Annotated in this window: 47 protein-coding genes (2 of these 47 cut by a window edge); 31 read left to right on the top strand and 16 right to left on the bottom strand. The window is 57.7% G+C overall.

Annotated features, from left to right (window positions below):
• Window positions 1-789: the 3' portion of a substrate-binding domain-containing protein gene (locus tag POR16_RS11775; RefSeq protein WP_005892921.1), read on the top strand. Its footprint begins 552 nt before the window's first position; the window shows 789 of its 1341 coding nt (coding positions 553-1341); the start codon falls outside the window, past its left edge; its stop codon occupies window positions 787-789.
• 12 nt (window positions 790-801) lie between these two features.
• On the opposite strand, the gene POR16_RS11770 is transcribed toward POR16_RS11775, so the two are convergent.
• Complete coding sequence (locus tag POR16_RS11770; protein ID WP_053480012.1) at window positions 802-2031, bottom strand: acyl-CoA dehydrogenase; 1230 nt, start codon at window positions 2029-2031, stop codon at window positions 802-804.
• 184 nt (window positions 2032-2215) lie between these two features.
• Here POR16_RS11770 and POR16_RS11765 point away from each other — a divergent pair, with 184 nt between their 5' ends.
• The 3 genes from POR16_RS11765 to POR16_RS11755 all read left to right on the top strand — a co-directional run bounded on the left by POR16_RS11765 (window position 2216) and on the right by POR16_RS11755 (window position 4616).
• Entirely contained in the window at window positions 2216-3145 is a 930-nt protein-coding gene (locus POR16_RS11765; protein WP_005892924.1) for a LysR family transcriptional regulator, read from the top strand.
• Between the two features lie 162 nt (window positions 3146-3307).
• The gene (locus POR16_RS11760) at window positions 3308-3700 is read left to right on the top strand and encodes a MerR family transcriptional regulator (RefSeq protein WP_005892925.1); all 393 of its coding nucleotides are present in this window, start codon (window positions 3308-3310) and stop codon (window positions 3698-3700) included.
• A gap of 16 nt (window positions 3701-3716) precedes the next feature.
• Complete coding sequence (locus POR16_RS11755; protein ID WP_122381308.1) at window positions 3717-4616, top strand: hydroxymethylglutaryl-CoA lyase; 900 nt, start codon at window positions 3717-3719, stop codon at window positions 4614-4616.
• A 282-nt stretch (window positions 4617-4898) separates the two neighbouring features.
• On the opposite strand, the gene POR16_RS26295 is transcribed toward POR16_RS11755, so the two are convergent.
• A complete protein-coding gene (locus POR16_RS26295) occupies window positions 4899-5138 on the bottom strand; it encodes a hypothetical protein (RefSeq protein WP_024671487.1) in 240 nt (79 codons plus the stop codon).
• A 230-nt stretch (window positions 5139-5368) separates the two neighbouring features.
• Between POR16_RS26295 and POR16_RS11750 the strand changes: the two genes are divergently transcribed.
• Genes POR16_RS11750 through POR16_RS11735 form a run of 4 tightly spaced genes read left to right on the top strand, consistent with a single transcriptional unit; the run spans window position 5369 to window position 10983 of the window.
• Window positions 5369-6532, top strand: coding sequence for an isovaleryl-CoA dehydrogenase (locus POR16_RS11750; protein ID WP_005892932.1), 1164 nt, complete (start codon window positions 5369-5371; stop codon window positions 6530-6532).
• A gap of 13 nt (window positions 6533-6545) precedes the next feature.
• Window positions 6546-8153 carry a carboxyl transferase domain-containing protein gene (locus tag POR16_RS11745; protein WP_005892933.1) on the top strand — a complete coding sequence of 536 codons (1608 nt, stop codon included), beginning with the start codon at window positions 6546-6548 and terminating at the stop codon, window positions 8151-8153.
• Window positions 8154-8167: 14 nt separating this feature from the next.
• Window positions 8168-9007 (top strand): gamma-carboxygeranoyl-CoA hydratase, encoded by an 840-nt coding sequence (locus POR16_RS11740; protein WP_053480010.1) that lies wholly within the window; start codon window positions 8168-8170, stop codon window positions 9005-9007.
• Complete coding sequence (locus POR16_RS11735) at window positions 9004-10983, top strand: acetyl/propionyl/methylcrotonyl-CoA carboxylase subunit alpha (RefSeq protein ID WP_193566955.1); 1980 nt, start codon at window positions 9004-9006, stop codon at window positions 10981-10983. The genes POR16_RS11740 and POR16_RS11735 overlap by 4 nt, the downstream gene beginning before the upstream one ends.
• 98 nt (window positions 10984-11081) lie before the next feature.
• On the opposite strand, the gene nfuA is transcribed toward POR16_RS11735, so the two are convergent.
• The gene (gene nfuA / locus POR16_RS11730) at window positions 11082-11675 is read right to left on the bottom strand and encodes a Fe-S biogenesis protein NfuA (RefSeq protein ID WP_005892938.1); all 594 of its coding nucleotides are present in this window, start codon (window positions 11673-11675) and stop codon (window positions 11082-11084) included.
• A gap of 70 nt (window positions 11676-11745) precedes the next feature.
• On the bottom strand, window positions 11746-12768 hold the full coding sequence (locus POR16_RS11725) for an acyltransferase family protein (RefSeq protein ID WP_005892939.1): 1023 nt from the start codon (window positions 12766-12768) through the stop codon (window positions 11746-11748).
• Between the two features lie 282 nt (window positions 12769-13050).
• On the opposite strand from POR16_RS11725, the gene metH reads away from it, so the two are divergent.
• Window positions 13051-16770: a methionine synthase gene (gene metH, locus POR16_RS11720; protein WP_005892940.1), complete on the top strand. Its 3720-nt coding sequence runs from the start codon at window positions 13051-13053 to the stop codon at window positions 16768-16770.
• Window positions 16771-16780: 10 nt separating this feature from the next.
• On the opposite strand, the gene POR16_RS11715 is transcribed toward metH, so the two are convergent.
• Window positions 16781-17881 (bottom strand): ABC transporter substrate-binding protein, encoded by a 1101-nt coding sequence (locus POR16_RS11715; protein WP_024690023.1) that lies wholly within the window; start codon window positions 17879-17881, stop codon window positions 16781-16783.
• A gap of 556 nt (window positions 17882-18437) precedes the next feature.
• Here POR16_RS11715 and POR16_RS11710 point away from each other — a divergent pair.
• Complete coding sequence (locus POR16_RS11710) at window positions 18438-20096, top strand: nitrite/sulfite reductase (RefSeq protein ID WP_005892946.1); 1659 nt, start codon at window positions 18438-18440, stop codon at window positions 20094-20096.
• On the top strand, window positions 20080-20574 hold the full coding sequence (locus tag POR16_RS11705) for a DUF934 domain-containing protein (RefSeq protein ID WP_005892947.1): 495 nt from the start codon (window positions 20080-20082) through the stop codon (window positions 20572-20574). Before POR16_RS11710 ends, POR16_RS11705 begins: the two co-directional genes overlap by 17 nt.
• 324 nt (window positions 20575-20898) lie before the next feature.
• On the opposite strand, the gene sohB is transcribed toward POR16_RS11705, so the two are convergent.
• A complete protein-coding gene (sohB, locus tag POR16_RS11700) occupies window positions 20899-21921 on the bottom strand; it encodes a protease SohB (protein WP_024671478.1) in 1023 nt (340 codons plus the stop codon).
• Between the two features lie 205 nt (window positions 21922-22126).
• Between sohB and POR16_RS11690 the strand changes: the two genes are divergently transcribed.
• The 6 genes from POR16_RS11690 (at window position 22127) to POR16_RS11665 (ending at window position 27390) form a co-directional block, all read left to right on the top strand.
• Complete coding sequence (locus POR16_RS11690) at window positions 22127-22837, top strand: histidine phosphatase family protein (RefSeq protein WP_005892950.1); 711 nt, start codon at window positions 22127-22129, stop codon at window positions 22835-22837.
• Between the two features lie 54 nt (window positions 22838-22891).
• Entirely contained in the window at window positions 22892-23209 is a 318-nt protein-coding gene (locus POR16_RS11685) for an SCP2 sterol-binding domain-containing protein (RefSeq protein ID WP_005892951.1), read from the top strand.
• A 207-nt stretch (window positions 23210-23416) separates the two neighbouring features.
• Window positions 23417-24484 carry a phosphotransferase family protein gene (locus tag POR16_RS11680; protein WP_005892952.1) on the top strand — a complete coding sequence of 356 codons (1068 nt, stop codon included), beginning with the start codon at window positions 23417-23419 and terminating at the stop codon, window positions 24482-24484.
• A 23-nt stretch (window positions 24485-24507) separates the two neighbouring features.
• Window positions 24508-25275 carry an SDR family oxidoreductase gene (locus POR16_RS11675; RefSeq protein WP_005892954.1) on the top strand — a complete coding sequence of 256 codons (768 nt, stop codon included), beginning with the start codon at window positions 24508-24510 and terminating at the stop codon, window positions 25273-25275.
• Window positions 25276-25369: 94 nt separating this feature from the next.
• On the top strand, window positions 25370-26518 hold the full coding sequence (locus tag POR16_RS11670; protein WP_005892956.1) for a Gfo/Idh/MocA family protein: 1149 nt from the start codon (window positions 25370-25372) through the stop codon (window positions 26516-26518).
• A gap of 92 nt (window positions 26519-26610) precedes the next feature.
• Window positions 26611-27390, top strand: a complete 780-nt coding sequence (locus tag POR16_RS11665; RefSeq protein ID WP_053480005.1) for a sulfite exporter TauE/SafE family protein — start codon at window positions 26611-26613, stop codon at window positions 27388-27390.
• On the opposite strand, the gene nudC is transcribed toward POR16_RS11665, so the two are convergent.
• Complete coding sequence (gene nudC / locus POR16_RS11660) at window positions 27358-28194, bottom strand: NAD(+) diphosphatase (protein WP_005892961.1); 837 nt, start codon at window positions 28192-28194, stop codon at window positions 27358-27360. The genes POR16_RS11665 and nudC overlap by 33 nt on opposite strands.
• Window positions 28195-28232: 38 nt before the next feature.
• Window positions 28233-29045: a crotonase/enoyl-CoA hydratase family protein gene (locus POR16_RS11655; RefSeq protein ID WP_005892962.1), complete on the bottom strand. Its 813-nt coding sequence runs from the start codon at window positions 29043-29045 to the stop codon at window positions 28233-28235.
• 211 nt (window positions 29046-29256) lie between these two features.
• Between POR16_RS11655 and POR16_RS11650 the strand changes: the two genes are divergently transcribed.
• Both POR16_RS11650 and POR16_RS11645 read left to right on the top strand, forming a co-directional pair.
• Window positions 29257-30741, top strand: coding sequence for an ATPase domain-containing protein (locus tag POR16_RS11650; protein WP_005892963.1), 1485 nt, complete (start codon window positions 29257-29259; stop codon window positions 30739-30741).
• On the top strand, window positions 30738-32786 hold the full coding sequence (locus POR16_RS11645) for a hybrid sensor histidine kinase/response regulator (RefSeq protein ID WP_055004387.1): 2049 nt from the start codon (window positions 30738-30740) through the stop codon (window positions 32784-32786). The genes POR16_RS11650 and POR16_RS11645 overlap by 4 nt, the downstream gene beginning before the upstream one ends.
• 31 nt (window positions 32787-32817) lie before the next feature.
• Here the strand turns inward: POR16_RS11645 and POR16_RS11640 are convergent, their stop codons facing one another.
• The 5 genes from POR16_RS11640 to POR16_RS11620 all read right to left on the bottom strand — a co-directional run bounded on the left by POR16_RS11640 (window position 32818) and on the right by POR16_RS11620 (window position 39472).
• Window positions 32818-33195: a response regulator gene (locus POR16_RS11640; RefSeq protein ID WP_005892966.1), complete on the bottom strand. Its 378-nt coding sequence runs from the start codon at window positions 33193-33195 to the stop codon at window positions 32818-32820.
• A gap of 113 nt (window positions 33196-33308) precedes the next feature.
• Complete coding sequence (locus POR16_RS11635; RefSeq protein WP_024671469.1) at window positions 33309-34490, bottom strand: hybrid sensor histidine kinase/response regulator; 1182 nt, start codon at window positions 34488-34490, stop codon at window positions 33309-33311.
• Window positions 34484-35098 (bottom strand): chemotaxis protein CheB, encoded by a 615-nt coding sequence (locus POR16_RS11630; protein WP_005892972.1) that lies wholly within the window; start codon window positions 35096-35098, stop codon window positions 34484-34486. The genes POR16_RS11635 and POR16_RS11630 overlap by 7 nt, the downstream gene beginning before the upstream one ends.
• Window positions 35095-35916: a CheR family methyltransferase gene (locus tag POR16_RS11625; protein ID WP_005892974.1), complete on the bottom strand. Its 822-nt coding sequence runs from the start codon at window positions 35914-35916 to the stop codon at window positions 35095-35097. Before POR16_RS11625 ends, POR16_RS11630 begins: the two co-directional genes overlap by 4 nt.
• A 49-nt stretch (window positions 35917-35965) precedes the next feature.
• Window positions 35966-39472: a response regulator gene (locus POR16_RS11620; protein WP_024671467.1), complete on the bottom strand. Its 3507-nt coding sequence runs from the start codon at window positions 39470-39472 to the stop codon at window positions 35966-35968.
• 335 nt (window positions 39473-39807) lie between these two features.
• Between POR16_RS11620 and POR16_RS11615 the strand changes: the two genes are divergently transcribed.
• Together POR16_RS11615 and POR16_RS11610 are read left to right on the top strand one after the other, a co-directional pair.
• Window positions 39808-40167, top strand: a complete 360-nt coding sequence (locus POR16_RS11615) for a response regulator (protein ID WP_005892975.1) — start codon at window positions 39808-39810, stop codon at window positions 40165-40167.
• Entirely contained in the window at window positions 40160-41521 is a 1362-nt protein-coding gene (locus POR16_RS11610) for a glycosyltransferase (protein ID WP_005892976.1), read from the top strand. Before POR16_RS11615 ends, POR16_RS11610 begins: the two co-directional genes overlap by 8 nt.
• A gap of 102 nt (window positions 41522-41623) precedes the next feature.
• Here the strand turns inward: POR16_RS11610 and cobF are convergent, their stop codons facing one another.
• Complete coding sequence (gene cobF, locus POR16_RS11605; RefSeq protein ID WP_005892977.1) at window positions 41624-42382, bottom strand: precorrin-6A synthase (deacetylating); 759 nt, start codon at window positions 42380-42382, stop codon at window positions 41624-41626.
• A 129-nt stretch (window positions 42383-42511) separates the two neighbouring features.
• On the opposite strand from cobF, the gene POR16_RS11600 reads away from it, so the two are divergent.
• From POR16_RS11600 to POR16_RS11565, 8 genes are all read left to right on the top strand, one after another.
• Window positions 42512-43417, top strand: coding sequence for an AraC family transcriptional regulator (locus POR16_RS11600; RefSeq protein ID WP_024671464.1), 906 nt, complete (start codon window positions 42512-42514; stop codon window positions 43415-43417).
• 354 nt (window positions 43418-43771) lie between these two features.
• Complete coding sequence (locus POR16_RS11595) at window positions 43772-44980, top strand: ABC transporter substrate-binding protein (protein WP_371906707.1); 1209 nt, start codon at window positions 43772-43774, stop codon at window positions 44978-44980.
• Between the two features lie 87 nt (window positions 44981-45067).
• The gene (locus POR16_RS11590; protein ID WP_024671462.1) at window positions 45068-46000 is read left to right on the top strand and encodes a carbohydrate ABC transporter permease; all 933 of its coding nucleotides are present in this window, start codon (window positions 45068-45070) and stop codon (window positions 45998-46000) included.
• 10 nt (window positions 46001-46010) lie between these two features.
• A complete protein-coding gene (locus POR16_RS11585) occupies window positions 46011-46844 on the top strand; it encodes a carbohydrate ABC transporter permease (RefSeq protein WP_005892983.1) in 834 nt (277 codons plus the stop codon).
• 31 nt (window positions 46845-46875) lie between these two features.
• Window positions 46876-47982, top strand: a complete 1107-nt coding sequence (locus tag POR16_RS11580; RefSeq protein WP_005892984.1) for an ABC transporter ATP-binding protein — start codon at window positions 46876-46878, stop codon at window positions 47980-47982.
• 17 nt (window positions 47983-47999) lie between these two features.
• Complete coding sequence (locus tag POR16_RS11575) at window positions 48000-49481, top strand: mannitol dehydrogenase family protein (RefSeq protein WP_005892985.1); 1482 nt, start codon at window positions 48000-48002, stop codon at window positions 49479-49481.
• A 10-nt stretch (window positions 49482-49491) separates the two neighbouring features.
• Window positions 49492-50973: a xylulokinase gene (gene xylB / locus POR16_RS11570; RefSeq protein ID WP_005892986.1), complete on the top strand. Its 1482-nt coding sequence runs from the start codon at window positions 49492-49494 to the stop codon at window positions 50971-50973.
• A 26-nt stretch (window positions 50974-50999) separates the two neighbouring features.
• The gene (locus POR16_RS11565; protein ID WP_005892987.1) at window positions 51000-51938 is read left to right on the top strand and encodes a carbohydrate kinase family protein; all 939 of its coding nucleotides are present in this window, start codon (window positions 51000-51002) and stop codon (window positions 51936-51938) included.
• 214 nt (window positions 51939-52152) lie between these two features.
• Here the strand turns inward: POR16_RS11565 and POR16_RS11560 are convergent, their stop codons facing one another.
• Both POR16_RS11560 and POR16_RS11555 read right to left on the bottom strand, forming a co-directional pair.
• Window positions 52153-52707 carry a hypothetical protein gene (locus tag POR16_RS11560; RefSeq protein WP_005892989.1) on the bottom strand — a complete coding sequence of 185 codons (555 nt, stop codon included), beginning with the start codon at window positions 52705-52707 and terminating at the stop codon, window positions 52153-52155.
• 179 nt (window positions 52708-52886) lie between these two features.
• Complete coding sequence (locus POR16_RS11555; RefSeq protein WP_005892991.1) at window positions 52887-55766, bottom strand: bifunctional diguanylate cyclase/phosphodiesterase; 2880 nt, start codon at window positions 55764-55766, stop codon at window positions 52887-52889.
• 269 nt (window positions 55767-56035) lie between these two features.
• Between POR16_RS11555 and POR16_RS11550 the strand changes: the two genes are divergently transcribed.
• Both POR16_RS11550 and POR16_RS11545 read left to right on the top strand, forming a co-directional pair.
• Entirely contained in the window at window positions 56036-57100 is a 1065-nt protein-coding gene (locus tag POR16_RS11550; protein ID WP_005892993.1) for an NAD(P)-dependent alcohol dehydrogenase, read from the top strand.
• Window positions 57101-57414: 314 nt separating this feature from the next.
• Window positions 57415-57671 carry the 5' portion of an NUDIX hydrolase gene (locus POR16_RS11545; protein ID WP_005892995.1) on the top strand. 106 nt of this gene lie beyond the right edge of the window, so the window shows 257 of its 363 coding nt (coding positions 1-257); the start codon lies at window positions 57415-57417; the stop codon falls past the right edge of the window.

The raw sequence follows: 57671 nt of genomic DNA, 5'->3' as shown, positions 1-57671 counted from the left end.
TATGTACGCGATGAGAAGTCCGGTACGTATGAAACCTTCAAGGAGCTGGTACTCGCTAAATACGGCAAGCAGTTGGCCGCTAACGCCTTGCGCTTCGAGTCCAGCGAACAGCTGTCCGACGAGGTCAGCAAAGACGTCAACGGCATCGGTTTTACCGGGCTGCCCTCGGTCAGACATGCCAGAGCCGTCGCCATTGCAGATGGAGAGTCCAGGCCGATGCTGCCGACCACCAGCCTGATTGCCACCGAGGATTATCCGCTTTCGCGCCGTCTCTACCTGTATGTGCCGCCCGCGGGTCACCAGCGCTGGGCACAGGCGCTTGTGCATTTCGCGCAAAGCGCCGATGGTCAGGCCATTGTGGCCAGAAGCGGTTTTGTAGCGCAGACGGTGCAGGCCCTGAAAGTGCAGCCCACTGCGCAGATGCCTGCCGATTATCAGGCGCTGACTCGCAAGGCTGACCGGCTTTCCGTCAACTTTCGTTTTGCGCAAGGCAGCGCCAGGCTGGACAACAAGGCTCAGCAGGACCTTAAGCGAGTGGCCGACTACCTGAAAGCGCAAGACAAGCTTGATCAGCATGTGACGCTGGTCGGTTTCGGCGATGCCAAGAGCGATCCGGCCCGCGCCACCCTGCTCTCGCGACTACGCGCCATGGCCGTGCGCCGCGAGCTGTTGAAGAGCGGCGTTACATTTCGCGAGATTCTAGGGCTGGGTGACGAAATGCCTGTGGCGAACAACGATATCGACGATGGCAGAATCAAGAACCGCCGCGTCGAGGTATGGGTGCAGTAACCGCCCTGCGACTCAGGGCCGGCTGCGAGAAAGGTCTGCAGGCAGGTACTTGCCCAGCTCGAATTTGCCGATGGCTGCGCGATGCACCTCATCAGGACCATCGGCCAGGCGCAGCGTGCGCTGCATGGCGTACATGTACGCCAAAGGGAAATCATCGGAAACACCGGCCCCGCCGTGCATCTGGATGGCCCGATCAATGACCTTCAGCGCAACATTGGGCGCGACGACCTTGATCTGTGCTATCTCGCTTTTAGCCCCTTTGTTACCGGCGGTGTCCATCATGTAGGCCGCCTTCAGCGTCAACAGACGGGCCATGTCGATTTCCATGCGCGAGTCGGCAATCTTGTCGATGTTGCCACCCAGCTTTGCCAATGGCTTGCCGAACGCAACGCGATCAAGAGAGCGTTTGCACATCAGTTCAAGCGCGCGCTCAGCCATGCCGACGGAGCGCATGCAGTGATGAATACGACCTGGCCCCAGGCGGCCCTGAGCAATTTCAAAACCTCTGCCTTCACCCAGCAATACGTTGTCGAACGGCACCCTGACGTCTTCAAACAACACTTCGGCATGGCCGTGCGGGGCGTCGTCGTAGCCAAATACAGGCAGCGGTCGGACAATCTTCACGCCCGGCGTGTCGACCGGCACGAGGATCATCGAGTGCTGCTGATGACGTGGCCCGTCGAGATTGGTGAGGCCCATGAAGATAAGTATCTTGCAACGCGGATCGCAGGCACCGGAGGTCCACCACTTGCGGCCATTGATCACCCACTCATCGCCTGCGCGCTCGGCACGGGCGGCCATGTTGGTAGCGTCCGACGACGCTACTTCAGGTTCGGTCATGGCGAATGCAGAACGAATCTCGCCACGCAGCAACGGTTCAAGCCAGCGGGCTTTCTGCTCGGCGCTGGCGTAGCGAACCAGCACTTCCATGTTGCCGGTGTCGGGCGCAGAGCAATTGAACGGTTCCGGCCCAAGTAACGAGCGGCCCATGATTTCAGCAAGGGGGGCATATTCCAGGTTGGTCAGTCCGGCACCCAGTTCTGATTCGGGCAAGAACAGATTCCACAATCCCTCTGACTTTGCACGAGTCTTGAGTGCCTCCATGATCGCCGTGGGCTGCCAGCGATCCCCTTCTGCGACCTGTTGTGCGAAGACCGGCTCGGCCGGATAAACGTAACTGTCCATGAATGCCGTGACTCGCTCACGCAGTGCCTGCACTTTGGGGGAATACGCAAAATCCATGGGTTCGCTACCTTTTCGATCAGGTTTTCGATTTCATGACCGGATGCTAGAGAAGCGACGAGCATTTATCTAATCTATTCTCGTCGTGTATAAACATTCATAACCGATATATGATTCTTCATCGCAACGGCACACTCTGCCTACCGGAAAGCTCATCACAATAACAGCACGAGGCGCCTCATCAATGAACCTGAACAAGGTCGATCTCAACCTTTTCATTGTCTTCGACGCCATCTACACCGAAGCCAATCTGACCCGTGCGGGGCAGATTGTCGGCATCACCCAGCCTGCGGTGTCCAATGCACTGGCACGCTTGCGCGAGACGTTTAATGACCCGCTGTTTGTAAGGACAGCGCAAGGCATGGTCCCTACGCCCATGGCGCAGAACATCATCGGCCCGGTGCGTAACGCCCTTTCATTGCTCAGGGTCTCGGTACAGGAAAGCCGTATTTTCAATCCGCTGCAGGCTGGCAAGAACTACCGCATCAGCATGACCGACCTGACCGAAGCAGTCATTCTGCCGGCGCTATTTCAGCGCCTGAGACGCCTCGCGCCTGCGGTCACCATTGAGAGCTTCCTGTCCAAACGCCGCGAAACCACCAAGGAACTGGCCGCAGGTCGCCTCGATTTTGCCGTGGACGCACCGCTCAATACCGACCCGCAGGTACGTCACGTCAAGCTTATGGAAGACCGCTACGTGTGTGGCATGCGCAAAGGCCATCCGCTGGCGAACAAGGCACAATTGACGCTGGATGATTATCTGGCACAGCCACACATTCATATCTCAAGCCGCCGCAGCGGGTTGGGCCATGTGGACCTTGCGCTCGGCAAGATAGGCATTCAACGCAGGATCGCGCTGCGCTCTCAGCATTACCTGATGGCGACCCAGGTGCTGCAGCAGACAGACATGGTCATGACCGTGCCGGAACGCTTCGCCAGACGCAATGACTTGCATTACGTGTACCTGCCGGTCAACGACGTTCCATCTGTTGAAATGCACCTCTATTGGCACGAGAGCACCGATCAGGACCCCGCCAACCGCTGGATGCGCGAGCAGATCATAGAGCTTTCCCAGCGCGTGGTCGCTCAAGAAAGCCATCTTGAAAACGCATGAACTTATAATATTAAGACTTTGTTTTTAAAACATTTTAATAAAATAGTTAAAGCTGTTTCTAGCTTTCAAGCCAGGTGCCTGACGCATTTAATCAGCCCCCTTTCTTGACGCTTACGTCAAGCTGACTTTAGGTTAGCGTTGTTCCTTTCGCCGAGCCCAGCCATGAGCAGTCAGACGTACAGTATTTCCGAGCTTGCCCGCGAGCTGGACATCACCACCCGCGCCATCCGCTTTTACGAAGAGCAAGGCATGCTGAGCCCCGAGCGCAAAGGCCTCGAACGTATTTATTCGGCCCGTGACAAAGTCACGCTGAAGCTGATCCTGCGTGGCAAGCGTATTGGTTTTTCGCTGGCCGAGTGCAAGGAACTGATCTCGCTATACGACCCTCGCGGCGGCAATCGAAAGCAGTTGCAGACCATGCTGGGCAAGATTGCCGAGCGCCGGCAACAGCTGGAGCAGCAATTGCTGGATATCCAGCAGATGCAGCTGGAACTGGACACCGCTGAGGAACGCTGCCGTGCCGAACTCGATAAAACCGCTGCCCTCTCACACTGACTCCGAAGGCGCTGCCATGTCACTCCCGCAACAGGTAAACATTGTCGAAGTCGGCCCACGTGATGGCCTGCAGAATGAAGCCCGGTCAATCAGTGTCGAAGACAAGGTAAGGCTGGTGGATGATCTGACCAATGCAGGGCTCACTCATATAGAAGTCGGCAGTTTCGTGTCTGCCAAGTGGGTTCCGCAAATGGCAGGGTCGGCTCAGGTCTTTGAACGCATAAAGCGCAGTGAAGGTGTCATCTATTCGGCCCTGGCCCCCAATCTTAGGGGGTTCGAGGACGCACTGGCAGCAGGAGTTCGGGAAGTCGCGGTGTTCGCTGCCGCCACCGAGGGGTTCTCCCGGCGCAACCTCAACTGCTCCATCAGCGAGAGTCTGGAACGCTTCGCGCCTGTCATGGCTGCTGCGCGCCTGCATGGCATGCGGGTCAGAGGTTATGTGTCCTGCGTGCTGGGTTGCCCCTATGAAGGCAGCGTACCTCCGGCGCAGGTGGCTGCCGTGGCCAATGAACTGCACGCGATGGGCTGCTACGAGATTTCGCTGGGTGACACCATTGGTACAGGCACACCGGGCGCCACACGGGCGCTGATCAATGCTGTCGCCGACCAGATCCCACGCGGCAAGCTGGCCGGGCATTTTCACGATACCTATGGCCAGGCACTGGTAAACATCTACGCCAGCCTGGAGGAAGGCATCCAGGTGTTCGACAGCTCTACCGCAGGCCTTGGTGGCTGTCCCTACGCGAAAGGCGCCAGCGGCAATGTGGCCACCGAAGATGTGCTGTACATGCTGAAGGGCCTGGGTATCGAAACGGGCGTCGATCTAAACAAGGTAATCGACGCCGGACAGCGCATTTGCGACGTTTTGCAACGCAGCAACGGCTCCAGGGTTGCCAAGGCCAGGCTGGCTCAGTGACAAACGTCACCGGTCGGTAACGAGGTGCGACATCTTGTCACAGAGTGTTACTCTCCCCCGCGTTCAGTCGAGACAAACGGGTAACACGGAAACAATCGACCGCAGAATCAAATGGCTTGATGCCTTGAAATAACCCTGAAGCTCACTGTTTCATGGGTTTCGGAAAACTGGCACGGGTCCTGCTATATCTCTTGTACAACAAAAATAAAAACACGCAGCAACCCAATAAAAACAACACGTACCGGCTCTGACATAACAAGAACAACACGGACAGAGGCGTAGCTAACAGATTTTTTTGAAGTGGACAGCTTTTCTGAACAGCTTGCCTGGCAAGTCGTTCGCAGTCAGACAGAGAACAATAAAACTGCCCCAAGGCAGCTCCCGTACTGACTGGATCAACACGATGAAAGTGGCCTCAGCGCTCAAAAAAATACGTTTGCTCTTGATCCAGCTTGTGGGTCGCTCAAAAAAGATGTGAAGGGTCAGGTCACCAAAAACAACAACAGACCTCCCGACAAACAAAAAAGAGCATAGAGATACACCTTGAAGGGGAGCCCAGGCTCCCCTTCGTGCTTTCTGGCGTTTGCCTGGCGCCGATGTCGCCGTCGTTCCCCCTCCCTTGTACACGCACTTCCCCAGCGTCCTTTCGCCCATAGGCCGCATTGACAGCATCCGGCTACAAGTTTACGTTAACGTAAAGGTAATAGCTGATTCGAACCTATCAAACAAAGAATAAAACAGGAACGCTGCCCATGAGTTACCCCAGCCTGAACTTCGCCTTGGGCGAAACCATCGACATGCTGCGTGATCAGTTGCAGTCGTTCGTCGCCGCAGAGCTCTCCCCCCGCGCTGCCCAGATCGACAAGGACAACCTGTTCCCCGTCGACATGTGGCGCAAATTCGGTGAGATGGGCGTGCTGGGCATCACAGTCAGCGAAGAATATGGCGGCGCAGGACTCGGGTATCTGGCGCATGTGGTCGCGATGGAGGAAATCAGCCGCGGCTCGGCCTCCGTGGCGCTGTCCTACGGCGCGCATTCAAACCTGTGCGTTAATCAGATCAACCGCAACGGCACACTTGCGCAGAAAGCCCGCTACCTGCCCAAGCTGATCAGCGGCGAGCACGTTGGCGCACTGGCCATGAGCGAGCCGAACGCCGGCTCGGATGTGGTTTCCATGAAGCTGCGCGCTGACAAGCGTGGCGATCATTACGTCCTCAATGGCAGCAAGACCTGGATCACCAATGGGCCGGATGCCGATACCTATGTCATCTACGCCAAGACCGACCTGGAAAAGGCTGCGCACGGCATCAGCGCGTTTATCGTCGAGCGAGACTGGAAAGGTTTCTCGCGTGGCAGCAAATTCGACAAGCTCGGTATGCGCGGCTCCAACACCTGCGAGCTGTTTTTCGATGATGTCGAGGTGCCGGAAGAGAACCTGCTGGGGGCGCTCGACGGTGGTGTCAGGGTGCTGATGAGCGGCCTGGACTACGAACGCGTGGTGCTCTCCGGCGGGCCCACCGGGATCATGCAAGCCTGTATGGACGTGGTTGTGCCCTATATTCATGACCGCAAGCAGTTTGGCCAGAGCATCGGCGAGTTCCAGTTGATTCAAGGCAAGGTTGCCGACATGTACACCCAGCTCAATGCCAGCCGTGCCTACCTGTATGCCGTGGCCCAGGCCTGTGACCGCGGTGAGACCACGCGCAAGGACGCCGCAGGCGTCATCCTCTACAGCGCCGAGCGTGCGACGCAGATGGCGCTGGACGCCATTCAGATTCTCGGCGGCAATGGCTATATCAACGAATTTCCAGCCGGGCGGCTGTTACGTGACGCCAAGCTTTACGAAATCGGCGCAGGCACCAGCGAAATCCGGCGCATGCTGATAGGTCGCGAACTGTTCAACGAAACCCGTTGATTGCGGAGCTCACATGGCCATTCTCCACACCCGAATCAACACCCGTTCCGCAGAGTTTGCGCTTAATCACTCGGCGTTGCTCAAGCAGGTCCACGCGCTGCGCAGCCTGCTCAATCAGGTCCAGCAAGGCGGCGGTCTCAAGGCTCAGGAGCGCCACACATCGCGCGGCAAGTTGCTGCCCCGCGACCGCATCAATCGCCTGCTGGATACCGGCTCGCCGTTTCTGGAAATCGGCCAACTGGCCGCGCATGAGGTCTATGGTGAAGATGTTCCGGCTGCCGGAGTGATTGCCGGCATTGGTCGTGTCGAAGGCGTCGAGTGCATGATCATCGCCAACGACGCGACGGTGAAAGGCGGCTCCTACTACCCGCTGACCGTGAAAAAGCACCTGCGCGCCCAGACCATTGCCCAGCAAAACCGTCTGCCGTGCATCTACCTGGTGGACTCGGGCGGCGCCAACCTGCCGCGCCAGGACGAAGTGTTTCCCGATCGTGAACACTTCGGGCGGATTTTCTTCAATCAAGCCAACATGAGCGCCCAAGGCATTGCGCAGATCGCGGTGGTAATGGGTTCTTGCACGGCAGGTGGAGCCTATGTGCCCGCCATGGCCGACGAAGCGATCATGGTGCGCCAGCAAGCCACCATCTTTTTGGCCGGCCCGCCGCTGGTCAAGGCTGCCACCGGTGAAGTGGTCAGCGCAGAAGAACTGGGCGGTGCCGATGTGCATTGCCGCACCTCCGGGGTCGCCGATCATTACGCCGAGAGCGATGAGCATGCCCTGGCGCTGGCACGGCGCAGTATCGCTAACCTGAACTGGCGCAAGGCGGGCCAGTTGAACATCGAGCCGCCGGTTGCGCCGCTGTATGCCAGCGATGAGCTATACGGTATTGTCCCCGCCGACACCAAGCAGCCGTTCGATGTGCGCGAAGTCATCGCCAGGCTGGTAGACGGTTCCGTGCTGGATGAATTCAAGGCGCTGTTCGGTACGACGCTGGTCTGCGGCTTCGCCAGGCTGCACGGTTATCCGGTCGCGATTCTGGCGAATAACGGCATTCTGTTTGCCGAAGCGGCGCAGAAAGGTGCGCATTTCATCGAGCTGGCCTGCCAGCGGGGCATCCCGCTGATATTTCTGCAAAACATCACTGGTTTCATGGTCGGCCAGAAGTATGAAGCAGGCGGCATCGCCAAGCATGGAGCCAAGCTGGTGACCGCCGTGGCCTGTGCCAGGGTGCCCAAGTTCACGGTGATCATCGGCGGCAGTTTCGGCGCCGGCAACTACGGCATGTGCGGTCGCGCCTACGACCCACGCTTTTTATGGATGTGGCCAAACGCACGCATCGGCGTAATGGGCGGCGAGCAGGCCGCAGGCGTGCTGGTGCAGGTCAAATGCGAACAGGCCGAACGTGCCGGCCAGGCATTCAGCGCGCAACAACAGGCCGAACTGAAACAGCCGATTCTTGATCAGTATGAACATCAGGGCCACCCTTACTATTCCAGCGCGCGCCTGTGGGACGATGGGGTGATAGACCCGGCGCAAACCCGTGACATTCTCGCTCTGGCCCTCTCCGCCTCGCTCAATGCGCCCATCGAACCTACCACCTTCGGGCTGTTCCGAATGTGAGCCGGGAAACGACCATGACTTCGACTTCATTCGCAACCCTTGAACTGACCCTCGACCCCCGTGGTTTTGCCACGTTGTGGCTGAACCGACCGGACAAGAACAATGCCTTCAACGCCCAGATGATTCGCGAGTTGATCCTCGCCCTGGATCAGGTGCAAGGCGATACAAGTGTGCGTTTTTTGCTGCTGCGCGGACGTGGCAAGCATTTCAGCGCTGGCGCCGACCTGGCCTGGATGCAGCAGGCAGCCGATCTCGATTACAACACCAACCTGGACGATGCACGTGAACTGGCCGAGTTGATGTACAACCTCGCCCGACTGAAAATCCCGACGCTGGCGGTGGTACAAGGTGCAGCGTTCGGCGGCGCACTGGGCCTGATCAGTTGCTGCGACATGGCCATCGCCGCCGAAGACGCGCAGTTCTGTTTGTCCGAAGTGCGCATCGGACTCGCGCCTGCGGTTATCAGCCCTTTCGTCGTGCAGGCCATCGGCGAACGGGTAACGCGGCGCTATGCCCTGACCGCCGAGCGCTTCGACGGTCAGCAAGCGCGCCACATAGGCCTGATTGCCGAGTGCTATCCCCTGCCCGACCTTGAGGCGCGAACCGTCGACTGGATAGACAACCTGCTGCTCAACAGCCCACAGGCCATGCGCGTCAGCAAGGAATTGCTGCGGGAAGTCGGCAGTGGTGAACTCACGCCTGCAGTACGTCGTTATTGCGAAAGCACCATTGCCCGTATCCGCACCAGCCCTGAAGGCCAGGAAGGCCTGCGTGCATTTCTACAAAAACGCGCACCCGGCTGGCAGCGACACAATACGGCTGAAGAAGCATCAGAGAAGGACCTGCAGTCATGAACGTAACTGACATCAAGGTAGCTGATATCAAGGCACCCGAGCTGACCACGCTGCTGATCGCCAACAGGGGTGAAATTGCCTGCCGCATTATGCGCACGGCGAAAAAGATGGGGCTGACGACCGTTGCAGTGCACAGCGCGATTGATCGCGACGCTCGTCACAGCCGTGAAGCCGATGTCCGTATCGACCTGGGCGGCAGCAAGGCAAGCGAAAGCTATCTGGCGATCGACAAGCTGATCGAGGCAGCCAGGGCCAGCGGTGCCCAGGCCATCCATCCCGGTTACGGCTTTTTATCTGAAAACGCCGACTTTGCCCGGTCAATCGAAAAGGCCGGGCTGATCTTTCTCGGCCCGCCCGCCTCGGCCATTGACGCCATGGGCAGCAAGTCTGCCGCCAAGTCGCTGATGGAACAGGCAGGCGTACCGCTGGTGCCCGGCTATCATGGCGATGCGCAGGATATCGACACATTCCTTGCCGCCGCCGAGCGCATTGGTTATCCGGTGCTTCTGAAAGCCACAGCCGGGGGTGGCGGCAAAGGTATGAAAGTGGTCGAGCATGCCGTCGAGATGGCCGAAGCCCTGGCCTCTGCTCAACGCGAAGCGCTTTCATCGTTTGGCGATTCACGCATGCTGGTGGAGAAATACGTCATCTCTCCACGACACGTCGAAATTCAGGTGTTCGCCGACCGGCATGGCAACTGCCTTTACCTGAACGAACGCGACTGCTCCATTCAGCGCCGTCATCAGAAAGTAGTCGAAGAGGCCCCTGCGCCCGGTCTGAAGCCGCAACTGCGCAAGGCCATGGGCGAAGCTGCAGTCACTGCTGCACAGGCCATTGGCTACGTGGGAGCAGGCACGGTGGAGTTTCTGCTGGATGCCCGCGGAGAGTTCTTTTTCATGGAAATGAACACTCGCCTGCAAGTAGAGCATCCGGTCACCGAGTACATCACCGGGCTCGACCTGGTGGAGTGGCAGATCCGCGTTGCTCGTGGTGAACCCTTGCCGATCACTCAGGCGCAGGTCCCGCTGACAGGACACGCTATAGAAGTCCGGCTGTACGCCGAAGACCCGGCCAACGATTTTCTGCCCGCGACAGGCAGGCTTGAGCTCTATCGAGAGCCCGTCAGCGGCGTCGGCAGACGCATAGACATCGGTGTGGCCGAGGGCGACAGCATTTCACCCTTCTATGACCCCATGCTCGGCAAGCTGATTGCGTGGGGCGAAAACCGCGAAGAAGCGCGCCTGCGCCTGCTGGGTATGCTGGACGAGTTCGCCGTAGGCGGCGTCATGACCAATCTGGCCTTTCTGCGCCGCATCATTGCTCATCCAGCCTTTGCTGCGGCCGAACTGGATACCGGTTTCATTCCTCGCTACCAGGATCAACTGCTGCCAGCGACCCACGAGCCCTGCGAGGCATTCTGGCAAGCTGCCGCCGAGGCGTTCAGACAGAGCGAACCGGCCCGTATCGATCAGGCCGACCTGCACTCGCCGTGGGCCGACGCGTCAGGCCTTCGTGTCGGCCTGCCTGCACAGACCAATGTACTCCTGAGCTGCAACGGGCAAACTCATGCCGTGCGCCTGCTCGATAACGGCACATCGCTGATCCATCTGGGAGGCGAGCAACTGCATATTGAAAACGATGGTTTGCGCACAAGGCACCTTGCAACACGTCGCGGCGACACGCTTTACCTCAAATGGCAGGGTGATCTGCACACCGTGCACAAAGTTGACCCCGTGAACCAGGTTGAGTCTGTTCAGGGACAGCATGGCGGCCTGACCGCGCCCATGAATGGCAGCATCGTCCGCGTGCTGGTCGAAGTGGGCCAGACAGTCGAGGCCGGGGCACAGTTGGTGGTGCTTGAGGCCATGAAGATGGAGCACAGCATCCGCGCAGCCGCTACGGGTGTAATCAGCGCGCTTTACTGTCGAGAGGGAGAGATGGTCAATGAAGGCGCCGTTCTGGTGGAGCTGGACTGACCGAGCTGCGCTGTCAGGTACCCGTCACAGTGCCAGTATTCTGCCACACAAAAAAACGCCCTGAATAATCAGGGCGTTTTTTTTGCAGCAAGGACGAATCAGTAGTACGCGTTTTCTTTCTGCGTATGGTCCGTTACATCGCGGACGCCCGACAGCTCGGGTATGCGCTCAAGTAATGTGCGCTCGATACCTTCCTTCAGCGTGACATCAGCCTGACCGCAACCCTGACAACCCCCACCGAACTGCAGCACGGCGATGTTTTTCGCCTCCTCCTCGACCACGTCGATCAGGGTAACCTGACCACCGTGACTGGCGAGCCCGGGGTTGATCTCGGTTTGCAGGTAGTAATTGATTCGCTCGTTGATCGGGCTGTCGGCATTGACCATCGGCACTTTGGCGTTCGGCGCCTTGATGGTCAGCTGACCACCCATGCGGTCGGTTGCGTAGTCGACAACGGCGTCGTCCAGGAAGGCTTCACTGAAGCCGTCGATCCAAGCGGTAAAACTCTTCAGGCCAATGGCCTTGTCGTCCGGTTTTTCTTCACCCGGTTTGCAGTAGGCAATGCAGGTTTCGGCGTACTGAGTGCCGGGCTGAGTGATAAATACGCGGATGCCGATGCCCGGGGTATTCTGCTTTTCCAGCAGATCGGCCAGATAATCGTGGGCGGCGTCGGTAATAGTGATAGCGGTCATGAAAATTCCTCGCAGACGTGCTGGCAGTTTACGCCAATCGGCCGCGCCATACAAAGTCCTAGTATTTTTGTCAGGTTAATGCCTGAACCCGACCGCCCGAGCGACGCTCGTCAAGCCAGCCCTTCATTCGTCGGTAGAGCCCCTTCTCGATCCACTCATAGCTGACCCAAGCGCCGATGGCGATGATCGGTATGCAAAAGGCGAACACCACGTAAGGGCTCAAGCCGAAACGCTGCGCCATCAACAATCCGCCATACAGCACCAGCACGTGCAACAGGTAAACCGAATACGAGCAATCCCCCAGCACCTTGAGCAGGCGACTGCCTTTGAAAAAGGGCTCCAGAGAAATACATGACAAAACGATCAATGCGCTGGGCAGACCCCAGTTGAGCAGACGGTGCTCGTTTGTCAGGCTATTAATAGCGTACAGCCCGACCGCAATACCTGCCAAAGGCAGCCATAGCGCCTGTTTGATCCATCCACGGCGATAGAGAATGCCGATACCGATACCGAGGAGAAACTCGTAAACGATGTCATTGCCGTAGAACCGGCTGATCAGCCCTGCCTTTGCCAGCACTTCACTGACCGCAAACAGCGCGGCAGCAATAATCAACGGCCGGTGGCGTTGCTCGAACAGGAACACCATCGAGAACAGCAGGTAGAAAAACATTTCGTAGTTGAGCGTCCAGCCGACATTCAGTGTCGGATAAAGGCCGTAACCGCCGGGGTTTTCCGAAGGGATAAACACCAGTGATAGCAGGAAATTCTGCCAGCCGATGACCTGGTGGGGCAGCATTGGCGCTGCGATCAGCAGGAGTAAACCCATCGCAGCGGTATACAGCCAATAAGCCGGTACGATGCGGATCAAGCGATGAAGGATGAAGCGCCGGGCTGGCATGTCGCTGTTTTGGGTAGAGAGAAAAATCACCAAACCACTGATGACGAAGAAGATATCGACGCCCACTGCACCTTTGGAAACGAAGAACTCACCAATCGGGCCACTGGCCTTGAAATCGAAAAAAATCTGCATGAAGTGGTGACACACCACGACCCACGCGGCAAACGCCCGCAGGGCCTGAACTGAAATCAACATTGCGAAAACCTCTACCGCCTGACTTTCAATCGTGCACCGGCCTGCAGCCGGACACACGACGCGCACCATTTCCGACCACGATTTTGGAAAAAAGATCGCGCAAGATGCGTTTCGTTCAGGAAGTGATAATGGCTGGAGGCCATGTTCCATATGGCTTTCTTTACAAATCCATAGCCACAGGCAACATGAATGATTTTCATGGAAAACCGCGACACCACCAAAAGCGCTCCGGTTTGCTATCATCGCGTCATTTAAAGCATCGACCTTCTCAAGGTAGCCCTCATGTCTGACCGCAGCGCCCGCCATCAAGCCTTTCTTACTGCTCTCAAACAGCGGATTCTGATCCTCGATGGCGGCATGGGCACCATGATCCAGAGCTACAGGCTCGAGGAGCAGGACTACCGTGGCAAGCGCTTCAGCGACTGGCCAAGTGACGTCAAAGGCAACAACGACCTGCTGATCCTGACGCGTCCAGACGTGATAGGCGCCATCGAAAAGGCTTATCTGGATGCGGGCGCAGACATTCTCGAGACCAACACTTTCAACGCGACGCAGGTGTCCCAGGCCGACTACGGCATGGAGTCGATCGTTTATGAGCTGAACGTCGAAGGTGCCCGGCTGGCGCGAAAAGTGGCAGACGCCAAGACTCTCGAAACCCCAGACAAACCACGCTTTGTCGCCGGCGTCCTCGGCCCGACCAGCCGCACCTGTTCGCTGTCGCCGGATGTCAACAACCCTGGCTATCGCAATGTCACCTTCGACGAACTGGTCGAGAACTACACCGAGGCCACCAAGGGCCTGATCGAAGGCGGCGCCGATCTGATCCTGATTGAAACCATCTTCGACACACTCAACGCCAAAGCCGCAATCTTTGCCGTGCAGGGCGTGTTCGAAGAGCTGGGCTTCGAGCTGCCGATCATGATTTCCGGCACCATCACCGACGCCTCAGGCCGTACCCTGTCGGGGCAGACTACCGAAGCTTTCTGGAACTCGATCAGCCATGCCAAACCGGTCTCGGTCGGCCTGAACTGCGCGCTGGGTGCCAGTGAACTGCGACCTTACCTGCAGGAACTGGCCAACAAGGCCAACACCCATGTTTCAGCGCACCCCAATGCTGGCTTGCCGAACGCCTTTGGCGAATACGACGAGCTGCCGAGCCAGACGGCAAAAATCATCGAAGAGTTCGCCCAAAGCGGCTTTTTGAACATTGTCGGTGGTTGCTGCGGCACGACGCCCGCGCACATCAAGGCGATTGCCGAGGCTGTATCGGGTTATGCCCCGCGTGAAATTCCGGACATCCCGAAAGCCTGTCGCCTGTCGGGTCTTGAGCCGTTCACCATTGATCGCCAGTCGCTGTTCGTCAACGTCGGCGAACGGACCAACATCACCGGCTCGGCCCGCTTCGCCCGCCTCATTCGTGAAGACAACTACACCGAAGCCCTGGAAGTCGCCCTGCAACAGGTCGAAGCCGGCGCCCAAGTAATCGACATCAACATGGACGAAGGGATGCTCGATTCGAAGAAGGCCATGGTGACCTTCCTCAACCTGATCGCAGGCGAGCCGGATATCTCTCGCGTACCGATCATGATCGACTCGTCCAAGTGGGAAGTCATCGAGGCCGGCCTCAAGTGCATTCAGGGCAAGGGCATCGTCAACTCGATCAGCATGAAGGAAGGCGTCGAGCAGTTCATTCATCACGCCCGCCTGTGCAAGCGTTACGGTGCAGCGGTAGTGGTGATGGCCTTCGACGAACAGGGCCAGGCCGATACCGAAGCGCGCAAGAAGGAGATCTGCAAGCGCTCCTACGACATATTGGTCAATGAAGTGGGCTTCCCGCCGGAAGATATCATCTTCGACCCGAATATCTTCGCCATTGCCACTGGCATCGAAGAGCACAACAACTATGCCGTGGACTTCATCAATGCCTGTGCCTATATCCGCGATGAGCTGCCGCATGCCCTGACCTCGGGCGGGGTGTCCAACGTCTCGTTCTCGTTCCGCGGCAACAACCCGGTGCGTGAAGCCATTCACTCGGTGTTCCTGCTGCATGCGATCCGTAATGGCCTGAGCATGGGCATCGTCAACGCCGGTCAGCTGGAAATCTACGACCAGATCCCGGCCGAGCTGCGGGACTGCGTCGAAGACGTCGTGCTCAACCGCAACCCTGAAGGCACCGATGCGTTGCTGGCCATTGCCGACAAGTACAAGGGCGATGGCAGCGTCAAGGAAGCCGAAACCGAAGAGTGGCGCAGCTGGCCGGTCAACCAGCGGCTGGAACACGCGCTGGTCAAGGGCATTACCACGCACATTGTTCAGGACACCGAAGAGTCGCGCCTGGGGTTCAAACGACCTATCGAGGTCATCGAGGGCCCGCTGATGTCAGGCATGAACGTGGTCGGCGACCTGTTCGGCGCGGGCAAGATGTTCCTGCCACAGGTGGTGAAGTCGGCACGTGTGATGAAGCAGGCGGTGGCGCACCTGATCCCGTTCATCGAACTGGAAAAAGGCGACAAGCCCGAAGCCAAGGGCAAGATCCTGATGGCCACGGTCAAGGGCGATGTTCACGACATCGGCAAGAACATCGTCGGCGTGGTGCTGGGCTGTAATGGTTACGACATTGTCGACCTTGGCGTGATGGTGCCTGCCGAGAAGATCCTGCAGGTCGCTCGCGAACAGAAATGCGACATCATCGGCCTTTCCGGGCTGATTACCCCATCGCTGGACGAGATGGTGCATGTTGCCCGGGAAATGCAGCGTCAGGATTTCCATCTGCCCTTGATGATCGGCGGCGCAACCACATCCAAAGCCCACACCGCGGTCAAGATCGAACCCAAATACAGCAACGATGCGGTGATCTACGTCACCGACGCGTCTCGTGCGGTCGGTGTCGCGACCCAACTGCTTTCCAAGGAGCTGAAGCCGGCTTTCATCGAGAAGACCCGCCTTGAGTATGTCGAAGTACGTGAGCGCACCTCGGCACGCAGCGCGCGCACCGAACGCCTTAGCTATGGCGCGGCGGTGGCCAAGAAGCCGCAGTTCGACTGGGAAAACTACACCCCCGCCCAGCCGACATTCACCGGCACACGTATCCTGCAGGACATCGACCTGAACGTACTGGCTGAGTACATCGACTGGACGCCGTTCTTCATCTCCTGGGATCTGGCCGGTAAATACCCGCGCATCCTGACCGATGAAGTGGTCGGTGAAGCGGCTACCGCGCTGTTTGAAGATGCCCGCCAGATGCTGCGCAAGCTGATCGATGAAAAGCTTATCAGCGCCCGCGCGGTGTTCGGTTTCTGGCCGGCCAACCAAGTCAATGACGACGATCTGGAGGTCTACGGCGACGACGGCAAACCGCTGGCCAGGCTTCACCACTTGCGTCAGCAGACCATCAAGCCCGACGGCAAGCCGAACTTTTCGCTGGCCGACTTCGTTGCGCCCAAAGACAGCGGCCTGACCGATTACATTGGTGGTTTTATCACCACCGCCGGTATCGGTGCCGAAGAAGTGGCCAAGGCCTATCAGGACAATGGCGACGACTACAACTCGATCATGGTCAAGGCCCTGGCCGACCGTCTCGCCGAAGCCTGCGCCGAATGGCTGCACCAGCAGGTGCGCAAGGAATACTGGGGCTATGCGAAAGACGAGGCGCTGGACAACGAAGCGCTGATCAAGGAGCAGTACATGGGTATTCGCCCTGCCCCGGGCTACCCTGCGTGCCCTGATCACACCGAAAAAGGCACCCTGTTCGCCTTGCTCGACCCGCTACCGGAAGGTACACCGGAGCACACGCCAGGTAAAAGCGGCGTGTTCCTGACCGAGCACTACGCCATGTTCCCGGCCGCTGCGGTCAGTGGCTGGTATTTTGCTCATCCGCAGGCGCAGTACTTTGCTGTAGGCAAGGTCGACAAAGATCAGGTCGAAAGCTACACCGCACGCAAGGGCCAAGACCTGAGTGTCACTGAACGCTGGCTGGCCCCCAACCTTGGCTACGACGAGTAACGCAAAACGCTTACTGGCCGCCTGCGTCCACAGGCGGCAACATGCTTTTCAGCGAAAAGGGCGACTGCTCGCCTACGACTGCCTTATCGAAAGCCTGCGGGTCGAGTCGATAACGCTCACTGCTTGTAGCTTCCAGAAAACGTCGCGTGTCCTGCGGCTCGACCAGATGCAGCACATCAATAATCCGGGCGCGGGGCTGCGGGAGCAGTAGCTGTGGAGAGGTTTCATAGCGATGCAACAGAATGATTGCCCATCCGCCCAAAGTGAAATGTCCGGTAGCGACCACATCAAGGCTCCCGTTCAGCTGTGCTTGCAACGACAGAGACGAGCCGTTGATAGCGCTGAACAAGACATCCTTGCCTGGTTTGCCACCTCGCTCTCTCAAGGCGTCCATCACGCCGAATGCCATTTGCTCATTGGCTGACCACACCAGACGAATATCCGGATAACGTGCCAACAACACGCGCGCCTGCTCAAGCGCGCGATCACGTCGCCAGCCGCCCAGAACGATCTGTCGCAAATGGACTTCGGGATGCTCTGACAGCGCGCGCATCAAGCCCTTTTCACGGGAAATCGAGACCGGTGTGGTGTTGGTGCCCGAGAAAGCCAGCATCTCGACAGGATTCCCTGGCACAGTCGGCTGAGCCAGACTGATCAGTCGCTTGGCGGTCTGATAACCGCCCTCCTCGTCGTTGCCCACCAGACTGCCGATGAAGTCCGGATAACGCGAGGGCAAGTCGCCAAGAATACGGACCTGGTCGGCCGTCAGCGTATTGTTCACCGCGAACAGCTTGACCCCGCTGCCTTGCGAAAGGCGCAGCATTTCAGGCGCGACGTTCAATTCATTCGAGAACAGCAGATAATCCGGGCGCTCGCTGCCTTGCAGCGCTTCGCGCGCCATCGCAACCAGCTTGCGCGTATCACGATCCGTATAGCGTATTTCCAGCGACATGCCCGTTGTGTCAGCCGCGGCCTGCATGACGCGGGCATAGGGACGCCAGTAGCCGTCGGTTTCAAAACCGGGACACAAAAACACCACTGAAGCGGCCCATGTCGCACCGACCCACATCAGGCCGGAAATCATTAGCGCGAGGGCGCATAAAACCTTCATATCATCGAACCTTGAGGTCGCAGGAAATGACCGTCATACGCGATCTATCGGCCGCAATTGCAAGGTTCTGCAGGTCCGGGGCAAACTCTTTGTGCGCCTGTCAGCGGCCGCTGGCCCAGAACATCGCGACCCCCACTGCCAGAATGACAATAAAAAGAATCGCCCATGTGTCCACGGACCTGCCGGTTTTTGTTGCCTTGGGGTGCTTGCTCATCGCATCGCCTCTTGTTTGTCTTGTGGCTGATTGCACATGAAAGATCGTGTGCCGGTGCTGGTTGAACACCGGTCAATGCTCAGTTAAGTCGAGTCTTGCCCACACGGCAAGCATGGAGATGTACAAGCGGCCATTTGCTTATCGCTTTTAGTGATTTGCATATATATAAACATCACTTTTATCGATATCTGCAAACTGCTATCGTCGCCTCCGCTCCGCAGGGAGTGCGCGGCCGTGCGCGCAGAATCGACCAGATGACGCAGGCAGCAAGCGAAGGGCATTTTTACCCTGACCGCATGTTATCGGACCTGCTTCATGACGAAGCCTGAGAACAGGACTTATATGTACGTATACGACGATTACGATCAGAAGATCATCGAGGACCGCGTCAAGCAGTTCCGTGATCAGACCCGACGCTATCTCGCCGGGGATCTGAGCGAAGAAGAGTTTCGACCGTTGCGCCTGCAAAACGGGCTTTATGTCCAGCGCTTCGCACCGATGCTGCGCGTGGCAGTTCCTTATGGACAACTGACTTCGCGCCAGGCCCGCATGATGGCAAAGATTGCGCGTGACTACGACAAGGGCTATGCGCACATCAGCACCCGTCAGAACGTGCAGTTCAACTGGCCCGCGCTGGAAGATATTCCCGACATACTTGCCGAACTTGCGACTGTGCAGATGCACGCTATCCAGACCAGCGGCAACTGTCTGCGCAACGTGACCACCGACCAGTTCGCCGGCGTCGCGGCAGATGAACTCGTCGACCCACGCCCCTGGTGCGAAATCGTCCGTCAATGGACGACTTTCCACCCCGAATTCGCCTACTTGCCGCGTAAATTCAAGATTGCCGTCAATGGTTCGACCAGCGATCGGGCAGCCATTGAAGTTCACGACATCGGTCTGGAGCCGCTGCGCAACGAAGCGGGCGAATTGGGTTTCCGGGTCCTGGTGGGCGGCGGCCTGGGCCGTACGCCGGTAGTGGGCGCTTTCATCAACGAGTTCCTGCCGTGGCAGGACCTGCTCAGCTACCTGGACGCCATTCTGCGGGTTTACAACCGCTACGGTCGTCGTGACAACAAGTACAAGGCGCGGATCAAGATTCTGGTCAAGGCGCTGACCCCCGAAGTCTTCGCAGAAAAGGTCGAGGCAGAAATGGCCCACCTGCGCGGCGGCCAGACCACTCTCACAGAAGCTGAAGTGCAGCGCGTTTCGCGGCACTTTGTCGACCCCGAGTACAAGGCCCTCAGCGACCAGCATGCCGAACTGGCCGCGCTGGATGCTCAACATCCAGGCTTTGCACGCTGGCGCCAACGTAATGTGCTGGCTCACAAAAAACCGGGTTACATCGCCGTCACCCTGTCGCTCAAGCCGACGGGCGTAGCGCCGGGCGACCTGACCGACAAGCAGCTGGACGCCGTCGCCGACCTGGCCGATCGCTTCAGCTTCGGGCAACTGCGTACATCTCACGAGCAGAACATCATCCTTGCCGACGTCGAGCAGGCCGAGCTGTTCACGCTGTGGAACGAGTTGCGTGAAAACGGCTTCGCCACCCCGAACATAGGCCTGCTGACCGACATAATTTGCTGCCCTGGCGGTGATTTCTGCTCACTGGCCAACGCCAAGTCGATCCCGATTGCGGAGTCCATACAGCGCCGTTTCGACGACCTGGATTACCTGTTCGACATCGGCGAGCTGGACCTGAACATTTCCGGCTGCATGAATGCGTGCGGCCACCACCATGTGGGCCATATCGGCATACTGGGCGTGGACAAGAAAGGCGAAGAGTTCTATCAGGTGTCACTGGGCGGCAGCGCCAGCCGCGACGCAAGCCTTGGCAAGATCCTCGGCCCTTCATTCGCCCAGGATGCAATGCCGGACGTGATCGAAAAGCTGATCGATGTGTACGTCGAGAAACGTACCGAAGACGAACGTTTCATCGACACTTTCCAGCGGATTGGCATTGACCCTTTCAAGGAGCGTGTCTATGCAGCGAATCATTAAGAACGACGAAGTCATTGATGAGACCTGGCATTTGCTGCCAAAGGAAACCACCTTTGACAGCCTGTCCAATTGCGACGACCTGATCGTGCCGCTTGCGCTGTGGCGCGAGCACGCGCATGCCCTCAAGGCCCGCGATGGCGGTCTCGGCGTGTGGCTGGACAGCGATGAAGAAGCGGAGGAAATCGGTGCCGATGTCGATCAGTTCCAGGTCATTGCCCTGAACTTTCCGGCTTTCACTGACGGTCGAAGCTTCTCCAACGCTCGCCTGTTGCGTGACCGATATGGCTATAAAGGCGAGTTACGCGCGATTGGCGACGTGTTGCGTGATCAGCTTTTCTACATGCGCCGCTGTGGCTTCGACGCGTTTGCGGTGCGCCCGGACAAAGACCCGTACGACGCGCTGGAAGGTCTGAAGGACTTCTCCGTGACCTATCAAGCTGCTGCTGATCAGCCTCTGCCACTGTTCCGGCGACGCTGACCCTCGAAGCTGTAAGCAAGCCCACTCCTGCTTCTGGCCAAAGGCCGCAGGAGTGGAACCGGCGACGCTTCGCTTATCCACGATCTGCCCATGATTTTCAGGAATTGCAGGAGCGGACTTGTCCGCGATCTGCCGGGAACCGGCAGCAAGACCAGTGCATTCAATACATCAGAAAGAACCGAGTTCAGGGCCCTTTTTGCAGCAATCGCAGGCGTCGTAACCTCCTGAAGCTTGTATCTTTAGCTCCCACGGCCTGAAACCAGAATCAAAAGCGGGCTTATGCATGACGATGAGCGCTGAGCATCGGCACTAGGGTCGTTACTCCTACCAGAACCGCTGTTGAGTCAAACGCCCCCACCACTTTGCAGCCACCTGATCCACAGAGGTCGCAGCAGCCATGCCCATGCGTTCCGGCAGGCTCTTGCGCTGCACGTAATGCAGGTGAAACACGTCAGCGTTCTTTGCGCGTTCCGCGAGGTACTCGTCGCTGGTTTTCAGTTCATCGACCAACAGTTTGTCGACTGCCGCCATGCCCAACCACACCTCACCGGTAGCGACCTCGTCTATGGACAGTTGCGGGCGGTAGCTGGCGACGAAGTTCTTGAACAGGTCATGAGTGATGTCCAGGTCCTGCTGAAACTTCTCACGGCCTTTTTCGGTATTTTCGCCAAATACCGTGAGCGTACGCTTGTACTCGCCAGCGGTCAGGACTTCAAAGTCGATATCATGCTTTTTCAGCAGGCGGTTGACGTTAGGCAATTGCGCCACGACACCGATGGAGCCGAGGATGGCGAACGGGGCGCTGATTATCTTGTTGCCGATGCAGGCCATCATGTAACCGCCACTGGCAGCCACCTTGTCGATGCACACCGTCAGCGGAATGCCTGCCTGACGGATACGCGCCAGTTGCGAGGACGCCAGCCCGTAGCTGTGAACCATGCCGCCGCCGCTCTCGAGACGCAACACCACTTCGTCCTTGTCAGTCGCCAGTGTCAGCAGCGCAGTGATCTCATGGCGCATGCTTTCGGTCGCAGACGCCTTGATGTCACCGTCAAAGTCCAGCACGTAAACGCGAGCCTTGGTCTCGGCCTGCTTTTTCTCTTTCTTCAAGGCCTTGCCCTGCTCCTTGCGCAACGCCTTGAGACGGTCCTTGTCCAGCAGCGACTGCTCAAGCCGCTCGCGCAGGCCTTTGTAAAAGTCATTCAAGCGAGTGACCTGCAACTGTCCTGCAGACTTGCGTCGGCCCTTGCCACGCATGGACGCAATGGCGACCAGCACGACCACGATGGCAATCACCAGCGTTACGGTTTTAGCCAGAAAACTTGCGTAATCGACAACGAAATCCACGAATATCCCTCACTTGCGTTAGACCCCCTGTGCGGCAGGGGCTGCGATGACTGCAGCATACCGACGCCCTGTTCGACGCACCAGCAGCCCAGCCGTTACAAACCATTAAAACGGTGATTTCAAACGAGCGTATGTTTTTTCATTGACAGTCCCCAGGCATCCCTCATAACCTCGCTGGACCTTCAACGTACCGAGTGACCCGGACGTGGGCAGCATCTACCTGATACGACATGGCCAAGCCTCATTTGGTGCAGACGATTACGACGTACTGTCGCCTGTGGGCATTCGTCAGTCTCAGGTGCTGGGGGCTTACCTTGCGAAACTGGGCCTGAGCTTTGACCGCTGCGTGTCAGGGGCCTTGCTGCGTCAGAAAGACACCGCACAGCATGTGCTGGGCCAGTATGCCGAAGCAGGCCTGGACACACCTCCCCTGCAGCTCGACAGCGCTTTCGATGAATTCGACGCCGAAGGGGTGATCAGGTCGTTGATACCGGCGATGCTCGTCGACGAACCGCAAGCGCTGGATATTCTGCGCGACGTCGCCGGGAACCCCGCAGGGTTTCACCGGTTGTTCAACCTGATTACCGAGCGCTGGCTGAGTGGCAAGCATGACACGCCGGGGTTGCAGAGCTGGCTGGGTTTCGTGGCCGGCGTAAAGGCAGGCCTGGATAGAATTCTCCATGCTGCAGGTCCGAATGAGCGTATCGCCATATTCACCTCCGGCGGGACCATCACGGCCCTGCTGCATCTTGTAACGGGAATGCCCGCATCAAAGGCGCTGGAGCTTCACTGGCATATCGTCAATACATCGCTGCATCAGCTCAAGTTCAAAGGCACCAACGTTACCCTGGCTGCCTTCAACAGCTACACGCACTTGCAACTGCTCGACACGCCGGCGCTCATTACCTATCGCTGAGCCCGACCAATCGCATCCCTCCGCACGCAAGCACTTACCACAAAGGATCAAGACATGACCTCAGTAGCAGAAGCAGTACAGACCATGAAAGAAAAGTTCAACCCGGCTGCAGCTGCCGGTCTGGACCTGATCTTCGGTTTCAATATCACTGACGAAGACAAGCACTATGCCTTGATCGTCAAGGACAGCACCTGCGAATTGCAGGAAGGCGAGAACCCGGACGCCAACGTGACCCTGGTCATGGACAGCGCAACCCTCAAGGGTATCGTCAGCGGCGAGACCGATGGCATGCAGGCCTTCATGGGCGGCAAGCTGCGCGCCGAAGGCGACATGATGCTGGCCATGAAATTGAGCGAACTGTTTCCGGTATAACTGCCGATTCGTCGCGCCCGTTTCAAAAAGACCGAAGCCTGGCGCTTCGGTTTTTTATCTGCGCATATCAGTGATCAGGGACACTGATTGCTCGGCAACACGCTAGCCTATAAAGCTGTAGCCGAGTTGATGGTGATTCTACAGACCATTAGATTGCTCAATGATCGAAGCAGCGCACAAGCACAAGCACAAGCACAAGGGATAAGCATGGAACTGACTGATCAGTCCACCAAGATTCGCACAGGCGAAGAGCTGGACGCTGGCCTCATTGATCCCTACCTGAAGGCTCATATTCCGGAGCTGCGGGGCGTGCCGGTTATCAGTCAGTTTCCAGGCGGCGCGTCGAACCTGACGTACCTGATCCAGTACCCCGATAAAGAGCTGGTGCTGCGCCGTCCTCCGTTCGGGCACAAGGCGCGCTCGGCACACGACATGGGCCGGGAATACCGCATTCTCAATCAGCTCAAGGACGCATTCCCCTTCTGCCCCGAGGCTTATGTGCATTGCACCGACGAGTCGCTGATAGGCTCGGAGTTTTACGTGATGCAGCGCGTCAAGGGCATCATTCTGCGCTCCGATCTGCCGCCGCAACTGGGGCTGGATGCCCGGCAGACCGAAAGCCTGTGCAAAAGCTTCATCGAAAAGCTGGTGAACCTGCATCAAGTCGATTACCGCGCTTGCGGCCTGGGTGATCTGGGCAAGCCACAAGGGTACGTGCAACGGCAGATTCTGGGCTGGTCGGAGCGCTACGAGAAAGCCATGACCCCAGATGCTCCGGCATGGGAGCAAGTCAAGCGCTGGCTGGTCGACAAGATGCCTGCCGACTCGCCCACCTCGAGCATCGTGCATAACGACTATCGCTTCGACAACGTGATCCTCGACCCAGCCGACCCGATGAGCATCATCGGCGTGCTTGACTGGGAGCTGACCACGCTGGGAGATCCGCTCATGGACCTCGGCAATACCCTCGCCTACTGGATTCAGGCTGACGATCCTGCGCCGGTACAGGCAGTGCGTCGTCAACCCAGCAACGCGCCAGGCATGCTGAGCCGCCAGGGGTTCGTCGATTACTACGCCGAACGCTCAGGTATGCGCATCGACAATGTCGACTTCTATTACACGTACGGGCTTTTTCGACTGGCCGGCATCGTGCAACAGATCTACTACCGTTTTTTTCATGGCCAGACCCAGGACAAACGCTTTGCCCGGTTCATCGACATGAACCGGCTGCTTGAGCAAATGAGTCTGAACGTGATCGCCAAATCCAGCCTTTGATGACGTCAACACAGGGAATTGAAATGTCCAGAACCCAACTGTTCGATCTCGACAACAAAGTGGCCTTTGTATCAGGCGCCAGTCGTGGCATCGGCGAGGCCATCGCCAGGTTGCTGGCCCAGCAAGGCGCGCATGTCATCGTGTCGAGTCGCAAGCTCGATGGCTGCCAGGCCGTGGCTGACGCTATCGTCGCCGAGGGTGGCAAAGCCACCGCCATCGCCTGCCACATCGGAGAGATGGAGCAGATAACCCGTGCTTTTGCAGAAGTACGTCAGCAATTTGGGGGCCTGGACATTCTGGTCAATAACGCCGCCACCAATCCTCAGTTCTGTAATGTGCTGGACACCGACCTCAGCGCCTTCCAGAAGACTATCGATGTCAACATCCGCGGCTACTTCTTCATGTCCGTAGAAGCCGGCAAATTGATGCGTGAAGGCGGTGGCGGCAGCATTATCAATGTGGCCTCGATCAATGCCGTGTCGCCCGGTGTCTATCAGGGTGTCTATTCCATGACCAAAGCCGCAGTGGTCAACATGACCAAGGTGTTCGCCAAGGAGTGCGCGGAATTCGGCATTCGTTGCAACGCACTGCTGCCAGGCCTGACCGATACCCGGTTTGCCTCGGCGCTGGTGAAGAACGATGCGATTCTGAACATGGCCCTGTCGCAGATCCCGTTGAAGCGAGTCGCAGCGCCCAGCGAAATGGCCGGTGCAGTTCTCTATCTGGCAAGCGAGGCCTCCAGCTATACCACCGGCGTTGCGCTGAATGTAGATGGCGGATTTCTGACCTGAACGAAATCACTATCAGAATAATGAATTAATTTTCCATTATTTATTTAATTGGAATATATTTTCCGCATAACAACAATCCATTCTGGAGAGTGTCATGCGGGAAACTCTATCCACCAGCCGGCCTGAACTGGGCATTGGTCTTATCGGCACTGGCTTCATGGGGCGCGCCCATGCGCTGGCGTTCGGCAGTGCCAATGCTGCGCTTGAATTGCCAGCCCGTATTCGTCTGGCTGCCCTGGCAGACGCTGACAGCGCCAGAGCCGAGCATTGCGCGCAGGCCTGGGGCTTTGATCGCAGCCATGCCGACTGGCAACAGCTGATCGACGACCCGCAGGTCCATATCGTGGCGATCACCACCCCCAACCACCTGCATTTCCCCATGGCGATGGCTGCCATCGCCGCCGGCAAAGCGGTGTATTGCGAGAAGCCGCTCGCCGTCAGCCTGGCTGAGGCCAACGAGATGCGCCTCAGCGCCAAGGCCGCTGGAGTAGTAACTCAGGTCGGCTACAACTACCAGCACAATCCGGTAATCGGGCTCGCCAGAGAAATGATAGAAGCAGGCGAACTGGGCGACATCGTCAGCTTTCAGGGCGAGTTCAGCGAGGACTTCATGGGCAACCCGACCTCACCCTGGTCCTGGCGATGCGAGCCGGCACATGCCGGAGGCGCGCTGGCTGATCTGGGCAGCCACCTGCTGGCGATGGCGCGCTATTTGATGGGCGATGTCGAAGCGGTCTGTGCGGATGCCAGCACCGTACACCGTCAACGTCCTGCAAGCCTGGGCAGCAGCGAAATGCGCACCATCGCCGTGGATGACCAGACGCACGCATTGCTGCGCTTTGCCAATGGCGCTCGTGGCACGTTCAGCAGCAGCTGGCTCAAGCATGGCTATAAAAATCACCTGAGCTTTGAAATCAGTGGCACGCAAGGCACGCTGGCTTACGATCAGGAACGCCTCAACGAGCTGCGCATCTACCGCCCTGGCGCGCCAGGGCGGGACGGCTTCCAGCGCCTTCTAGCCGGGCCAGCACTGCCCGGCTACGCGGCGTTCTGCCCCGCACCCGGTCACCAGTTGGGGTATAACGAGCTCAAGGCACTGGAGGTGCAGGCATTGATCCTGGCGGTGTGTGGCCAGGGCAGCCGCGGCCCGGACTTTGAAGAAGCCTGGCAAATCGAGCGCCTGGCCAGCGCGATTCGTCGTGCAGCGACAGAACAGCGCTGGGTCGCGCTTGCCGATATCTGACTTCCTGAGAGCACGTGCGAACGGGTAGAATGCTTGCCGTTCCGGCTGGCGTTCCAGCCCCTTCCCGCGCTCTCTCTAAAAGCCCCCGTGCCATGCCTTTCGAACTCAGCGTTGACCTGACCACCCTTGCAATCCTTGCTGTCGTTGCATTCATCGCGGGCTTTATCGACGCCATTGCCGGGGGCGGCGGGCTGCTTACCACCCCTGCCCTGATGACTGCAGGCCTGCCACCGCATCTGGTGCTCGGCACCAACAAGCTCAGCTCGACCTTCGGTTCGGCGACTGCCAGCTACACCTTCTACCGCCGCAAGCTATTCCACCCGCGACAGTGGTTGCACGCGATCGCCGGCACGGCGGCAGGCGCTGCCATAGGGGCAGTCATCGCTCATTACCTGCCTGCCGAATGGCTGAATCAGATGCTCCCGGTGATTGTGTTTGGCTGCGGGCTCTATCTGCTGTTTGGTGGTACGCCCAAGGCGCCGCTGGACATCGATGCGCCGATCAAAAAGAAATGGCAGTTGCCACAAGGGCTGGGGCTGGGCTTTTACGACGGTGTCGCAGGCCCTGGCACTGGCGCTTTCTGGACGGTCAGCACCTTGCTGCTTTATCCGGTAGACCTGGTCAAGGCCAGCGGTGTTGCTCGCAGCATGAACTTCGTCAGCAACGCCGTGGCGCTTTCGGTGTTCATGTTTTCCGGTCAGGTGGATTACATCATCGGTCTGAGCATGGGCCTTGCCGTGATGGCGGGCGCCTACTTTGGCGCCGGGACGGCGATCAAGGGCGGTGCCAAGTTCATCCGCCCGGTGTTCATCACCGTAGTGCTGGGCCTGACCGTACGCTTAGCCTGGCAACACTGGTTCGGGGGCGCCTGAGCACTGGGCCAGATACGCTTCGATCAGATAACGGGCAATTGACCGGCTGGCCGGAAGCGGTGGCAGGTCATTGACGTGAAACCAGCGTGCGTCTTCGATTTCCTCAACCTGGGGAACGATCTCTCCGCTTTCATATTCAGCATGAAAACCGAGCATCATCGAGTGAGGGAATGGCCAGCACTGGCTGCCCATGTATTTCAGGTTCCGGATACGCACCCCGACCTCTTCCATCACTTCGCGGTGCACACAGTCTTCAGCCGACTCGCCTGGCTCTACAAACCCTGCCAAGGCGCTGTACATACCTGTGACAAAACGCGGCGAGCGGGCCAGAAGCACTTCGTCGCCCCGGGTGACCAGCACGATCATGCTCGGGGAGATACGCGGATACAGGCGCAGGTTGTCGTGCTCGCAGAACATTGCCCTCTCGCCGGGAATCTGCACTGTCGGGCGACCGCACGCCCCGCAAAAGCGGTGCTCCCTGGCCCAGGTGCTCACCTGCGCGGCATATCCGAGCATCTGGAAAACCGCGAAATCACCCTCAAGCATGAACTGACGCAAGCCTTGCCAAGAGCATCCCTCCACTGAAGCAGGGCCTTCCAGTACCAGCAGGTAAACAGGCTCGCCGTCGAGATGACCGATGCCGTGTTCGCTCTGCACCGGCAAACCCAGCGCTTTAAACCATTCTCTGGGAAACATGACCCCATTGGCGTCCAGCAAAAAACCCTGTTCCCCCTGAACCACGGCCAGACCGCCACTGGCTTTGAGATCCAGGACTGCAGTTGTCCAACGCTCCGGGCGTGTCATGAAAAACTCCTCTGTTCAAACTCAGGCACTGTTGTGCATCAATTATCGAAAACCGGCTTCTGCTTGCTCATCTGCGCGACCATTGCCAGCTTCAAGTCAGGCGATTGCAGCATGGCTGCGTTCCAGATGGCAACGTGCGCAAGCCCGTCCTCTACGCTGTGATCACGCATGTAGCTGATCATTTCCTTGGTGCCTTCGACGGCAATCGGGGACTTCTCTGCTATTTCCCGTGCCACCGCAAAAACACCCTCCAGCAGACCGGCAAGATCATCGAAGGTGCGATTTACCAAGCCGATTCGCTGAGCTTCATCAGCCCCCACAGTACGCCCGGTGTAAGCAAGCTCACGCAACATGCCGTCACCGATGATCCTCGGCAGACGCTGCAGGGTGCCTACGTCAGCGGCCATGCCCATGTCGATTTCGCGAATTGCAAATTGCGCATCGGCAGCGGCATAGCGGATGTCACAGGCTGAGATCAGGTCGATGGCTCCTCCAAGGCAATAGCCCTGAATGGCAGCAAGAACGGGTTTACGGCATTTGTCTACCGCCGTGAACGATGCCTGCATGTCGCGAATCGTGCGCCTGAGCAGGCGAGCGTTACGGCCCGCATCCTTGCCCAACTGACTGGCCACCGAGGCCAGCAAGGCCAGGTCGATACCCGAAGAAAAATGCTTGCCTGCGCCACTCAGCACCACGACACGCACTTCGTCAGTGCGCTCGACCCAGTCGAATATCTGAATTATTTCACTCCAGAACGGCTCGTTCATGGCATTGAGCTTTTCGGCCCGATTGATTTGCACATGGGCAATGCGCTCTGTCAGTTCGACCCGGAAGGCATGGTAATCGGACACGATTCGATCCTCGGAGATTTTTATTGTTCAGGCTCAGGACTATAGCAACAGCAGCCGATGAACTGTAACCGCATCGGATTGGCTGACTGGTCACCTCGTTTGAATGCGTCCTATGCTGGCAGCTGGCTTCAATCAGGCTGAACGCTGGGAACTTGCAGTGGTCCAGAGTTAAGTACTATCAAAACCTATACAGGTTACTAGAGGGCGATACTTGAATACGTCAAAAGCGGCAACCGGGATTGAAGGTCTGGATGACATCCTCGCGGGGGGTCTTTCACGCAGTCATGTTTTCCTTCTTGAAGGAGAACCCGGAACCGGCAAGACAACAATAGCGCTGCAGTTTTTGCAGGCAGGCGCTGCGGCAGGCGAGATTTCGCTATACATCACCCTGTCCGAAACCGAAAAAGAGCTTCGCTCGGGAGCCGCCTCTCACGGCTGGGAGCTTGACGAGCAGATCAATATCTTTGAACTGACGCCGCCCGAAAGCCTGATCGATGCCGATCATCAGCAAAGCCTGCTCTACTCTTCCGATCTGGAGCTGGGTGAAGCCACTCGCCACATATTTGAAGTGGTGGAGCGAGTCAAACCTTCCCGTGTGGTAATTGACAGCCTGTCGGAAATCCGCCTCCTGGCGCAAAGTTCGCTGCGCTACAGAAGGCAGATTCTGTCAATCAAGCATTACTTCACGCGCTACAACGCCACGGTGCTGTTGCTGGACGACCTGACCACCGAAGCGCTCGACAAAACCGTCCACAGCGTTGCCCACGGTGTCATCCGTCTTGAGTGCGTGACGCCGGTGTATGGCGCGGAGCGCAGACGCCTGAAGATAGTCAAATATCGCGGTCAGAAATACCGGGGCGGCTACCACGATTTCACTATCGCCGAAGACGGCATTCATGTGTTTCCACGCCTGGTCGCGGCCGAACACCGCTCTACCTATGCGCGGACTCAAGTGAGCAGTGGCATCGCAGAGCTGGATAAATTGCTCGGCGGTGGCATAGAAAGCGGCTCGAGCACGTTGATTCTCGGCCCTTCAGGCACCGGCAAATCGCTTATTTCACTGGTCTTCGCAGTTCAGGCCGTGGCGCGCGGTGAGCGAGTCGGGCTTTTCATATTCGATGAAGAACTGGGCTTGCTGTTCGAGCGCATGCTCAAGCTCGGGATCGACCTGCGTGCGCTGCAGGACACCGGTAACCTGGTCATCGAACAGGTTGACGCCGCAGAGCTGTCTCCTGGCGAATTCGCGCATCGAGTGCGAAGTGCGGTGGACAGTAAACATATCAAGACCGTGATCATCGACAGCATCAACGGTTATCAAGCGGCAATGCCGGAAGAAAGCGCCCTTGTTCTGCATATGCACGAGCTGTTGCTGTATCTCAACCGCCTGGGGGCATCGACCTTCATGACGGTTGCGCAGCACGGGCTGGTAGGCGATATGCGCTCGCCGGTGGACATCACTTACCTTGCCGACAGCGTCATCCTTCTGCGCTACTTCGAAGCGATGGGCCAAGTGCGACGAGCCATTTCCGTCATCAAAAAGCGTACTGGTACTCACGAGTCGACCATTCGCGAATACCGTATCGGCTCCACCGGTTTGACGATCGGCGAGCCGCTTGAAGCTTTCCAGGGTGTATTGCGCGGTATTCCGACTTATCACGGCGGGCATGAACCTTTGTTGGCGGATAAAGGGCTGTGAATACCCCGGGGCAGGTATCGGAGCGTTCGATCATCCTGGCGCCGAGGGGCCGGGACGGTCAGATCGCGCTGCGAATTCTGGGTGAAGCCGGCTTTCCCGCTTTCGTCGTCAATGACCTTGAGCATCTGGTCCGCGAACTGGCTGCAGGTGCCGGCGTTGTGATCATTGCCGACGAAGCCCTGCGTGCGGGTGACCTCAACCCGTTTCTGGAGCTGTTGAGCATTCAGCCCGCCTGGTCTGACCTGCCTATCGTGCTACTGACCCATCATGCCCAGGTGGATCATGTTCCGCCCGCGCGCATGGGCAATCTTTTAGGCAACGTGACCTTTCTGGAGCGCCCCTTCCACCCGACAACGCTGGTAAGCCTGGTGACGACCGCCGTGCGCGGCCGCAGGCGCCAATACGAAGCCCGGGCTCGCATGGAAGACCTTCATGAAAGTGAGGGTCGCCTGCAAAACGCACTAAAAGCCGGCAGACTGGGGTCCTGGCAGCTCGAAGCACAAGGTCTCAGGCTTACCTGCTCGGCAATCACCAAATCCCACTACGGCCGTGACGAACAGAGTGATTTCAGCTACGACGACTGGCTCGCCGCTGTCTACTTCGAAGATCAACCCAGAATGCAATCGGCGCTCCAGCGCAGCCTGGACACTGGCGTCGATTTCATCATCGAATACCGCAATGTATGGCCTGACGGATCACTGAGCTGGGTGGACGTGCGAGCCCGCGCGATTCGCGGCAAGAACGGTCTGGTGGCGTCGATGGCTGGGGTGACATCGGACATTACCGAACGCAAACAGGCTGAGTCGCAGCTGCGCCGCCTTAACGAGACGCTCGAACAACAGGTCGAAGAGCGCACTTCGCAGTTGCGCCACAAAGAAGAGATTCTGCGCCAGTCGCAGAAAATGGAAGCTGTCGGCCAGCTGACTGGCGGGATTGCCCACGATTTCAATAACATGCTGACCGGTATCATCGGCAGCCTGGAGCTGATCAGAAGACGTGTCGCACGTGGACGCACCGAAGACCTGGACAGCCTGATTGATCTGGGCGTGACTTCGGCGAACCGTGCTGCAGCGCTCACCCACCGCTTGCTGGCGTTTTCGCGCCGCCAGTCGCTGGATTCCAAGCCGGTCGAGATGAACCAGCTGGTGGATTCCATGGACGAGCTGCTGCAGCGCAGCGTCAATGAAAGCATCCACTTGCAGTTACGTCTGGCCAATGATCTGTGGACCGCCGAAGCAGATCCAAACCAGCTGGAAAACGCCTTGCTCAACCTGGTGCTCAATGCCCGCGATGCCATGCCTGACGGCGGCACGCTGGTGGTTGAAACCTTCAATCAGCAATTGGACAAATCCTTCACAAACGCTCACGAAAACCTGCTGCCGGGCGACTATGTGGTACTGAGTGTCAGCGACAACGGCTGCGGCATGCCTGAGACAGTCATCAACCGCGCGTTCGATCCGTTCTTCACCACCAAACCCATTGGTCAAGGTACGGGCCTCGGTCTGTCGATGATCTACGGCTTCAGCAAACAGTCACATGGGCACGTCTCGATCAGCAGCGAAGTTGGTCACGGCACGACCGTGCAGCTGTTTCTGCCTCGCTTCCAGGGCGCCGCCGATGAAACAGAACAGAGCTTTCAGAGCAATGCAATCTGCGCCGAAGATGGCGAAACGGTGCTTATCGTCGAGGACGACCCCGCCGTAAGGGCGCTGGTCAGCGAAGTGCTCAGTGAACTGGGTTACCTCTACATAGAGGCCGGCGAGGCAATGAGCGCCGTGCCGATACTTGAATCAGGCCAGCGAATCGATCTGCTGATCAGTGACGTAGGCCTGCCTGGCATGAACGGTCGGCAATTGGCGGATATTGCCAGGCAACTGCGACCAGAGCTCAAAGTCTTGTTCATTACCGGGTATGCGGAACATGCTGCGGTGCGCGGAGGCTTCCTGGAGACTGGCATGCAGCTGATTACCAAACCCTTCGCCTTCGACCACCTGACCTCGAAAGTCCGTGAAATGATCCAGGCCAGAGAGGTGGTCAGGCTTTAGGCGTTCATCCATCCGACTGAACGCTGCATAGTCAGGCCAGCAGGGCCTGAATCTGCGATTGCAGGGTTTCCATGGTGAACGGTTTGGCCAGGATCGGCGCTTTCAGCGCAATGGGGCTTCCGGAATCCAGAATTTCTGCCGGGTAGCCACTGATGAAAATGACCTTCAGCTCAGGCCGCAGCATCACGGCAGGCTCGGCTATCTGCACTCCCGAAACGCCACCCGGCAAGCGATAATCCGTAATCATCAGGTCGAGATGTGGCTTGGTAGCCAAAATCTCAAAGGCCTGCTCACCATTCTCGGCCTGCAGGACACGATACCCCTCACCCGCCAGATAATCGGCCAGCAACATCAGGATAAGAGGTTCGTCTTCGACGATTAGTACGACGTTTTCTGCATCAGCGCTCATTGAACTGCCTTCGATCTTATAGATAGCTGCCATTACGACCACGGCATGCATAGGAGGTTGCGCCGACCTGCGATTAAACTTGATTGCCAGTGGCTATCATCCTCGGCAGCGTCTCATAAAGGGAGACAGATGCGGAAGGTCGAGCCCTTGCCCTCCTCGCTTTCCACTTCGATACGACCGCCATGAGCTATCACGATCTGTTCGGAAATAAACAGCCCAAGACCTAGCCCGGCAACCGCATGACCACTCGAAACCCTCTCGAATTGCTGGAAGATACGCTTCTGGTTTTCAGCCGTGATGCCGATCCCCTGGTCCCTGACCTCTATGAATGCCTCACTGCCACGGCTGCCGACATGAACTTCGATGGGCTTGCGCGCGCCGTAACGCAGGGCATTGGTCAATAGATTGGCAACCACCTGCTCGATGCGAAACTCGTCCCAGACCCCAATAACCGGCTCATCGGCAAACAGCGTGATGGACGAGCCGACAGAGGCAATCTGAGCGGCGAAGCTTTCCAGCAACTGATTCAGCAGCTCGCTCAGGTCAAATGCGCTGGGCCTTATGGAAAGTTTCCCGGTACGGATGCGCGAGACGTCGAGCATGTCTTCTATCAGGCGGATAAGACTTTGAATCTGTCGTTCGTCGCGATCCACCATCCCGCGCAGTTTTTCCATGGTGAAGGCCGCTTCGTTATCCTTGGCCAGATGCAGCTTGCGCAGCTGGGTTTCGAGAATCAGCCCGTTGAGCGGCGTACGTACCTCGTGGGAGACGATCGACATGAAGTCGTCACGCATACGGATGGCATGTTCCAGTTCGCCCTGTGTCGCTTGCAGACGCTTGAGCAGCGCTTCCTGCTCCTGTCGGCTGCGCTCGAGTTCTTCGACCTGCAGCTTTACGGCTTTGCGCTGCCGGTACAAATCAACGAATACGTTGACCTTGCTCTTGACCGCATGAATATCCAGTGGCTTGTGCAGAAAGTCCACGGCACCGCTCTCATACCCCTTGAAGGCATAATTCAGCTCACGACCGGCCGCACTGACAAACACGATTGGAATGTTTTTAGTCTTTTCGGTGCTGCGCATCATTTCGGCCAACTCGAATCCGTTCATGCCAGGCATCTGAACATCCAGGATCGCCAGAGCAAACTCGTGTTGCAGCAGCAGTGACAACGCTTCATCTGCCGACAACGCCTTGTACACCTCTCTGTCCCCACGCTTGATCAGCGCTTCAAGGGCAAGCAGGTTTTCCGGCAAATCGTCGACGATGAGCAGTTTTGCCTGAATTTCACTTAACATGCGGTATTTTCCAGCTCGACCAGCAAGCGACCGATATCGGTCAGGGAGAGAAGATAATCCGGCTGATGCAACGCCAGGGCTGCTTCGGGCATGGTAGATGCCTGAGCCTGCAAAGGATCCTGAATCACCGTGAAACCACCATAGTTCTTGATCTGCATCAAACCTCGCGCACCGTCGCTGTTGGCGCCTGTCAGCAAGATACCCGCCAGCTTCGAGTCATAGGCATCAGCTGCCGAACTGAACAGAATGTCGATACTGGGCCTTGAATAAAACACCCGATCCTCCTGGCTCAATGACAGAGAGCGATCGGACTCTACTGAGAGGTGATACCCCGAAGGCGCGAAATACAGCGTGCCCGGTACGATATTCTCTTTGTCATCAGCTTCCTTGACCGGGATCGACAGACGATTCTGAAAGACTTCGGCCAACTGGCTGCGACGGTCATCAGGCACATGCAGTACCGTCAGAATCGGCAGACTGAAACCCGGCCGCAGCCCACTGAATATTTTCAGCAGCGCCTCCACACCACCTGCAGACGCACCCACAACAATGGCATCGACAATCGGCAGATCGCCAGGAGACGAAACTTCAGCAAACGTGGCTTTCATAATTTTCGGTAAATGCGCTCCGGTTTTACCAACGTCTCGAATGCGTCTCCATAGGCGGAGAAATCCACGGTTTCCTTACTGCCAAGCGCCAGAAAGCCGCGATGACACAACGATTCATGAAACAACCCAAGCGCTCGATCCTGCAACTTTTTATTGAAGTAAATCAGCACGTTACGGCAGGATATGAACTGGGTTTCGGAGAATACACTATCTGTCGCCAGACTGTGATCGGCAAACGTCACGTTCTCGCACAGGGTTTTATCAAATATCACATGATCGTAAGCCGACGTGTAGTAATCGGCGAACTGACGTTGCCCACCTGAGCGGCGATAGTTCTCGGTGTAATCGCGCAGGTTGTCCATGGAGAAAATACCCTGCTTGGCCTTTTCCAGAGAAGTCGGGTTGATGTCGGTCGCATAGATAATAGTCCGGTCCAGCAACCCTTCCTCGCGCAACAGAATAGCCGTCGAATAGACTTCTTCGCCGGTGCTGCAACCGGCTATCCATACTTTGATCGACGGATAAGTGCGCAAGACAGGTACAACTTCTTTGCGAATGGCCAGAAAGTGCAACGGATCACGAAACATCTCGCTCACAGGAATAGTGAGTATCTGCAACAACTGCATGAACGCGGCGGGTTCGTGCAGCACACGTTCCTGCAGGGCGGAAATAGTTGCGCAATCAAAGTGGCGCAACGCATGAATCACGCGACGCTTGACCGACGCGCCTGAATAATCGCGAAAATCATAGCTGTATTTAAGGTAGATCGCCTCGATCAGCAGGCGCACCTCGATCTCCGCGTTTCGGTCAAGTTGCATGATGCCGCCCACAGCGGTCGTCAAGGCTGAGCATTTGGCGTGCACTCACTCAGATGCGCTCCATCTTCGGCAACCAGACGCGAATCAGCGAGAATAGCCGATCCAGATCAATAGGTTTGGCCAGGTAGTCATTGGAACCCGCCTGCAGGCAACGTTCCTGGTCATCTTTCATGGCTTTTGCCGTAACAGCGATGATCGGCAGTTTGCGCCAGCGCGGGTCCTTGCGAATCTCGATGGTTGCTTCGTAACCGTCCATTTCCGGCATCATCACGTCCATCAGCACCAGATCAATGTCCTCGACTTCATTAAGGCGAGCAATCGCTTCCAGGCCATTACGAGCGATTTCCACCACAGCACCCTTGTGCTCCAGCGCACTGGTCAGGGCAAAGATGTTTCGCACGTCGTCATCGACCACCAGGATCTTGCGCGCCTCGAATACCTTGTCACGACTGCGTGCTGTCTTGAGCATTTTCTGACGCTCACTGGACAGTTGCGACTCGACCTTGTGCAGGAACAGCGTGACCTCGTCGAGCAGCCGCTCCGGTGAGCGTGCGCCCTTGATGATGATCGAGCGCGAGTACTTCATCAGCTCGGCTTCTTCATCACGCGTCATGTTGCGCCCGGTGTAGACGATCACCGGGGGGAAGGAACGAATGTCTTCGGTGGACATGCGCTTGAGCAATTCATTGCCAAGCATGTCAGGCAACTTCAAGTCGATGATCATGCAGTCATAAACATGCTCACGCAGCAGATCCAGGGCCTCCTGAGCGAACCCTACAGCAGTGATTTCAATGTCATCGTCACCGATCAGACGCGCAATGCTGTCGCGCTGCAACGCGTCGTCCTCGACCAGCAGGATGCGTTTGACCTTCTGGGTCAGCTTGGCCTCAAGCTTGGCAAAGACGTCCTTGAGCTCTTCACGGGTCGTCGGTTTGACGGCATAGCCTATCGCGCCCATGTGCAAAGCGGCCTCCTGGCGGTCCTCAACGGATATCACATGCACCGGAATATGACGCGTCGGCGCCAGTTCCTTGAGGCGTTGCAGCACCGTCAACCCGGAATGGTCTGGCAGGCGCATGTCCAGCAGGATCGCATCGGGCGTATACCGTGCGGCCAGGTTGAAACCGTCGTCCGCAGCATGCGCAACCAGGCAGTCGTAACCGAGCTCGTGGGCCAGATCGAAGAGGATCTGCGCGAAACGTACTTCATCTTCGATAACCAGTATGCAGCGACGCTCGAATGGCGCTTTGTCACGGTCATCGTCAAACACAGCCACGGGTATCTCCACCGGCACAGGCTGCGCAACGACAGGCGCAGCAATCACCGGCAGAGGCGGCACGGAAGTCGAGGCAGCAATGACAGGATCGCTTCCCGACGGCTGAGGGCCTTGTTCGAGGTATTGCTCGGGCAGCACCAGCGTAAAGATGCTGCCCTGCCCAGGCGCGCTGGTCACGCTGATCGACCCACCCAACAGCGCTGCCAGATCGCGGGAAATCGACAAGCCCAGCCCGGTGCCGCCATAGCGGCGGTTGGTGGTGCCGTCGGCCTGGCGGAATGCTTCGAAAATCCCCTGCTGATGCTCCTCGGCGATCCCGATACCGGAATCTCGCACAGAGAACACGATCCCTGCGCCCGGCTGGCGCGAAACGACCATGCTGACGGCGCCGGCCTCGGTGAATTTGATGGCATTGGACAGCAGGTTCTTGAGGATCTGCTCGAGGCGCTGGCGATCAGTAAACAACATGGTCGGCGCACCCGCCTGGATGTCGACGGTAAACGCCAGTTTCTTCTCCGTCGCCAACGGCTGAAACATGTTGCGCAGCCCTTCCACCAGGCGCGACACACTGCTGTTTTCCGGACGCACTTCAAGCTTGCCGGCTTCAACCTTGGATATGTCCAGAATATCGTTGATCAGGTTCAGCAGATCGTTACCCGCCGAATAGATCGATTCGGCAAACTTGACCTGTTCTGCAGTCAGGTTCTCGCTCGGGTTCTCGGCCAGCAATTTGGCAAGAATCAGCGAACTGTTGAGCGGCGTGCGCAGCTCGTGGGACATGTTGGCAAGGAACTCGGACTTGTACTTGCTGGAACGCTGCAACTCGTCAGCCCTGGCCTGCAACTCGGCCTGGGCGATATTCAGCTCTTCATTATTCCGGTCCAGGGCGTCACGCTGATCGGACAGCGCCTGGCTCTGCTCGGCCAGTTGTTCGTTGGTCTGCTCCAGTTCGGCCTGCTGGGTTTCCAGGTGAGCCTGGGACTCTTTGAGAATGCGTGATTGCTCTTCAAGCTCTTCGTTGGCGGTGCGCAGTTCTTCTTGCTGCACTTGCAGCTCTTCATTGAGCTGCTGGGTTTCAGCCAGTACTTCCTGCAGGCGCTGACGGTAGCGAGCCGCTTCGATCGAAGTGCCGATGTTGTCCGACACCAATTCGAGAAACTCGACATCCCGTTCGGTCAGAGGGCGCAGGAAACCCAGTTCTATAACGCCATTGACCTGATCGTCATTGCTGGTCGGTATAACCGCTACCGCACGCGGCGAACCTTCGCCCAGGCCAGAGGCGACCTTGAAATAATCGTCCGGTAATTCATTCAGCGTGATGATCCGGCCCTGTCGGGCGGCTTGCCCAACGATCCCTTCGTCGCTGTGGATGGTCTGGTTGCGCTCTTCCTGCTCACGCGAAAAACCATACGCAGCCACCCGGGTCAGGCCTCCGTGATCCTGCCTGATGTATACCGCAGCAACCGAAGCGCCCAGAAAATGGGTCAGAAACTGCAGAATATTCCGGCCCAGCATGTTCAGCGTCAGTTGCCCCAGCACTTGCTCGGCCAGCTCGCTTTGGCCGTTGCGCAACCAGGCAACTTTCTGCAAGCGCTCGGAATTGAGTTCCTGCAGCCTGAGGTTTTCGCTGTAGGTGGTCGAGAGCGACAGCAAGTCACGGCGGCCTATATAGGCGAGAATCGCACTGACAATGACCACGAAGATCAGGTACAGAACCACTGAAAGAATGGTACTGCGCGTGACCTCGGCATTGCGGGTCAGGCGAAGCTGCTGTTCCATCTCCACTGCCTGGTCGTACTCGGTACGGATCTGGTCAGTAATTCGCTTGCCACGTCCGGCCAGCACCGGCGTCTGGTAGTCGCCGTTGGTGCGCCGCAGATCGATCATGTCCTGCGCAAAAGCGTTCCATTCCTGCTGCAGGGTAGACAGACGCCGGAACCGGTCGAGTTGCGTGGGGTTGTCCTCTACCAGCGTCATCAGGCTGTCCAGCTCGGCCTGCAACAATGGCTTGGCCACCTCATAAGGATCGAGAAAATGCTGATCCCCGGTGAGCAGGAAGCCGCGCATGCCGGTTTCCATGTCTATCGATAGTTTCATGGAGCGATTGGTGTTGTTGATCACACGGTCGGTGTGTTCGACCCACTGTATGGCCGACAGCAGATAGCTGATCAGCAAAATGAAGAAGACAGCGCTCAGTACGCCAACACCCAATGGCAAACCAACGTTACGTCCCAGCAATTTACGAAAGCGCTGCTCATCAACGGCTGACGTCCTATTCATGAAATATCCCTGGCAAATGGATCAAAACCATAGAGTTTGCCGTAAAGCGGCAAAAAACACTCTTATTTCTGACACACAGGATTGAAATTTCTCTCATAAATCGGCGATAAGCTTGCGCACGCCTTGCACGTCTGACAATTGCACCGTGGATCAATGCCTTGAGCTCGAGTTTGCGTATGAATTGAACTTCACTCATTGTTTATTTACTGATGCATAGACTGTATTGCCAGCGGACAGACCGTGCTCAGGTATGCTGAGCACCAAAGCAGGATACAGATCACTCCTGCAACGTCTGTTCTGCCATTTTTTCAGCTTTCTTTATTAAGGAGTCAACCATGCCGGACACAGGCAGCACCATTCTCGTTGTCGAGGACGACGCCATTGTGCGCATGCTGATTGTCGATGTGCTCGAAGAGCTGAATTACAAGGTGCTGGTGGCAGAAAATGCCGAATCCGCCCTTACCATTGCCACCTTGGAAAATAATCACATCGACCTGCTGATGACAGACCAAGGGCTGCCTGACATGAAAGGCACGGTGCTGGCGAAAAAGATCGTCGAACTGCGCCCCGCGTTGCCCGTTTTGTTTGCCAGCGGCTATTCCGAGAATATCGACGTCCCGCCGGGCATGCACTCGATTGGCAAGCCATTCTCCATCGATCAGTTGCGTGACAAGGTAAAAAGCATTCTTGTCTGATATCAACGTTATTACTCATCGTGACGACGCAAACGGCGTAACCCGCTTATTGATCATCGGCTACGTCTGGCCAGAGCCCCGCTCGTCGGCAGCCAGCGGGCACATGATGCAATTGATCCAGTGTTTTCTCGAACAGGGCTGGCAGATCACCTTTGCCAGCCCGGCCACTGAAGGCGAACACCGCGCCGATCTGGTCAGCCTGGGCATTCGTGAAGTTCACATAGAACTCAACAGCAGCAGCTTTGATGTCTTTGTCGGCGAATTACAGCCAAACATTGTGCTGTTTGACCAGTTCATGATCGAGGAACAGTTTGGCTGGCGCGTCGAGCAGCAATGCCCGGACGCCCTGCGCATTCTTGAAACTTCGGACTTTCAGAGCCTGCGCCACGCCAGGCATCAGATGATCAAGGATGCACCCGACAATCTGCGCGATGTCTTTGAACACTCGCACAGCAAGCTTTTCCCGCTGATTGCTGCGACTGATCTGGCGCAGCGCGAGGTCGCCTCGCTGTTCCGCTGCGACTTGAACCTGATGACATCAGACGTCGAGATTGAGCTGCTGACCAGCGAGTTCGGAGTGCCCGCTTCGCTGCTGCACTGGTGCCCACTGATGATCGATGGCGTACCGGACGGCTTCAGGCCCTTCGCCGAGCGCGCGCACTTTCTCAGTATCGGCAACTTTCGGCATGCGCCTAACTGGGACGCCGTACTTTGGATGAAAACGGCGATCTGGCCGTTGATCCGACAACAATTGCCAGACGCGCAATTGCACATCTACGGCGCCTATACCCCACCCAAGGCAGCTGCCCTGCACAAGGCCGCGCAAGGTTTTCATGTGAAGCACTGGGCGGAGGATGCGCTCGACGTCATGTCCAATGCGCGCGTCTGCCTGGCGCCGTTGCGCTTTGGTGCCGGGATAAAGGGCAAGCTGATGGACGCCATGCTGTGCGGAACGCCATCAGTCACCACCCCGATTGGCGCCGAAGCCATGAGCGGAGGCTTGCCCTGGCCGGGACTGATTGCCGACAGCCCCGAAAGCATTGCGGCGGCTGCCGTCAGGCTTTATCAGGATCAGGAGCTCTGGCTTGAAGCACAAGACGCTGGTCGAACGCTGCTGCAGACGCGGTTTCAGCACCGGCCACATTGCGACAGCCTGGTAGCGCGCATCCTCGCCATGCTCGACCGCCTGCCAGCCCACCGCCTGGCAAACTTCACGGGCAGCATGCTTCGGCATCACCACCACAAGAGCACCAAATACATGGCGCAGTGGATCGAGGCCAAGAATCGGGTCAAGGACGAAAGCCCGACTCAGGCGCTGCCCGAAACGCCGGCCAGCGAAGGCCAGACTGGTTAAAAAGGTCGTTAACAGCTGAAGTGAGGCCTGGCCTGTTTTGCGCGGCGTTACTGAACGCCGCCCTTTACATATAGCCTGGTGTGGTATTTCTGAAACACCACACTAGGCCGGCTTGCGCAACAGATACGTGTCCATGATCCACCCCTTGCGCCCGCGCGCTTCGGCGCGTAGCCGCTGGATCTGCTCGCAGACCTCATCGAGCCTGCCCGCCACCAGTATCTCGTCATCCGTGCCCAGGTACGCGCCCCAGTAAATATCCAGGCCCTGCCCGATGTAACGTTCGAAGGTGCAATGCGCGTCCAGCATCACCACGACGTTGGCAGGTTGCGTCAGCGGGTCTGTGGCCAGGCGGCGCCCCGTGGTGATGTGAATCGGCTCGCCAATGCGATTGAGCGGTATCCGGTGTCTTGCCACCAGGCTCTGGACACTGGTTATACCGGGAATCACCTGATAATCGAACACAACGCGGCCCCGCGTCAGGACTCGGTCAAGGATACGCATGGTGCTGTCGTACAGGGACGGATCGCCCCAGACCAGAAACGCGCCGACCTGATCGTCACCCAGTTCATCGCTCAGCAATCGCTCGAACAGCGCGGCGCGTTGCTCATGCCACTGGTCCACTCCCCGCTCGTAGACCTGCGGATCGTTCTCGCGTCGAGGGTCCTGAACCTGAACCAACCGATAGCGCTGGTGGGTGATATAGCGTTGGCACAGCGCCTTTCGCAGCCGCAGCAGCTCATCGTCGGCATAGCCCTTGTCGAGAATGAAGATAACCTCGGCACGATTCAGCGCTGTAACCGCCTGCAGGGTGATCTGCTCGGGATCGCCAGCACCCATGCCGATTAGCAGGATCTGTTTCATCGAACGACGGCTCCAGTGTGGCAAATCATGTCAGAGGTGTGATCGTAGGCGATTTTTGGCAACGATCGGGCATGGAAGCAAAAAATCAGGCACATTACGGCTCTGGCAATTGCTGAACACGACCCAGCCATGAGTAAAACAACAAGAATCGCAGACCCCTCCTACGAATTGATGGACGACCACAACGGCCTGTCGATCATTTATCGCGAACACGGTTTCCCGTGCCCGCTGGTACGCTGGCACTTTCACAAGGAGTATGAGCTGCACTTGATTGTTGCCAGCTCCGGCAAAGTCTTCGTCGGCGATTACATCGGCAACTTCAACCCCGCGAGCCTGTTTCTGACCGGCCCCAACCTTCCGCACAACTGGATCAGCCAGATCGACGAGGGGCAGGTAGTGCCCAAACGCGACATGCTGGTCAACTTCACCGACGAACTCCTGGAAAGCGGCAACCAGGTATTTGCCGAGCTCAAGACCCTCAACCCGCTGCTGGATCGGGCACGCTACGGCATCGAATTTCGCTGCAAGCGCACAATTCGCCAAGCCATGAAGCAGATGCAGAAAATCGCCGACTCACGCGGTGTTACCCGCCTGGGGCACTTTTTCATACTGCTGGAGCTGCTTGCAGCCAGTGACGATTACCAACTGCTGTCAGGAACGGCCGTCGCCCATACCGCCGACGAACACAGCGTCGATCGCACCAACCGCGCAGTGGATTATATCTTTGCGCATTATGGCCGAGAACTGCCGCTGGAAGAGGTCGCCGAATACTTGGGGATGAAACCCACTTATTTTTCCAGAGTATTCAAACAGGCCACAGGGCGCAGTTTTGTAGAGTTCGTCAATCGCCTGCGTATCAGCAAGTCCTGCGAGTTGCTCGCCGATGGCGAAAAACCGGTTACTGATGTGTGCTTCGAGTCAGGCTTCAATAACATTTCCAACTTCAACAGACGCTTTCAACAGCTCAAAGGAATGACGCCGTCGCACTATCGCCGTCTCGCCGTTCAGCGCCTCACCGAACAAAACCTGTACTGATTCGCCCTGCTTTCGCCCACGTCGTCTAGGCTCCGATTGCGCCAACGCTTGCCGGAGGGCGGTTGAGGATTGAAGCCGTTGATCAGCTCAGTGCAAAAAAGTATCAGTCAGAGTGCTGCGCAGGATTTGTCTTTAAACCTGAACGCCGTTGTAATCAGTCCACATCTTCCTCACCTCCGGAAGAGAAAAAAACAATAACCGTCCTTCTGCCGCTCACCGAGCGTGGAAGAGGAGTGATCAATGAAGACCCCAGCAAAACTTCTGCTCGCCAGTTCCGTCCTCAGCACCTGCTTTGTGTTCAGCGGCGGCGCCACGGCCGGTGAAGTGACCATCGCTACCGTCAACAACAGCGACATGATCCGCATGCAACGCCTGTCCGGCGAATTCGAAAAGGCCCATCCGGATATCAAGCTCAAGTGGGTGGTACTTGAAGAAAACGTGCTGCGTCAGCGTCTGACCACAGACATCGCCACCAAAGGCGGCCAGTTCGATGTGTTGACCATCGGTATGTACGAAGCCTCACTCTGGGGGCAGAAAGGCTGGCTGCAGGAAATGAAAGACCTGCCTGCCAGCTATGCGCTGGACGATGTCTTCCCGTCAGTGCGCGACGGCCTGTCAGTGGACGGCAAACTGTTCGCACTGCCGTTCTACGCCGAAGCGTCGATCACCTACTACCGCAAGGACCTGTTCAAAGCCGCAGGCCTGACCATGCCTGAGCGCCCGACCTGGACCCAGATTGCCGAGTTTGCCGGCAAGCTGACCGACAAATCCAAGGAGCAGTATGGCCTCTGCCTGCGTGGCAAGGCTGGCTGGGGCGAGAACATGGCGCTGATCACTACTCTGGGCAACGCTTACGGCGCGCGCTGGTTTGATGAGCAGTGGAAACCGCAGTTCGACCAACCGGAATGGAAGGACGCTCTGAACTTCTACGTCAACACCATGAAACAATCTGGCCCGCCGGGCGCCTCGAGCAACGGCTTCAACGAAAACCTCGCGCTGTTCAACAGCGGCAAATGTGCAATCTGGGTCGATGCCAGCGTTGCCGGTTCGTTCGTGACCGACAAGAAGCAAAGCAAGGTAGCCGACGACGTTGGCTTCACCTATGCACCTCACGAAGTCACCGACAAGGGCTCGGCATGGCTGTACTCGTGGTCTCTGGCGATCCCGACCAGCGCCAAAAATACCGATGACGCGAAGACATTCACTCAGTGGGCAACATCGAAAGAGTACGCCAAGCTGGTTGCCGACACCGACGGCGTGTCCAATGTACCGCCAGGCACCCGAGCCTCGACCTACACTGACGAATACAAAAAAGCCGCGCCGTTTGCCAACATCACCCTGGAATCGCTGAAAGCAGCTGACCCCAAGTCACCGACGCTCAAATCTGTGCCTTACGTCGGCATCCAGTTGGTGACCATTCCTGAGTTCCAGGCAATCGGCACCAGTGTCGGCCAGCAATTCTCTGCCGCGCTGATCGGTCAGTCGACAGTGGACCAGGCGTTGAAAAATGCGCAGACCGCCACCGAGCGGGACATGAAACGAGCCGGTTACCCGAAGAAGTAATCGCCTTGCCTCAGGGTGAATGCCAACGCGTTCACCCTGAGGCTCAACTGCGCAACCCCTCTGGTGCAATCCGGTTCGGAGCTCCCAATGACTACCTCAGCCTCCCCTGAACGCACGGACGTGTCCGGCGCTCAGCCCCCGATCAAAAACCGTCGATTCAAACCGGGCTGGTTTCTGGTCAGCCCTTCGGTAGCGCTACTGCTGGTATGGATGATTGTGCCGCTGGGCATGACCATCTACTTCTCGCTGATCCGTTACAACCTTTTATCACCCGGCGAAAACGAATTCGTCGGGCTGGAAAACTTTCAATATTTTGTGACTGACAGCGGTTTCCTCCCGGGTGCAGGCAATACCCTGCTGCTGGTCGGCAGCGTGCTGGCGATCAGTGTGATCCTCGGCGTGCTGATCTCGGCCTTGCTCGAAGCCAGCGAGTTTTTCGGCAGAGGTATCGTCCGCGTACTGCTTATCTCGCCTTTCTTTATCATGCCGACAGTCAGTGCGCTGATCTGGAAAAACCTGATTTTCCACCCGGTTTCCGGGGTACTTGCGGCCGTGTGGAAGTTCTTCGGCGCGCAACCTATTGACTGGTTCGCCCACTACCCGATGCTGTCGATCATCATCATTGTGTCCTGGCAGTGGCTGCCGTTCGCGATCCTCATCCTGATGACTGCCATGCAGTCGCTGGACCAGGAGCAAAAAGAAGCAGCGCGTCTGGACGGTGCCGGCCCGCTTGCGATCTTCTGGCACCTGACCCTGCCGCATCTGGCTCGTCCGATTGCGGTGGTGGTGATGATCGAAACGATTTTCCTGCTCTCGGTGTTCGCCGAAATCTTCACTACCACCAACGGCGGGCCGGGCTTTGCCTCGACCAACCTGGCGTACCTGATCTATATCCAGGCACTGCTGCAATTCGACGTCGGCATGGCCTCGGCGGGCGGTTTGATTGCCGTCGTCATTGCCAACATAGCGGCGATCATCCTGATCCGGATGATCGGCAAAAACCTCACCGACAAGTCATGAGGACCTTGCCATGATGACTCTCAAACAGTCCCGCCGCCTGCAAAGCCTGTTGCTTGGAACCCTGTCCTGGCTAATCGCCGCGCTGGTGTTCTTTCCGATCTTCTGGATGGTTCTGACCAGTTTCAAGACCGAGATCGACGCCTTCGCGACGCCGCCGCAGCTGTTCTTTACCCCGACCCTGGAAAACTACCTGCACATTCAGGAGCGCAGCGATTATTTCCACTTCGCCTGGAACTCGGTACTGATCTCGTTCAGTGCCACTGCCCTGGCGATGCTGATCGCCATCCCGGCAGCCTACTCGATGGCGTTTTTCGAGACCAAACGCACTAAAAGCACCCTGCTTTGGATGCTCTCGACCAAGATGCTGCCGCCTGTGGGCGTGCTGATGCCGATCTACCTGCTGGCCAAGACCTTCGGCCTGCTGGACTCCCGCCTGGCGCTGATCATTATCTACACGCTGATCAACCTGCCGATTGTGGTCTGGATGATCTACACCTATTTCAAGGACATACCCGGCGAAATTCTCGAAGCCTCAAGGCTGGACGGCGCCAGCACCCGCCAGGAAATCTTTCGCGTGCTGATGCCGATCTGCAAGGGCGGTCTGGCATCCACCGCGCTGCTTTCACTGATCCTGTGCTGGAACGAGGCGTTCTGGTCGCTGAACCTCACCTCGTCTGCCGCTGCGCCGCTTACCGCACTGATCGCCTCCTACTCCAGTCCTGAAGGGCTGTTCTGGGCCAAGCTTTCGGCGGTGTCGACCCTGGCGTGTGCTCCCATCCTGATTTTCGGCTGGATCAGTCAAAAACAACTGGTTCGCGGCCTGTCGTTCGGCGCTGTCAAATAGCCCCGACCCAAAGAATAAAAAGGAGTCCAAAATGGCTAACCTGAGCATCCGAAACCTGCAAAAAGGCTTTGACGGTCACCAGATCATCAAGGGTATCGATCTGGACGTGAAGGACCGCGAATTCGTCGTCTTCGTCGGGCCGTCGGGCTGTGGCAAATCCACCCTGCTGCGGCTCATCGCCGGGCTTGAAGAGGTCACCTCCGGCACCATCGAACTCGATGGCCGCGATATCACCCAGGTCACCCCGGCCAAGCGCGACCTGGCGATGGTGTTCCAGACCTACGCGCTGTACCCGCACATGACCGTCGGCAAGAACCTGTCGTTCGCGCTGGACCTTGCCGGCGGCGACAAGGCCGAGATCAAGAAGAAGGTTGATGAGGCCGCACGCATTCTCGAGCTCGGCCCATTACTGGAGCGCAAACCCAAGCAACTGTCAGGCGGACAACGTCAGCGCGTCGCCATCGGGCGGGCCATCGTGCGCAACCCAAAGATCTTCCTGTTCGACGAGCCACTGTCCAACCTCGACGCCGCGCTGCGTGTACAGACCCGCCTCGAATTGTCGCGCCTGCACAAGGAATTGCAGGCCACGATGATCTACGTCACGCACGATCAGGTCGAAGCCATGACACTGGCAGACAAAGTGGTGGTGCTCAATGGCGGCAAGGTCGAGCAGGTCGGCTCGCCTCTGGAGCTGTATCACCACCCGGCCAACCTGTTCGTCGCCGGTTTTCTCGGCACGCCGAAGATGGGCTTCCTCAAAGGCAAGATCAGCCGTGTCGACAGCGCCAGCTGCGAGGTAGAACTCGACGCCGGCACCCGTATCAACCTGCCGGTCAATGCCACAGGCCAGAGTGTCGGCGCGCCAGTCACCCTGGGTATTCGTCCGGAACACCTGAACCTGGCCCAGAACGGCGATTGCCAGCTGCAGGTCATCGCCGATGTCAGCGAACGTCTCGGCAGTGATACTTATTGCCACGTGCGCACCCATTCCGGCGAGCCGTTGACCCTGCGTATTCGCGGTGATCTGGCAAGCCAGTACGGCGAAACGCTGAACCTGCACCTGGACAGCGCCCATTGCCACCTGTTCGACGCTCAGGGCCTGGTCATTGCCAAGGCCCTGCAGACTGCCGCCGCCTGAGTTCCGGAGAGCCTTTCATGAAACTGAACAAGAACAATCTGTCGCGACTCGATGCAGACATCGCCCTGCCTGACTATGCCGTGGAGAACACCCGTCAAGGGATCGCCCACATCGGCGTCGGCGGTTTTCATCGGGCGCATCAGGCGTTTTATACCGATGCCCTGATGAACAGCGGCGAAGGTTTGGACTGGGGTATCTGTGGCGTGGGCCTGCGCCCCGAAGACAAAGCCGTTCGGGACGCACTGGCGGAGCAGGACTACCTGTACACGCTCTATGAGCTGGGCGACACGCCGGACACCAAAACCCGCATCATTGCCTCGATCAGCGGCATGCTGCTGGCCGAAGACAGCCCGCAGGCGCTGATCGACAAGCTGACCAGCCCGGACATCCGCATCGTCTCGCTGACAATCACCGAAGGCGGTTATTGCATCGACGACAGCAACGGTCAGTTCATGGCCCACCTGCCGCAGATTCAGCATGATCTGGCGAACCCGGAGCAACCGGCGACGGTTTTCGGTTTTCTCTGTGCCGCGCTGGCACGCCGCCGCGCCGAAGGCACGCCGGCCTTCACCCTGATGTCCTGCGATAACCTGCCGCATAACGGCGCGGTGGCCCGCAAGGCACTGCTGGCCTTTGCCGCGTTGCGCGATGCCGATCTGCATGACTGGATCGCTGCAAACGTAAGTTTCCCCAACGCGATGGTTGATCGCATCACGCCCATGACCAGTGCGGCACACCGGCTGCAGCTGGCCGACGAGAAGCACATCGACGATGCCTGGCCCGTGGTCTGTGAACCGTTCGTGCAGTGGGTACTGGAAGACAAGTTCGTCAACGGTCGCCCGGCCTGGGAAAAAGTCGGCGTGCAGTTCACCGATGACGTGACGCCTTATGAGGAAATGAAGATCAAGCTGCTCAATGGCAGCCATCTCGCCCTGACCTATCTGGGCTTTCTGAAAGGCTATCGTTTCGTCCACGAAACCATGAACGACCCGCTGTTCGTCCGCTACATTCGCGCCTATATGGACCTGGACGTCACGCCACAGCTGGCCTCGGTGCCCGGCATCGATCTGGAAGGCTACAAAGACACGCTGATCGAGCGTTTTTCCAATCAGGCCATTGCCGACCAACTGGAGCGGGTCTGCTCGGACGGCTCGTCGAAATTCCCCAAATTCACCATCCCCACGATCAATCGCCTGATCGTCGACCAAGGCAACCTTGAACGTGCTTCGCTGGTGGTAGCTGCGTGGGCGCTGTATCTGAAGGGTGTTGACGAAAATGGGGCGGTTTACCGGATTCCCGATCCGCGCGCCGAGTTCTGTCAGGCGCTGGTCGCTGACGACGCCCTGATCACCCAGCGCTTGTTGAGCGTTGAAGAAATATTCGGTCTGGCCATTCCTCAATCGGCCGAATTCGTGGCGGCGTTCGAGCAAAACGTCAATAATCTGCGCGAACTGGGTGTCAGCGGCACTCTGGAAAAACTTCTCGCCAAAGGGCACTGAGGGACACACCATGTTTCTTGGAATCGACTGCGGCACCCAAGGCACCAAGGCGCTGGTGCTTGATGCCGAAAGCGGCAAGGTACTGGGCGAAGGCTCGGCGCCACACAGCCTGATAAGCGACCATAATGGCCGCCGCGAGCAGGACGTGCAGCAATGGCTGGATGCGCTGCAACAGGCCGTCCGCGAGGCACTGGCCCTTGCCGATGTTTCCGGGCAGCAGATTCAGGCCATCGGTGTGTCCGGCCAACAACATGGTCTGGTGCTGCTTGATGATCAAGGGCAGGTGTTGCGTCCGGCCAAATTATGGTGTGACACCGAAACCGCTCCCGAAAACCAGCGCCTGCTGGATTATCTGGGCGGAGCACAAGGCTCGCAGGACCGTCTGGGTCTGGTGATTGCTCCGGGCTACACCGTATCCAAGCTGCTCTGGAGCAAAGAGCAGCATCAGCACGTGTTCGAGCGCATCGACAAGGTGTTACTGCCCCACGACTACCTCAACTACTGGTTGACGGGGCGCAGCTGTACCGAATATGGCGATGCGTCGGGCACAGGTTATTTCAACGTACGTACGCGTGAATGGGACTTGCCACTGTTGGCCCATATCGACCCGAGCGGGCGTCTGGGCAAGGCTCTGCCGCCACTGATCGAAGCTGATCAGCCGGTTGGCACCCTGCGCCCCGAGATCGCCCGATTGCTGGGGCTCAATCCGGACGCGCTGGTTTCCAGTGGCGGTGGCGACAACATGATGGGCGCAATCGGCACCGGCAATATTCAGCCGGGGCTGATCACCATGAGCCTAGGATCGTCAGGCACCCTGTATGCCTATGCCGATCAGGCGCAGGTCAGTGAGCATCAATCTGTCGCGACGTTCTGTTCGTCATCCGGCGGCTGGCTGCCATTGATCTGCACCATGAACCTCACCAACGCAACAACTGCCTTCCGCGAGCTGTTCGCGCTGAGCATCACTGAGTTCAACCAGAAAATCGCCAGTGCCCCGATCGGCGCCGAAGGCGTGCTGGTATTGCCTTTTCTCAACGGCGAACGCGTACCTGCCCTGCCCGACGCCACTGGCAGTATCGTCGGGCTGGACAGTACCAACCTGACCCAGGCCAACCTGTGCAGGGCGGTGGTCGAAGGCACCACCTTCGGTCTTCGCTACGGGCTGGACCTGCTCCGCGACAGCGGCATACGCAGCGAAAAGATCCGCCTGATTGGCGGCGGTTCGAAAAGTGGCGTATGGCGTCAGATAGTGGCAGACATCATGGACACACCGGTGATCTGCACCGACCACTCGGAAGCGGCGGCGCTGGGTGCTGCGATCCAGGCCGCCTGGTGCTGGTCGAAGGCCAGCGGCAAGGCCCTGGAACTGCGACAGATATGTGAGCGCTGTGTGAGTCTTGATCAGGCCAGCGAGACCCACCCCGTTGCGCGCAATGTGGCCGCGTACCAGCAGGTCTACCAGTCTTATCAGGCACAAGTACGTAACATCTGACCCCTGTACTTTTTCATGGAGCACTTATGTTTCTGGTTTGCGGCGAAGCACTGTTCGATATTTTCACCCGCGCTGACGACGGCAGCTCGCTCAACAGGCTGGGGTTTGACGCGATAGCCGGTGGTTCACCGTTCAACGTTGCCATCGGCTTGCGCCGTCTGGGCGTGGAAGCAACGTTTTTTGCCGGGATCTCCACCGACTACCTGGGCCGCCGTCTGCGCGCGGTGCTTGAGCAGGAAACGGTCGACACCGCCAATTTGGTCGATTTCGACTCGCCCACTACGCTGGCGATGGTTGCAGTGGGCAATGATGGCTCGCCCACTTACAGCTTCCGCGGTGACGGTTGTGCGGACCGGCAGTTGCGCATGGAACACTTGCCTGAAATGAACGAACACATACGCGCAATTCATGTGGGTTCGTTCTCGTTGGTGGTGCAGCCGATTGCCGACACATTGCTGGCACTGGTGGCTCGCGAAAGCTCTACGCGCCTTATTTCCCTGGACCCCAACGTACGTCTTAACCCTGCGCCGGATATCCAGCGCTGGCGCAGCCAGATTGCCCTGTTTGCCGAGCACGCTCACTTGATCAAGGTAAGCGACGAAGATTTACACCTGCTGTATCCGGAAAGCGACCCACAGCAGATCGCCGAGGGCTGGCTTGGCAAGCGCACGCAACTGGTGATCGTCACACGCGGCACTCAAGGCGCCAGCGTCTTTACCCGCCAGCACGGCACCTGGTCGGTACCGGCCAAAACCGTGGTGACGGCCGATACCGTCGGTGCCGGAGACACCTTCCAGGCCGCCCTGCTGACATTTTTGAGCGAAAGACAGCTGGACACGCCAGAGGGTCTGGCGACTCTGTCTAGAGAAATGCTGGGCGAGATGCTGGAGTTTGCCGTCGGTGCAGCCGCGCTGACCTGCACGAAAGTAGGCCCGGACCTGCCGTATCGGCATCAGTTGGGTTGAAATGGCTTATTAAACGCTACCGCCATGCATCCGCTTCAGCTGTGGTGCATGGACGATAGTCTTGGTGAGCACGCTCACTGCCACATTGACAGAGCATTCCAGTCGAGAAGGCCAGAACCCTCTCCTTACAGACTGGACACTCGGATTATGGGAGTGAGCTTACTTACGAAACGGCCATCACAGCTGCCGGACAAGCCACTGAGTTCAGTGGCTGTCAGGCCACCATGCCGGCCTTGATACCTCTGATGCGCGTATTGATATCATCAGCAACATCATTCTGCTTGTCCTTGAGCGCGTCCTGGACTTTCTGGTCGATGGCCAGTTGGTCCTGTGGCGTCATGGCGTCGTAGTTTTTCTGGGTGACGCCCGTCAGCTTCTCGCGCACTTTCTCTTCGGCTGTCTGCTTCAGAGAATCCATGAATTTCTGTTGTACCGAATCCGTCGATGCCGTGTCAGAGGCGCTGGCGGCGTTGGCCACTGAACCGATGAACCCGTTATCGCGGTCTCCCGTCTTCTCCGACAGTGACGTATCACCGGCAGACTTCAGGTTGATCATCATCCGGGCAAAGGATTCGTTGTAACCATTGTTGTCCTGCTTGCTGTCCTGCGATGCTGTATCGCTGGCTTGTGCAACGACCGGTGCCGGACCTGAACTCAGGCCAGCGGAGGCAACCGCGCTGAAAGCGTCCTGGGACACCTCATCCACGGTCTTGCGCCCGACGACCGCTCGGGAAACAAGTTGCTCAAGCGCACTAGTGCCAATAATCATTTCTTCACCTCTTGATGAACATGCTGCGCAAGTTCAACAGCAAGTCCAGTGCCAAGTGTGCAATAAACCATCAACCGCTTGATTTCATTGATCTTGATTTGAAGACACAGCACGCCGACCGTCAAAAACCGAGTGTAACTTGCCGACTGCGGCAAGACTTCGCCGGGAAAACAACGTTGTCAGTCCGATTCGCCGACCGCGTCGAATTTCAGTTGCCCGATGGGCATTGGTGCAGAGAAGTAGTAGCCTTGGGCTTGCGCGGCGCCGATTTCGCGTAGCAACTCCAGGGTTTCAAGGTCTTCGACGCCTTCGGCAACCACTGCCAGGTCAAGGGATTCAGCCATGCGCACGATAGCGCGGACGATGGCCCGGCTGCGCACGCTCGAAACCAGTCCGAAAATAAACGACTTGTCGATTTTCAAACCGCTGAAATGGTACTGATGCACGTAGCTGAGGGACGAGAAACCAGCACCGAAATCATCCAGCATGACCGACATGCCCTGCTCTGCCAGCAGCTTCATCGACAGCCGTGCCTGATCCGGATCAGCTACCAGAGCGCCCTCGGTCAGCTCCAGACACAAACGCCGAGGGGCTACCCCGTGCTCGGCAAGCATCGCCAGAACTTCGGCCGAGAAGGTCGGCCGGGTGATGCTGTAGCTGGAACAGTTCACGTGCACAGGCGGCCAATGGCTGTTTTCCGGCTGCGCCAGAATGGTGATGACCTGCTTGAGCATGTAGAGGTCGAGACGTCCGATCAGGCGCAGGCCCTCCAGTGCAGGCAGAAAACTCTCCGGCGCGATGATCTGGCCATCGGGTGTGCGCCAGCGAATCAAAGCCTCGAGCGCTCGCAATTGCCCGGTTTTGACGCAGACAATTGGCTGAAAATAAGGGATCAACTGATCCGTGCATTTCAGCGCGGTGCGCAGTGCACCTTCCTGCTCGACCTGGTCAAGAACCTCTCGGCGCAGTGCCTGATTGAACACCGCGAAGCTGTCACGTCCGCCATTCTTGACCCTATACATGGCCGTATCGGCATCGCGCAGAAGGTCCGCCGGCTCTTGATGGAACTGGCTGTCGGCGCCCACGACGCCAATGCTGCAGGAAGAAAAAACCGTGTGGTCGTCAATCACGAACGGCTGTTCGAACGCGCTGAGAATGCGTTGCGCGATGTCAATGCCGGTCTGCAGCGGCGCATCGATGCTCAGTACCGCAAACTCGTCGCCGCCCAGCCGCGCGAGCAAATCACCCTCGCGCATGCAACTGCGCAACCGCTCGGCCGCCTGAATCAGCAGAATGTCACCGCAGTGATGACCAAGACTGTCATTGATCATCTTGAAACGATCCAGATCAATGAACATGACACTCAACTGCTGGCCGCTCAGGCAGAATTCCTGCCAGGCCTGCTTGAGGCGATACTGCAGATGACTGCGATTGGGCAGCCCGGTCAACGAGTCGTGGGCGTTTTCATATTGCAGCCTGGCATTGGCCTGATCGAGCTCACGGGTCCTGTCGCGCACCCGTGCTTCGAGGCGCAGATTAGCCGTATGAATGGCTTCTGCCGCATTGCGGCGAGACAATGCGGTATCGATATGGCGGGATACAAATGTCAGAAGCTCCTGATCGCGCTGGGTATAGCTGACGTCCTTCGAGTAGCTCTGGACCACCAGTACACCACGCACCTGATCGCCATCGAACAAGGGGATGCCCAGCCAGGAAAAAGAGGGCGTCGGGTCCTTCTGTACTTCGATCTCTCCGAGGCTTTCGAGCCTGCGGGCATCCTGGTAATCGATAAGGCAAGGTCGCCGCTGACCGATCACATACTCCGTGAAGCCTCGCTGCCCGCGCCGGGAGCGAGGCGGTACAGGTCGGTATTCGTCGATGTAATACGGAAACGTCACCTCGCCTGTGGTGCTGTCGTAAAGCGCGATGTAGAAATTCAGTGCAACCAGCAATTCACCGACGATCATGTGCAGGCTGTGGAACAGCTCGTTCATGTCGCCAGGCTGACTGGAAAGCTCGGCAATCTGGAACAGCGCATTCTGCAAATGCTCGGCGCGCTCCCGGTCTCTCACTTCCTGCCTGAGCGCATCGTTGGCTGCGCAGAGCTGCTGCGTGCGCAGTGCCACCATCTGCTCCAGATCGTTGCGTCGCAGCAGACGCTCCAGGGCCATGGCGACATAGCGCGAGACTACCGCGAACAGTGCCCGGTCCTGGGCGCTGTACACACGAGCCACGTCATACACCTGCATCGCCACCATGCCGAACACTTCATCCGAGGCGTTCTTCAGCGGAACGCCCATCCAGAACTCGGGGAGACGTCCGTAGCAGAAAAAACGGCCCTCATTTGCAGCCAGTTCGATGCACGAAGCATGAAGAAACAAGGGCTGGCCTGTACTCAGGACATACCCGGTCAGGGAGATCCGCTGAGGATCGATGAACTCGAACGTCTCGGGGGCCATCGCTTCGTCATCGAAACGGTCGATGTAATAGGGGTAGGTGATCTTGCCGCACTGTGCGTCGTATAACGCCACGTAAAAGTTTTCGGCATCGACCAGCGTGCCCAGTTGCTGATGGATACCTTGCAGAAAGGCACGACGATCAAGCGGCGAGCTTGCCAGAAGGCTGATTTCATAAAGCGTCTTCTGGGTATTCTGTGCCCTGATCAATGCCGCCGTCTGCAACAACGCACCCAGCCTGCTGGCCAGTTCCACAAGTTGCGGATGATCTTTCTCGGCCATCGGTGCCAGCACCCAGCCCAGCGCGCCTTCCCCCTGACCGGCGATGCGGCGGTAAAGCTGCAACTGATCACAGAATGCATCGAAGTCCTCTAGCGCGATATGCCCCGGCCATACAACGCCGTCATCCCCCTGACCCAGCAAGCATTTGAGTTCACCTGCTGCGTAGGCCGCCCAGGCGATATCCGGCATGTGCGCTCGCGCTGCGTTCAGAACCGCATCGATGGAGCCATCATCCGAGCCGTCGGAGCTGTCATTCGACGCCTCTTCGCAATTGGAGACAACGCTCGGGCACAACTCTATGGCCAGATTTGAGACAGTCATTGAAGCACCAGATGCATAAACCGACGGCAGTCATTTTTGAAAACCATGACCAGAGGTGACAAGCGTGTTGCCACATTGTTGCAAAGTTCATTCCTTTTTGGCAGAGCTCATTCATTCGCTCATGCGGGTATGTGACGCCGGGCACTATCCGGCAACAGGACCGGTCAGATTCAAGTGTGATGTGAAGCCCGTAACAGCCTTGAAGCACACGATGCTGCGCTGCCCCGAGCGGCCTCACGCTCGATTCCCTTACTGAACAGGTGACAGTGATGATCAAGACCTACAGCTATGCAGCGCAATCCGCAAAAGAAGCGCTCAAGCCCTACCAGTTCGAACGCCGCGCTCCTGACGCCGATGATGTGCAGATCGACATTCTCTACTGCGGCGTGTGTCACTCGGACCTGCATACGGCCCGTAATGAATGGCACAACACGCTGTATCCATCGGTTCCCGGTCACGAAATCGTCGGCCGGGTGACAGCGGTCGGCGCCAGCGTCACGCAATTCAAAGTCGGCGATATTGCCGGCGTCGGCTGTATGGTCGACAGCTGCCAGCAATGCGCATCCTGTTCCGAAGGTGACGAGCAGTACTGCGAAAGCGGTTTTACCGGTACCTATAACGGCCCGGTATTTGGCGGCGAAAACACCTTTGGTGGTTACTCCGACACGATCGTGGTCAAGGAAAAATTCGCTCTGCGCGTGTCGCACGATGCCAATCTGGCAGCGGTCGCGCCTTTATTGTGCGCAGGCATTACAACCTATTCGCCGCTGCGCCACTGGAAAGTCGGTCCGGGCATGAAAGTGGGTATCGTTGGCCTTGGCGGCCTTGGCCATATGGGTGTGAAGATTGCACACGCGATGGGCGCCCATGTCGTACTTTTCACCACATCCCCCGACAAGCGCGAAGATGGCCTGCGCCTGGGTGCCGATGAGGTGATCGTGTCCAAAGATCCCGAGCAGATGGCAACTCAGGTCAACCGTCTGGACTTCATTCTTAATACAGTCGCTGCGCCTCACGATCTGGATGCCTTCCTGTCACTGCTCAAGCGTGACGGCACCATGACACTGGTGGGCGCACCGGCTGAGCCGCACCCCTCGCCCACCGTTTTCAATCTGATATTCAAGCGCCGCAGCCTGGCCGGCTCGTTGATCGGCGGCATTCAGGAAACCCAGGAGATGCTGGATTTCTGCGCCGAACACGGCATCGTTTCGGACATTGAAGTGATTGCCATGCAGGACATCAACGAAGCTTATGAGCGGATGCTCAAAGGTGACGTTAAGTATCGATTCGTCATTGATATGGCCAGCCTCAAACAGGAAGCGTCTGCTGCCTGAATGTCGCCCTTTTGAACGGAGAATGGGTGCCAGGGACGGCAACTTCTGCAAAAAAACTTCGCCGTACGTCGCACAACAGGAACTGCTGCACCGCATCTTCACACTTACGTCCCATACTCTGAAAACATATCAGCGATCACACGCCGTTTTGATGGCGCCTATGCCTGTCCTGAAACTTCCCCGGCGATGGACAGCTGATAACAATGAACTTTTTATTACAATTCAGTGACTACAACTTAGCCCCAATGGGGTCTCAAGTTCACAGAGTCCTTGCAGATATTGATGTGAATGGACGTTTAACAGGTGAATGGATTATGAAACAGCGCGCGACAGTCATCTGCAAACGTGACGGCCAAGTGCTTTACGTACGCAAACCGAAATCCAGATGGGCGTTGCCTGGTGGCAAGATCGAATCCGGAGAAACACCCGTTCAAGCCGCGGTACGCGAATTGAGCGAGGAAACCGGCCTTGAGAATCTCGACCTGCTGTACCTTGCGGCCTATGAAAAAGACAAAGTCACTCACTATGTCTTCGTCACGCAGGTTCCCAGCTCCATCGAGCCCTCGCCGCA

This window comes from Pseudomonas coronafaciens pv. oryzae str. 1_6 (assembly GCF_000156995.2).
Classification (GTDB): Bacteria; Pseudomonadota; Gammaproteobacteria; order Pseudomonadales; family Pseudomonadaceae; genus Aquipseudomonas; species Aquipseudomonas tremae.
This window is presented reverse-complemented; position numbering and strand designations above follow the sequence as displayed.

Bases quoted from the DNA above. Each gene is read 5' to 3' on its own strand.
- POR16_RS11770 (WP_053480012.1), bottom strand. From the start codon at position 2,031: ATGGATTTTGCGTATTCCCCCAAAGTGCAGGCACTGCGTGAGCGAGTC.
- POR16_RS11765 (WP_005892924.1), top strand. From the start codon at position 2,216: ATGAACCTGAACAAGGTCGATCTCAACCTTTTCATTGTCTTCGACGCC.
- POR16_RS11760 (WP_005892925.1), top strand. From the start codon at position 3,308: ATGAGCAGTCAGACGTACAGTATTTCCGAGCTTGCCCGCGAGCTGGAC.
- POR16_RS11755 (WP_122381308.1), top strand. From the start codon at position 3,717: ATGTCACTCCCGCAACAGGTAAACATTGTCGAAGTCGGCCCACGTGAT.
- POR16_RS11750 (WP_005892932.1), top strand. From the start codon at position 5,369: ATGAGTTACCCCAGCCTGAACTTCGCCTTGGGCGAAACCATCGACATG.
- POR16_RS11745 (WP_005892933.1), top strand. From the start codon at position 6,546: ATGGCCATTCTCCACACCCGAATCAACACCCGTTCCGCAGAGTTTGCG.
- POR16_RS11740 (WP_053480010.1), top strand. From the start codon at position 8,168: ATGACTTCGACTTCATTCGCAACCCTTGAACTGACCCTCGACCCCCGT.
- POR16_RS11735 (WP_193566955.1), top strand. From the start codon at position 9,004: ATGAACGTAACTGACATCAAGGTAGCTGATATCAAGGCACCCGAGCTG.
- nfuA (WP_005892938.1), bottom strand. From the start codon at position 11,675: ATGACCGCTATCACTATTACCGACGCCGCCCACGATTATCTGGCCGAT.
- POR16_RS11725 (WP_005892939.1), bottom strand. From the start codon at position 12,768: ATGTTGATTTCAGTTCAGGCCCTGCGGGCGTTTGCCGCGTGGGTCGTG.
- metH (WP_005892940.1), top strand. From the start codon at position 13,051: ATGTCTGACCGCAGCGCCCGCCATCAAGCCTTTCTTACTGCTCTCAAA.
- POR16_RS11715 (WP_024690023.1), bottom strand. From the start codon at position 17,881: ATGAAGGTTTTATGCGCCCTCGCGCTAATGATTTCCGGCCTGATGTGG.
- POR16_RS11710 (WP_005892946.1), top strand. From the start codon at position 18,438: ATGTACGTATACGACGATTACGATCAGAAGATCATCGAGGACCGCGTC.
- POR16_RS11705 (WP_005892947.1), top strand. From the start codon at position 20,080: ATGCAGCGAATCATTAAGAACGACGAAGTCATTGATGAGACCTGGCAT.
- POR16_RS11685 (WP_005892951.1), top strand. From the start codon at position 22,892: ATGACCTCAGTAGCAGAAGCAGTACAGACCATGAAAGAAAAGTTCAAC.
- POR16_RS11680 (WP_005892952.1), top strand. From the start codon at position 23,417: ATGGAACTGACTGATCAGTCCACCAAGATTCGCACAGGCGAAGAGCTG.
- POR16_RS11675 (WP_005892954.1), top strand. From the start codon at position 24,508: ATGTCCAGAACCCAACTGTTCGATCTCGACAACAAAGTGGCCTTTGTA.
- POR16_RS11670 (WP_005892956.1), top strand. From the start codon at position 25,370: ATGCGGGAAACTCTATCCACCAGCCGGCCTGAACTGGGCATTGGTCTT.
- POR16_RS11665 (WP_053480005.1), top strand. From the start codon at position 26,611: ATGCCTTTCGAACTCAGCGTTGACCTGACCACCCTTGCAATCCTTGCT.
- nudC (WP_005892961.1), bottom strand. From the start codon at position 28,194: ATGACACGCCCGGAGCGTTGGACAACTGCAGTCCTGGATCTCAAAGCC.
- POR16_RS11640 (WP_005892966.1), bottom strand. From the start codon at position 33,195: ATGAGCGCTGATGCAGAAAACGTCGTACTAATCGTCGAAGACGAACCT.
- POR16_RS11635 (WP_024671469.1), bottom strand. From the start codon at position 34,490: ATGTTAAGTGAAATTCAGGCAAAACTGCTCATCGTCGACGATTTGCCG.
- POR16_RS11630 (WP_005892972.1), bottom strand. From the start codon at position 35,098: ATGAAAGCCACGTTTGCTGAAGTTTCGTCTCCTGGCGATCTGCCGATT.
- POR16_RS11625 (WP_005892974.1), bottom strand. From the start codon at position 35,916: ATGCAACTTGACCGAAACGCGGAGATCGAGGTGCGCCTGCTGATCGAG.
- POR16_RS11620 (WP_024671467.1), bottom strand. From the start codon at position 39,472: ATGAATAGGACGTCAGCCGTTGATGAGCAGCGCTTTCGTAAATTGCTG.
- POR16_RS11615 (WP_005892975.1), top strand. From the start codon at position 39,808: ATGCCGGACACAGGCAGCACCATTCTCGTTGTCGAGGACGACGCCATT.
- cobF (WP_005892977.1), bottom strand. From the start codon at position 42,382: ATGAAACAGATCCTGCTAATCGGCATGGGTGCTGGCGATCCCGAGCAG.
- POR16_RS11600 (WP_024671464.1), top strand. From the start codon at position 42,512: ATGAGTAAAACAACAAGAATCGCAGACCCCTCCTACGAATTGATGGAC.
- POR16_RS11595 (WP_371906707.1), top strand. From the start codon at position 43,772: ATGATCCGCATGCAACGCCTGTCCGGCGAATTCGAAAAGGCCCATCCG.
- POR16_RS11590 (WP_024671462.1), top strand. From the start codon at position 45,068: ATGACTACCTCAGCCTCCCCTGAACGCACGGACGTGTCCGGCGCTCAG.
- POR16_RS11585 (WP_005892983.1), top strand. From the start codon at position 46,011: ATGATGACTCTCAAACAGTCCCGCCGCCTGCAAAGCCTGTTGCTTGGA.
- POR16_RS11580 (WP_005892984.1), top strand. From the start codon at position 46,876: ATGGCTAACCTGAGCATCCGAAACCTGCAAAAAGGCTTTGACGGTCAC.
- POR16_RS11575 (WP_005892985.1), top strand. From the start codon at position 48,000: ATGAAACTGAACAAGAACAATCTGTCGCGACTCGATGCAGACATCGCC.
- xylB (WP_005892986.1), top strand. From the start codon at position 49,492: ATGTTTCTTGGAATCGACTGCGGCACCCAAGGCACCAAGGCGCTGGTG.
- POR16_RS11565 (WP_005892987.1), top strand. From the start codon at position 51,000: ATGTTTCTGGTTTGCGGCGAAGCACTGTTCGATATTTTCACCCGCGCT.
- POR16_RS11560 (WP_005892989.1), bottom strand. From the start codon at position 52,707: ATGATTATTGGCACTAGTGCGCTTGAGCAACTTGTTTCCCGAGCGGTC.
- POR16_RS11555 (WP_005892991.1), bottom strand. From the start codon at position 55,766: ATGACTGTCTCAAATCTGGCCATAGAGTTGTGCCCGAGCGTTGTCTCC.
- POR16_RS11550 (WP_005892993.1), top strand. From the start codon at position 56,036: ATGATCAAGACCTACAGCTATGCAGCGCAATCCGCAAAAGAAGCGCTC.